The 46786-nt window shown below is 65.8% G+C and carries 39 protein-coding genes and 1 tRNA gene (1 of these 40 only partly in view); 29 read left to right on the top strand and 11 right to left on the bottom strand.

Annotated features, from left to right (window positions below; all coding sequences use genetic code 11):
* Positions 1-150: 150 nt before the first annotated feature.
* The gene (locus tag VFB33_16535; GenBank protein HZO83303.1) at positions 151-975 is read right to left on the bottom strand and encodes a lysophospholipid acyltransferase family protein; all 825 of its coding nucleotides are present in this window, start codon (positions 973-975) and stop codon (positions 151-153) included.
* Between the two features lie 111 nt (positions 976-1086).
* Positions 1087-1944, bottom strand: a complete 858-nt coding sequence (locus VFB33_16530) for an FTR1 family protein (GenBank protein HZO83302.1) — start codon at positions 1942-1944, stop codon at positions 1087-1089.
* A 257-nt stretch (positions 1945-2201) separates the two neighbouring features.
* Here VFB33_16530 and VFB33_16525 point away from each other — a divergent pair, with 257 nt between their 5' ends.
* The 4 genes from VFB33_16525 to VFB33_16510 all read left to right on the top strand — a co-directional run bounded on the left by VFB33_16525 (position 2202) and on the right by VFB33_16510 (position 4463).
* Positions 2202-2564, top strand: a complete 363-nt coding sequence (locus VFB33_16525) for a hypothetical protein (protein HZO83301.1) — start codon at positions 2202-2204, stop codon at positions 2562-2564.
* Positions 2565-2673: 109 nt separating this feature from the next.
* The gene (locus VFB33_16520; protein ID HZO83300.1) at positions 2674-3558 is read left to right on the top strand and encodes a 3-hydroxybutyryl-CoA dehydrogenase; all 885 of its coding nucleotides are present in this window, start codon (positions 2674-2676) and stop codon (positions 3556-3558) included.
* Between the two features lie 66 nt (positions 3559-3624).
* Positions 3625-3858, top strand: a complete 234-nt coding sequence (locus tag VFB33_16515; GenBank protein HZO83299.1) for an Lrp/AsnC ligand binding domain-containing protein — start codon at positions 3625-3627, stop codon at positions 3856-3858.
* A 101-nt stretch (positions 3859-3959) separates the two neighbouring features.
* Positions 3960-4463, top strand: coding sequence for a GreA/GreB family elongation factor (locus VFB33_16510; GenBank protein ID HZO83298.1), 504 nt, complete (start codon positions 3960-3962; stop codon positions 4461-4463).
* A gap of 206 nt (positions 4464-4669) precedes the next feature.
* Here the strand turns inward: VFB33_16510 and VFB33_16505 are convergent, their stop codons facing one another.
* Positions 4670-6454: a long-chain fatty acid--CoA ligase gene (locus VFB33_16505; protein HZO83297.1), complete on the bottom strand. Its 1785-nt coding sequence runs from the start codon at positions 6452-6454 to the stop codon at positions 4670-4672.
* A gap of 313 nt (positions 6455-6767) precedes the next feature.
* Between VFB33_16505 and VFB33_16500 the strand changes: the two genes are divergently transcribed.
* The 6 genes from VFB33_16500 (at position 6768) to tyrS (ending at position 14713) form a co-directional block, all read left to right on the top strand.
* Positions 6768-7772 (top strand): COX15/CtaA family protein, encoded by a 1005-nt coding sequence (locus VFB33_16500; GenBank protein HZO83296.1) that lies wholly within the window; start codon positions 6768-6770, stop codon positions 7770-7772.
* Positions 7769-8668, top strand: coding sequence for a heme o synthase (gene cyoE, locus VFB33_16495; protein HZO83295.1), 900 nt, complete (start codon positions 7769-7771; stop codon positions 8666-8668). Before VFB33_16500 ends, cyoE begins: the two co-directional genes overlap by 4 nt.
* 330 nt (positions 8669-8998) lie before the next feature.
* Positions 8999-10315, top strand: a complete 1317-nt coding sequence (locus VFB33_16490; protein ID HZO83294.1) for a DUF1329 domain-containing protein — start codon at positions 8999-9001, stop codon at positions 10313-10315.
* Between the two features lie 165 nt (positions 10316-10480).
* On the top strand, positions 10481-11797 hold the full coding sequence (locus VFB33_16485; protein HZO83293.1) for a DUF1329 domain-containing protein: 1317 nt from the start codon (positions 10481-10483) through the stop codon (positions 11795-11797).
* A gap of 152 nt (positions 11798-11949) precedes the next feature.
* Positions 11950-13368, top strand: a complete 1419-nt coding sequence (locus tag VFB33_16480) for a DUF1329 domain-containing protein (protein HZO83292.1) — start codon at positions 11950-11952, stop codon at positions 13366-13368.
* Between the two features lie 160 nt (positions 13369-13528).
* Positions 13529-14713, top strand: coding sequence for a tyrosine--tRNA ligase (gene tyrS, locus VFB33_16475; GenBank protein HZO83291.1), 1185 nt, complete (start codon positions 13529-13531; stop codon positions 14711-14713).
* Positions 14714-14836: 123 nt separating this feature from the next.
* Here the strand turns inward: tyrS and nadB are convergent, their stop codons facing one another.
* Positions 14837-16462: an L-aspartate oxidase gene (gene nadB / locus VFB33_16470; GenBank protein HZO83290.1), complete on the bottom strand. Its 1626-nt coding sequence runs from the start codon at positions 16460-16462 to the stop codon at positions 14837-14839.
* Positions 16463-16675: 213 nt separating this feature from the next.
* Between nadB and pgsA the strand changes: the two genes are divergently transcribed.
* The 8 genes from pgsA to VFB33_16430 all read left to right on the top strand — a co-directional run bounded on the left by pgsA (position 16676) and on the right by VFB33_16430 (position 24218).
* Positions 16676-17263 (top strand): CDP-diacylglycerol--glycerol-3-phosphate 3-phosphatidyltransferase, encoded by a 588-nt coding sequence (gene pgsA / locus VFB33_16465; protein HZO83289.1) that lies wholly within the window; start codon positions 16676-16678, stop codon positions 17261-17263.
* A gap of 58 nt (positions 17264-17321) precedes the next feature.
* Positions 17322-17397, top strand: a tRNA-Gly gene (locus VFB33_16460).
* A gap of 458 nt (positions 17398-17855) precedes the next feature.
* Entirely contained in the window at positions 17856-18479 is a 624-nt protein-coding gene (locus VFB33_16455; GenBank protein ID HZO83288.1) for a DUF1326 domain-containing protein, read from the top strand.
* A gap of 390 nt (positions 18480-18869) precedes the next feature.
* The gene (locus VFB33_16450) at positions 18870-19259 is read left to right on the top strand and encodes an MAPEG family protein (GenBank protein ID HZO83287.1); all 390 of its coding nucleotides are present in this window, start codon (positions 18870-18872) and stop codon (positions 19257-19259) included.
* Between the two features lie 309 nt (positions 19260-19568).
* Entirely contained in the window at positions 19569-20801 is a 1233-nt protein-coding gene (locus tag VFB33_16445) for an LLM class flavin-dependent oxidoreductase (GenBank protein HZO83286.1), read from the top strand.
* Between the two features lie 154 nt (positions 20802-20955).
* Positions 20956-22143, top strand: a complete 1188-nt coding sequence (locus VFB33_16440; protein HZO83285.1) for an amidohydrolase family protein — start codon at positions 20956-20958, stop codon at positions 22141-22143.
* Positions 22144-22184: 41 nt separating this feature from the next.
* Complete coding sequence (locus tag VFB33_16435) at positions 22185-22952, top strand: 3-hydroxyacyl-CoA dehydrogenase (protein HZO83284.1); 768 nt, start codon at positions 22185-22187, stop codon at positions 22950-22952.
* A gap of 489 nt (positions 22953-23441) precedes the next feature.
* Positions 23442-24218 (top strand): HAMP domain-containing sensor histidine kinase, encoded by a 777-nt coding sequence (locus VFB33_16430; protein ID HZO83283.1) that lies wholly within the window; start codon positions 23442-23444, stop codon positions 24216-24218.
* A 391-nt stretch (positions 24219-24609) separates the two neighbouring features.
* On the opposite strand, the gene VFB33_16425 is transcribed toward VFB33_16430, so the two are convergent.
* The 4 genes from VFB33_16425 to polA are packed head-to-tail and all read right to left on the bottom strand — an operon-like array spanning position 24610 to position 29169.
* Positions 24610-25269 (bottom strand): hypothetical protein, encoded by a 660-nt coding sequence (locus VFB33_16425; GenBank protein ID HZO83282.1) that lies wholly within the window; start codon positions 25267-25269, stop codon positions 24610-24612.
* 2 nt (positions 25270-25271) lie between these two features.
* Positions 25272-25841, bottom strand: coding sequence for a zf-HC2 domain-containing protein (locus VFB33_16420; GenBank protein ID HZO83281.1), 570 nt, complete (start codon positions 25839-25841; stop codon positions 25272-25274).
* Positions 25842-25848: 7 nt separating this feature from the next.
* Entirely contained in the window at positions 25849-26427 is a 579-nt protein-coding gene (locus VFB33_16415; GenBank protein HZO83280.1) for a sigma-70 family RNA polymerase sigma factor, read from the bottom strand.
* A 39-nt stretch (positions 26428-26466) separates the two neighbouring features.
* Positions 26467-29169, bottom strand: a complete 2703-nt coding sequence (polA, locus tag VFB33_16410) for a DNA polymerase I (GenBank protein HZO83279.1) — start codon at positions 29167-29169, stop codon at positions 26467-26469.
* Between the two features lie 221 nt (positions 29170-29390).
* On the opposite strand from polA, the gene VFB33_16405 reads away from it, so the two are divergent.
* The 4 genes from VFB33_16405 to VFB33_16390 are packed head-to-tail and all read left to right on the top strand — an operon-like array spanning position 29391 to position 34047.
* Positions 29391-30158: an ATP-binding cassette domain-containing protein gene (locus VFB33_16405; GenBank protein ID HZO83278.1), complete on the top strand. Its 768-nt coding sequence runs from the start codon at positions 29391-29393 to the stop codon at positions 30156-30158.
* Between the two features lie 15 nt (positions 30159-30173).
* Positions 30174-30947 carry an ABC transporter permease subunit gene (locus VFB33_16400; protein HZO83277.1) on the top strand — a complete coding sequence of 258 codons (774 nt, stop codon included), beginning with the start codon at positions 30174-30176 and terminating at the stop codon, positions 30945-30947.
* Positions 30948-30966: 19 nt separating this feature from the next.
* Positions 30967-32520, top strand: coding sequence for a Gldg family protein (locus tag VFB33_16395; protein HZO83276.1), 1554 nt, complete (start codon positions 30967-30969; stop codon positions 32518-32520).
* Between the two features lie 42 nt (positions 32521-32562).
* Entirely contained in the window at positions 32563-34047 is a 1485-nt protein-coding gene (locus VFB33_16390) for a DUF4340 domain-containing protein (protein ID HZO83275.1), read from the top strand.
* Between the two features lie 26 nt (positions 34048-34073).
* On the opposite strand, the gene acpS is transcribed toward VFB33_16390, so the two are convergent.
* Both acpS and VFB33_16380 read right to left on the bottom strand, forming a co-directional pair.
* The gene (gene acpS / locus VFB33_16385; GenBank protein ID HZO83274.1) at positions 34074-34463 is read right to left on the bottom strand and encodes a holo-ACP synthase; all 390 of its coding nucleotides are present in this window, start codon (positions 34461-34463) and stop codon (positions 34074-34076) included.
* A gap of 121 nt (positions 34464-34584) precedes the next feature.
* Positions 34585-34776 (bottom strand): hypothetical protein, encoded by a 192-nt coding sequence (locus VFB33_16380; GenBank protein HZO83273.1) that lies wholly within the window; start codon positions 34774-34776, stop codon positions 34585-34587.
* Here VFB33_16380 and VFB33_16375 point away from each other — a divergent pair.
* The 4 genes from VFB33_16375 (at position 34766) to VFB33_16360 (ending at position 43160) form a co-directional block, all read left to right on the top strand.
* The gene (locus VFB33_16375; protein ID HZO83272.1) at positions 34766-36709 is read left to right on the top strand and encodes an alpha-1,4-glucan--maltose-1-phosphate maltosyltransferase; all 1944 of its coding nucleotides are present in this window, start codon (positions 34766-34768) and stop codon (positions 36707-36709) included. The two genes, VFB33_16380 and VFB33_16375, sit on opposite strands and share 11 nt — an antisense overlap.
* Entirely contained in the window at positions 36706-40062 is a 3357-nt protein-coding gene (gene treS / locus VFB33_16370) for a maltose alpha-D-glucosyltransferase (GenBank protein HZO83271.1), read from the top strand. Before VFB33_16375 ends, treS begins: the two co-directional genes overlap by 4 nt.
* Before the next feature lie 73 nt (positions 40063-40135).
* Positions 40136-42340, top strand: coding sequence for a 1,4-alpha-glucan branching protein GlgB (gene glgB, locus VFB33_16365; GenBank protein HZO83270.1), 2205 nt, complete (start codon positions 40136-40138; stop codon positions 42338-42340).
* Positions 42341-42593: 253 nt separating this feature from the next.
* On the top strand, positions 42594-43160 hold the full coding sequence (locus VFB33_16360; protein ID HZO83269.1) for a nuclear transport factor 2 family protein: 567 nt from the start codon (positions 42594-42596) through the stop codon (positions 43158-43160).
* Between the two features lie 97 nt (positions 43161-43257).
* On the opposite strand, the gene VFB33_16355 is transcribed toward VFB33_16360, so the two are convergent.
* Positions 43258-43479: a hypothetical protein gene (locus VFB33_16355; protein ID HZO83268.1), complete on the bottom strand. Its 222-nt coding sequence runs from the start codon at positions 43477-43479 to the stop codon at positions 43258-43260.
* A 352-nt stretch (positions 43480-43831) separates the two neighbouring features.
* On the opposite strand from VFB33_16355, the gene gnd reads away from it, so the two are divergent.
* The 3 genes in view from gnd to pgi are tightly spaced (at most 47 nt apart) and all read left to right on the top strand, a layout consistent with a single transcriptional unit that may run on beyond the window.
* Positions 43832-44848, top strand: a complete 1017-nt coding sequence (gnd, locus tag VFB33_16350) for a decarboxylating 6-phosphogluconate dehydrogenase (protein HZO83267.1) — start codon at positions 43832-43834, stop codon at positions 44846-44848.
* A gap of 21 nt (positions 44849-44869) precedes the next feature.
* Entirely contained in the window at positions 44870-45955 is a 1086-nt protein-coding gene (gene tal, locus VFB33_16345; protein ID HZO83266.1) for a transaldolase, read from the top strand.
* A gap of 47 nt (positions 45956-46002) precedes the next feature.
* Positions 46003-46786, top strand: partial view of a glucose-6-phosphate isomerase gene (gene pgi, locus VFB33_16340; GenBank protein HZO83265.1) — the 5' end (the start) only. 851 nt of this gene lie beyond the right edge of the window; only the first 784 of its 1635 coding nucleotides appear in the window; the start codon lies at positions 46003-46005; its stop codon lies off the right edge, out of view.

Below are 46786 nucleotides of genomic sequence, written 5' to 3'. Positions count from 1 at the left end.
TCCCGCTCTCCGCCTGCCGCAAGGCACGCAGAATCTGCTCCTCCGAATGCCCCTTCTTCGCCACTTTCGGGTCCTCCCTCAGTGCGCTCACAGGACCACGCCGGCCGCCCAAGACTCAACTTATCGCTGGCTCGCTTTTCGGGTTTTGGGTCAATTTCCGCCGTGGAACAGCGCGCGGACGGCGTCTTCGAGCCGGCGGGTGAGCGCCTCGCGGTCGGCGCCGCGCATGCCGGCGGTGTCGATGGGCTCCCCGATCGCGATGCGCATCCGGCGACCCGGCCGTACGATCTTCGCGCGGCGCGGGAAGAAAGCCGCCGTCCCGCTGATCGCCATCGGCACGCACTTGAGGCGCGTCAGGATCCCGATCCACGCCGCGCCGTCGTTGAACGGATGGACGCGGTTGTCGCTGAAGCGATGGCCCTCGCCGAAGACGACGATGGGATGGCCGCGGCGGGCGACGTCGAGCGCGCGGCGAATCGACGAGCCGCCGCGCGCGCGGTCGATCATCACGTGGCCGGCCCGGCGCATGATGAATCCGATGAGCGGAATCCTGCCCAGCTCCTGCTTGGCCACGAAGCGCGGCTCGCCCGGCACGTGGGCCAGGATCGCGAAGATGTCGAACATGCTCTGATGATTGGAGACGAGGACGTAGGAGCCGGCGCGGGGGAGACGTTCGAGGCCTTCGATTTCGAGTTTGACTCCGCACGTCGCCAGGATGAGACGGCCCCATAGCCGGCTCACCCAGGAAACCGCGCCGACCTGTCCTGCGGCCGCCAGCAGCGCCGCCGGCGGCGCGAGCACGGCCGTGTAAAACAGCGCCAGTCCGGTTGCGATCGCGCCCCAGACCGAGCCGAGCACGCCATCGTGCGCGATTTCCGGCGCCGGCCGCCCATCGCGTGGCGCCGCGGAATCCGCGATCGCGTGATCCGGCGCCTTGGCGGACGTCCGCGCAGCTATTGGTTCGTTGGTTGGCACAAGCGCGGCGGTTATCCTCTGAACCAACTGGCTACAGCTTTCGCGGAGCGCGAGCAACACGCTCCGCGATCAGGCGTCCGATTCAACTGGAGTGATGAGCGGGCCGGAATCTCAAGCGGTGCGGGCGCGGGCTTCGCCCCGCGGCGCCAGCGCTGCGGCTTCGCCGCGTGCGCCGCGACGTGCCCGGCGCATCGGCGGTATCACCATCGCCGCCGCCGCGAGCGCTATCAATGCGCCCTGCGCGGCCAGTGTTTGGATAGTCGGGAACAGCCCGAGCATCTGAACCGTCGGCACGTGATCGACGAACGTCGCGCGCACCACACCCGACTCCTGGAAGCTCGCGATACCCTGGCCGACGAAAATCACCGCAAGCGCGTACAGCAACACCGAAGTCGTGCGGAAGAACGAGCCCAGCGGGATATGGTAGGCCGCCTTGCGCAGTACCGCGAAGACCACCGCCAGCACCACCGCGCCGGCCAGCAGCCCCGCGGTCACCGCATGACGCTCCGCGGTCTCGGTCGCGCCGGCCAGCAGCGCCTGGAAGAAGACGATCGTCTCCGCTCCCTCGCGCATCACGGCCAGGAACGCGGTCAATCCGAGTGCGATCGACGGCCCGTTGAGCGCTCGCGCGGCCTCGACCTTGCGGGTGAGGAAATCGCGCCATCGCTCGCTCTGCGCCCGCGCGGTGAGCCACGAGCTGACATAAAAGAGCGTCGCTGCGGCGAGCAGCTGGAAGATTCCTTCGAGCGTGTCGCTGGTGTTGTCCTCGATGAGATGATTGACCGCCCAAGCCAGCGCAAGGCTCATCGCGATTGCGGTCAGCGCGCCGGCGTAGATGTCGCGGACGCGGCGCTCCTGGCCCGCTTCGCGCACGGCGGCGAGCAGGGCGATGATGACCAGGAGGGCTTCGAGGCCCTCGCGAATAAGGATGCCGGAAGAATAAAGGAAGTAGGGTAAAGCGGTGTTCACGGCGATCCGTACAAATTGAGACTCATTCTCAATTAGACAAGCTAGTCGGGCGATGCCGTCTGTGTCAAGGCGAGCGGCCGGCGTTGGTGGCATCCGCCCGCTTGCCGCTGCCCGTCAGGCGGTGTAACTTCGGTTGTGAAGCGGGGTAGCGAGCCCGTCGGGCGCGCGCCCGCTTTATGCGCTTTAGGGCGCACATGCTCAGGCGAGGGTGACCTACCATGCCTCTGGCGACGGCCGCCCGGCGGTAAGTACCCACGATGCGCTGCCTGTATTGCCGGCAGAGGGCTGGACTGATGCGCCGCGTCTGCCCGATGTGCGCGCGGGTTATTGCAATAGTCGAGCGCGCCGGCGGACACGTGGGCGCGGCCGGCCTGGTGGACCTTTTCGCCGCCGAGGGCCTGACACGCGCGCAGGTCGACCGCGTTCTCGACGCACAGGTCGATGGCAATCCCACTATCCGCGACCGGCTGACCTCAGAGATGGCCAATGCGCTGATGCGTGGGCTGGGAATGCCGGGACGTCAATCGCCAGAGGACGTGCGCCAGGTGCGGCTGAAGATGCGAGAGGGCAGCGGCGAGGGAACGTGGAGCGGCGGCGAGAAGCCGCCGGAGGTGTCTTGACTGGGAGTTGCGCGCGCGCGAGTTTCGGATGGCAGGCGCGCCGCAAATCGCGGCGCACCTGCTTTGAGCCGGCGCCGGCGGTCAATCGCCGGTTCGAGGGGAGGAATTGATGGCGGTTAGCAGACTGGGTGTGGTTGGCGCGGGGCAGATGGGTGGCGGCGTCGCCGAAGTGGCGGGGCAAGCGGGGCTCGAAGTTCTCGTCCACGACGTCTCCGACGAGATGTGCCGGCGCGGGCTGGACAATGTCCGGCGCGACCTCGATCGGATGGTCAAGCGCGGACGGGTCAAGCCCGAGGAGCGCGACCAGACTCTGCGCCGCATCAAGACCACCACCCGCCTGGAAGATTTCCGCGACGTCGATTTCGTCATCGAGGCTGTGGTCGAGAACGAAGAGGCCAAGATCGGGCTCTTCCAGAAACTCGACAAGATTTGCCCGCCCGAGGTCATCTTTGCCTCCAACACCTCGTCGATTTCGATCACCCGGATGGCGGCGCGCACCAGCCGGGCGCCGCGCTTTATCGGGATGCACTTCATGAACCCGGTGCCGGCGATGCGCTTGGTCGAGATCATCCGCGGACTGGCGACCGCGCAGGAGACCTTCGAGCAGACGCGCGCGCTGGCCGAGCGCCTGGGCAAGAACACGATGACCGCCGAGGACTTCCCCGGCTTCATCGTCAATCGCATCCTGCTCCCGATGATCAACGAGGCGATCTACACGATGTACGAGGGCGTCGGCGGTGTCACCGACATCGACACCGCGATGAAGCTGGGTACCAACCAGCCGATGGGCCCGTTGGAACTCGCCGACCTCATCGGGCTCGACACCTGCCTGGCGATCATGGAGGTGATGCATCGCACGTTCGGCGACGACAAGTACCGCCCCTGCCCGCTGCTCAAGAAGTACGTCGATGCGGGCTACCTCGGGCGCAAGGTGGGCCGCGGCTTTTATATCTACAACGAGCAGGGAGTGGCGATTCCGCCGGTGGCGCGCTAGCGGCGCGCGGGCGACCGGCTTTGGCGCACGATGCAGGGTTCGGCAAAACTCCAGGGAGGAGAACAGATGTCGGTTAAAGCCTTCATTCTGATCGATACGTCCCCGGGCAAAGCCAAGGAGGTCGCCGGCAAGCTCCGCCAGGTCGCGGGGATTTCGGCTGCGCATGCCGTCACTGGCCCCCATGACATCATCGCGGTGGCCGAGGCCGCCGACGTCTCGTCGTTGGGCGAGCTAGTGGTGCAGAAGATCCAGAGCGTCGCCGGCGTCAATCGCAGCCTGACCTCGATCGTCGCCGACTAGCTGCGCAGAGATTCGGCTGAAACCAAACCAACGGATGCATGAGCGGGGGCGGATTCGCTCCACGCACGGATGTTCTAAACTCAATCGCTTCAGGGTGAGCAATGGCTGAACTTCCCGTAATCAAGCGGCTGCGCAAAGAGATGGAGACGCTCAAGCGCGAGCTGACCGTCGATTTGCCCAAGGAGCTCGAACGGGCGCGCGCCCACGGCGACCTTTCGGAGAACGCCGAGTGGGCGATGGCCAAGCAGCGCCAGGAATTCCTGCGCGCGCGCCTGGCCAACCTCGAGGCGCGGGTCTCCGAGCTTTCGATGATCAACCTCGATTCGATTCCGCGCGACACGGTTGGCCTCGGCAGCCGGGTCGAACTAGAAGACCTCGACGAGGGCGGCAGCGTCGAGTACGAGATCGTGGTGCCCGAGGAGGTGGACGGCGCCGCCAACCGCATCTCGCTCTCCTCGCCGCTGGGCCGTGCGCTCATCGGCAAGGCGCAGGACGACGATATCGAGGTGCAGACCCCGCGCGGCAAGCGTTCGTACATGGTCAAGCGCCTGACCACGATCCACGCGCTCATTGAGGCCGACAACGGCAACGGCTCCGACGGCTGAGCCCTTGGTGGGGTGGCCTGCCATGCTCACCAGTGACGTGCGCGCGAGCGCCATCGGGCGCCGCTGAGCGAGAGCGGGCAGCGACGTCTACCCCGCTGAGCAAAGGCCGATCCGTCGATTGCCAACCTTCCGAGCCCTTCCCCGGTTTGGGGAGGACGTGGGTGGGCCTCTGGCGGTTCTGAATCTTCATGGGAACCGCCTCCGCATCAGGCGCCGTACATCGACTCGATCAGCTCGCCGTAATGGTCGGCCACTATTCTGCGCCGCAGCTTGAGCGTCGGCGTCAGCTCGCCGTTCTCCTGGCTGAACGGATGCGCGAGCAGGCGGAAATCGACGATGGTTTCGACGTCCGACAGCCCCTTGTTCAGCTCGTGCAGCCGCGCGTGGTAGAAGGCGCGCAGTTTGGGGTCAGCGACCGCCTGCTCGGGCGCACGCGCGAGTTCCTTGAATGCCGCCTGGGTGGCGAGGTACTCGAAGTCCGGCACCACGAGCGCGGCCAGATGCTTGCGCCGATCGCCGATTACGCAGGCTTGCGCGATCGCCGGGTCGGAGGTCAGCCGGTTCTCCAGATTGGCGGGAGAGACGTTCTTGCCGCCCGAGAGCACGATGATCTCCTTCTTGCGGTCGGTGATGCTGATGTAGCCGTCGGGATCGATGCGCGCGATGTCGCCGGTATGAAGCCAGCCGTCGCCGTCGAGCGCCTCGCGGCTCTCGCCTTCGCGGTTGTAATATCCGCGCATCACGTTGGCGCCGCGCACCAGCAATTCGCCGTCGGGCGCGGTGCGCACCTCGACGCCCGGCAGCGCGCGGCCCACCGTGCCGATCCTGGTCCGCCCGTGCAGGTTGACTGAGACCACCGGCGCCGCTTCGGTCAGGCCGTAGCCCTCGACGATCGGCACCTCGGCGGCGGCGAGGAACTCGAAGATCTCGCGTTGCAGCGGCGCGCCGCCCGAGATTAGGTAGCGCAGACGGCTGCCGAAGATCGCGCGAACGCGCGCGAACACGAGCCCCCGAAACAGCGCCATCGGCGCCGCCAGCCGCACCGGTACCCGCCTGCCCTGATGGCGATAGGCGGCGGCGCGGCGGCCCACGGAGAGCGCCGTCTTGAACAGCGCGCGCCGCGCCGCGCCCGACACCAGCACCGTGCGCATTACCCGCGCATAGACCACTTCCAGCAGCCGCGGGACCGTCAGCACGACGGTCGGATTAATCTCGAGCAGGTTCTGCGCGATCTGGCCCAGTCCCTCGGCGTAGGCGATCGTCCCGCCGCCGAGCATCACCGTGTAATAACCTGCGGTACGCTCGAAGGAATGCGCCACCGGCAGAAAGGAGAGCGTGGTGTCGTCTTCGTTGAGGCCGAGGACTTCGAGCGACGCCCGACAATTGGCCAGGATGTTGCCGTGGGTGAGCATCACTCCCTTGGACGGCCCAGTGGTGCCCGAGGTGTAGATGAGCGTTGCTAGGTCGTCGCGCGAGCCCGCGATCGGCGGCGCCGGTTCCAGCGCGCTGACCGAGGCGAAGGTGAAAATCCGCACCCGGCTGAGCGCGCTGTACGCGGGCGGGGCGCCCTCGCCGGGATTCATCGCGATGATCCCGGCGAGATCGGGCAACTGCGGCGCGAGCGCGACGATTTTCTTGAGTCCCGCCTCGCTGTTGACCGCGACGAGTCGCGCGCCTGAGTCGGCCAGGATATGGCGGGTCTCCTCGGCGCCGCTGGTGGTGTACAGGGGAACCACCACCGCGCCCATCCCCAGCGCCGCCTGATCGATCACCACCCATCGCGGACAGTTTTCGGCCAGGATCGCGATGCGCTCTCCCGGCGCCAGCCCGAGCTGCATCAGGCCTGCGCGCAGACGTCCCGCGGCGTCGGCCACCGCGCGCCACGAATGCTCGCGCCAAGTCTTGCCCGCTTTGTCCTTGAGGAATGTCCGATCCCGCAGCCGCGCCGCCTGGGCGTGAAACGCCGCGGCCAGTGTGGCGAATTCCGTCACGCGCTTCGACCTCCCCCTGCAATTGCCGATTGCAGTTAGTAGCGTAATCGCGCGGCCGCGCCAAATCTGCCTTGAGGATGCCTCCTGGTCGAGGCACCACGCGCCGCCTCGCGCCGAAGGCAACCGGGGGACATTGCGCGCTGCGCGTGCGAAGCTGGACTGGCGCGGCGCATCAGGCTGGCAAGCGGCAGGCAGGATTGGTACGATAGTTAAGTTTGAATTATTTTTGAATCCGAGTATCTTTCGCCATACTAATGGAAGAGGTCCGCGCGCCGCGTTCCCGAGAGCCGCGCGCGCGGCAACCGAATATAGTGTGAACTCGCTTTCCCAAGGCTCGCCGCTTCGGGCGCTGCATCGGTTCGCCGTCGTAGCTGCCGCCGCCACTTTTGTCCTGGTCTTCGCCGGCGGCCTTGTCACCTCCACCGGCTCGGCGATGGCGGTGCCGGACTGGCCGCTCGCCTTCGGTCATCTGATCCCGCAGCACTGGACAACCGGCGTGCCCTTCGAGTACGGCCATCGCGTCATCGCGGGCACGGTCGCGATTCTGACCCTAATCCTGGCCCTGTGGACTTGGAGGTCGGAGCGCCGCGCATGGGTGCGGCACACGGCGCTGGCGGCTTTCGGACTGGTCGTCGTCCAGGCGGTGCTGGGCGGGATTACGGTGCTGCTCGACCTGCCGCTGCCAATCGCCGTCGCGCACGCGGCGACCGGGCAGGCGTTCTTCTGCCTGATGGTCTCGATGGCGCTGTTCACCAACCCGCAATGGGACAGTGGCGCGCCGCCGGCCCGCGTGCGGGGCGACGCGAGGCTGGCGCCGCTGGCGGCGGCGACCGCAGCGATCATCTACGTGCAGATTCTTATCGGCGCCGTGATGCGGCATATGCACGCGGGGCTTGCGATTCCCGATTTTCCGCTCGCCTTCGGCCACTTGGCACCGCCGATGTTCTCGGTCCCGATCGCGATCAACTTCGCCCATCGCTGCGGCGCGATCGTGGTCAGCGCGATGATCCTGTGGACGGTCGCCCGGGCGCTGAGACTGTACGGCAACACGCGGGCGCTGCGCCGTCCGGCGCTCAGCCTGCTAGTGCTTTTGGCTTTGCAGCTTTCGCTCGGCGCGGCTACCGTGCTCAGCATGCGCGCGGTTATCCCGACGACTCTGCACGTCGCCATCGGCGCCGCCGTGCTCGCAACCAGCGTGGTGCTGGCGCTGCGCGCGGCGCATCTGGAACGCCAGGCCGGCAGCGCGCACGCCCGCGCCGTGGCGGGTGTCGCGCCGCGGCGCGGACCCGCGCCGATGGCGCGCAAGGTGGGTATATGAGCGCCGAGGCCGCTGCGCTCGCGATGATGGGCGGGATGGGCCGTCGCGTGGCGGCCTATTACGAACTGACCAAGCCGCGCGTGGTCGCGATGGTTCTGCTGACCACGCTGGTCGGGTTCTACCTGGGCGCAGTCGGCCGCTTCGACCCGTGGCTGGCGCTCAGCACGCTGGCGGGTACCGCGCTTGCCGCGGGCGGCACGCTCGCGCTCAACCAGTACTTCGAACGCTACATCGACGCCCTGATGGAGCGCACGCAGCATCGCCCGCTGCCCGAGGGACGCCTGAGCCCACCCCAGGCGCTGGCTTTCGGCGCCGCGGCGACGGTCGCCGGATTCGCGTGGCTGTGGGCAGGAACCAACGCGCTCGCGGCCGGCGTGACCGCGCTTATCACGGTGCTCTACCTGTTTGCCTACACGCCACTCAAGCGCTTCTCGTGGATCTGTCACGTGGTCGGTGCGGTGCCCGGGGCGTTGCCGCCGGTGGCCGGGTGGGCCGCGGCGCGCGGTACGCTGGGGGTCGAACCGCTCATCCTCTTCCTGATCATGTTCCTGTGGCAGTCGCCGCACTCGCTGTCGATCGCGCGGCTGTACCAGCGCGACTACGAGCGCGCCGGGATCAGCATGCTGCCGCTGGAGCGCGGACGCGGCAATCCGGTGGACAGGTTGATCCTCTTCGACTGCGTGGCGTTGATCGGGGCGGGCGCGTTGCCCGCGCTGCTGGGCTTCGCGGGATGGATATCGTTGGCAGTGTCTGCCGCGCTGGGCGCTATGATGCTGGTCTATTCGCTGCGCCTGGCGCGCACGCCGCACGCCGCCGACGCCGCGCGCCGCGTGATGTTCGCTTCGCTCTTTTACCTTCCGATCGTCTTCCTGGTGCTGGTGCTCGACCGTATCTAGCGGGTTCCCGGCGGCTTTGGTTGTGCGCTTCGCGTTCCAGCCGCCGCTTTCCCGCGGTTCGGTTTTGCGCCCGACTGGCGCAAGTTCCGGCTTGTCCGAATCGGCCAGCCTTGACAATTTCAGTCCGTCTAGGTAGGCGGATTGTTGCGAGCGCCATAACACACCGAATCCTCGCGCAAAAGGAGTGTGGCCATCGACCTGACGCACTGAGCGGAAGCCAAAAAAAGAATTACTCCAATACTTAGCCTGATCGACGGAACCGTTTTGACTGTATTGGGAGTTGGGATAGGCGAGCGCGAGCTCAAGACCCGATAAGGAGGGACCGCGGTTATGACCGTTATGCGCAGGCTGTTGTTTGGCTTATTGGTTCTGGTCCTTTCCCCGCTGGCGATTGGGGCCGCCGGCGCCGAGGACACTATTCCGCCGGGCACCAAAATCACCATGCAGAACTGGCAGCAGTACAAGGCCTTCATGCCCGACGGCATGATCGCCCTGTTCGAGGGCCAGTACGCGTGGAAGATGCCGTCCGACGTTGAGATGGAGGTGGGCCCGACCAATATCCATCCGCTGCCCAAGCCGTTCTGGGACGCGGTGGAGAAGTACTCCTCGCAGACCCGCCTGGTGAAGCTGCCCAACGGCGCCTACAACATCGAAAACTACGTCTCCGGCGTGCCGTTTCCCCATCCCTCGGGACCTGACAAGGGCACCCAGATCATCGACGACGTGACCTTCCGCCCGGGCGGCGTGCTCTACACCGGCTTCCCCAACCTCAAAGGCAATGCCGAGTCGTCTTTCTGCACGATGGACCGCTTCGGCAGCAAGGCTTGCACCCGGGTCGATTACGACTACCGCCAGCTCGCTTACAACTGGTTCCCCGGTATCCCGCATACGGACCCGCATGCGGCCGGCGCGTGGTACGGCGAATGGCTGATGGTCGAGGTGCCCGAGGAGTCCAAGTACACCGCCGACCTGACCCTGTTCTGGCAGGACGTCACTCGCCTGCCCGACGACTTCGTCTTCATCCCGGCGCTGCGCCGCTCGCTGCGGCTTTCAACCTCGGCGCGCTGTGCGCCGCTGTTCGGCAGCGACATGACGCACGACGACCAGCGGGTGGGATGGAACGGCGGGGCCTCGGTGTTCGAGGGCCATTATCTCCGCGACCAGAAGATCCTCGCGCTGGTCAACATGACCCACGCTGACGGAACGTTTCCTGAAAACTACGACATGCCGCTCGGCTGGGCGCGGCCGTCGTGGGGCAAGTGGGAAGTGGTGCCGGTGTGGGTGACGGACGTGCGGCGGATCCCGTCGATGGCGGCCGGTTACTGCTACGGCAAGCGGGTGATGTACACCACTCAGGCCTACTACGCCAACGTTCACGAAGACCTCTACGACTCCAACCTGAAGCTCTGGAAGGTGGTCAACATCGGGCTCAGTCCTGCGGTCGACAGGCTCCATCCGGAGTGGGGGCTCCAGTACTTCGGTGGGATCATCGAGCAATACTGGGATATGCAGAACCAGCACGTCAGCCACGTGTTCACCGCCGATCGCGAAGGCAATGACCTCACGCCCGACATCGGCTGGGGCACGCAGTACGATAACGTGCAGCTCTATCAGACCCCGGGCGGCCTGATGCAACTGATGCGTTAGCGGACGCGGCGCATATAGTCTTCGCCCGAAAAACGAACGCCGCGCGCGATGCGTTTGCACCGCGCGCGGCGTTCGTGTTAGTGGCGCGACAATCGCCGTGCCCGGCTTGGAGCCGCGGGGGTTTCCGGGGCTGGTGAGTGCCTGGAGGGAGGTTAGAGACTGGTTATGACTGCGGTTCGTCGATTGTTGGTGGGTATTGTGGTGCTGGTCCTATGTCCCTTGGCGCTACGCAATGCTAGCGCCGCCGACAACAGCACTATCCCACCGGGTACCAAGATCACCATGCAGAACTGGCAGCAGTACAAGGCCTTCATGCCTGACGGCATGATCGCCCTGTTCGAGGGCCAGTACGCGTGGAAGATGCCGTCCGACGTCGAGATCGACATCGGCCCGACCAATATCCATCCGCTGCCCAAGCCGTTCTGGGACGCGGTGGAGAAGTACTCCTCGCAGACCCGCTTGGTGAAGCTGCCCAACGGCGCCTACAACATCGAAAACTACGTCTCCGGCGTGCCGTTTCCCCATCCCTCGGGACCAGAGAAGGGCACCGAGATCTCGGCCGACGTGACCTTCCGCCCAGGCGGCCTGCTCTACGTCGGCTTTCCCGATTCAGGTACTCCGTCGTCGTTTTGCACGATGGATCGCTTCAACAACAAGGCGTGCTCGCGGGTTGACTACAACTATCGCCAGCTCGCCTACAACTGGTTCCCCGGCGTTCCGCATACCGACCCCCATGCGGCCGGCGCATGGTATGGCGAGTGGCTGATGGTCGAAGTGCCCGAGGAGTCCAAATACACCGCCGACCTCACCCTGTACTGGCAGGACGCCACGCGGATGCCCGACGATTTCGTCTTCATCCCGGCGCTGCGCCGCTCGCTGCGGCTTTCGACCTCGGCGCGCTGCGCGCCGCTGTTCGGCAGCGACATGACGCATGACGACCAGCGGGTGGGATGGAACGGCGGGGTGTCGGTATTTACCGGCAAGTTCCTGCGTGACCAGAACATCATCGCGCTGATCGACCTGACCACTGGGGTGGGCAAGTTCCCCGAGAACTACGACATGCCGCTGGGATGGGCGCGGCCGTCGTGGGGTAAGTGGGAAGTGGTGCCGGTGTGGGTGACCGACGTGCGGCGGATCCCATCGATGGCGGCGGGCTACTGCTACGGCAAGCGCATCATGTACACCGTGCAGGCCTACTATGCCAACGTGCACGAGGACCTCTACGACTCGAACATGAAGCTGTGGAAGGTGGTCAATATCGGGTTGCGCCCGCGCCCCGACAAACTCCATCCGGAGTGGGGGCCGCAGTACTTCGGTGGCGGCATCCTCGAACAGTACTGGGACATGCAGAACCAGCACGTCAGCCACGTATTCACGGCCGACGCCGAGGGGCATGACCTGTGGGCGGATCGCTATCTGCCGCAATACGACAACATCTCGAAGTACCAGACCCCGGGCGGCCTGATGCAGCTGATGCGTTAGCGGCCGCGGCAGCGCGAGCCTGAACCAACCGGCCGGGACGGCGCTCGACGGCACGCCGTCCCGGCCTTTCTTTCCGTGCTTTCGCGCTCGCCAGCACCGCGTTAGACTCTCAAGCGCTTGTCGTTCTGGGGACCGACAACGGAGGCCAAATCATGATCGCAGTGCTTGCGTCGCTGTTCGTATGCATCGCGACCGCGATGTTCGCGCGGCCCGCGCTCGGCCAAAGCGCCGGCGCTCCGGACGCGGCACCGGTCGCTGCCGGGGCGCCCGCGGCGTCTGCCGAGTCGGCGGCGCTCAAGCAGGCCGAGGAGCAGCAGCGCGCCGCGCAGGAGGCCTCGGCAGCGGCCGCCGAAGCCACGCTCGCGCCGGGGACGAAGATCACGATGGCCAACTGGCAGCAGTACAAGCAGTTCATGCCCGACGGCATGATCGCGCTGTTCCAGGGCACCTACTTCTGGAAAATGCCGCAGGACGTCGAGATGGACGTTGGCCCGACCCAGGTTTTTCCCGCCCCGCGTGGCTATCTCGAAGCGACTGAGAAGTACGGCAGCCAGACCCAGGTTGTGGTCCTGCCTAACGGCCATTACAACATCAAGAATTACGTCGCCGGCGAACCGTTCCCCAATCCAACCGAGCCCTACAAGGGATGGAAGATCCTGGCCGACGACTGGTTCGGCCCGATCCCGCGCATCGCGGTCGGTTCGCCCGAAACCGGGCTGGCGAGCCTGTGCGCGCAGGACCGCTACGGCAACTCGGCCTGCATGAAGACCTCCTACGTCTATCGCCAGCTCGCCTACATCACCGATCCCGGCCATCCGCGCATCGAGGCGAATGCCAACGGCGCCTGGTACACCGAGTGGTCAATGGTCGAGGAGCCCGAGCAATCCAAGTACACCGCCGTGCTCCAGATCTTCTACCAGGACCTCCAGCGCCTGGAGGACGACTATGTGTTCGTGCCGGCGCTGCGGCGCTCGATGCGGCTGGCGTCAACCGCACGCTGCTCGCCGCTGTTCGGCACCGATTACACGCACGACGACGCACGCGCCGGCTTCAACGGCAGCGTCTCGATCTTCCAGTCCAAATGGCTGCGCGACCAGAAGATCCTCGCGATCAACGATCTCACCACCGCCGACGGCATCTATCCCGGTAACTACGACATGCCGTTGGGATGGGCGCGGCCGTCATGGGGGCACTGGAGCCTGCGTGACACCTACGTCATCGACGTCCGCCGCATCCCCGCCGAGGCCGGCGGCTACTGCTACGGCAAGCGTGTCATGTGGGTTGACAAGTATGTGCTCCACGAGATGTGGACCGACCTCTACGACTCGAACATGAAGCTGTGGAAACTGATGATGGTGGCCGGGGCGCCCAAGCGCATCCAGGGCCAGATGTCGTCGGTGGTCGGCACCTTGTACGTCGGGATGTGGGACATGCAGAACGACCACGCCACCATCGCCTTCACCGCCGATGGCCAGGGCCGCGACATCGTGGTCGATGACGCCGTACCCTCGCAGTACGAGAACATCACCAAGTACTGTACGCCCGCCGGCCTGATGCAGATCATGCGCTGAGCGCGCGAGCGGTGCGGATGCACGTCGGCGTGCGTGCGCATCGCCGCGCGTTTCGCTTTCGCGCCGGCGCCGCTATCCTTATCCTTCCGACTGACCCCGGCTCCTTCCCCTGAAGGCGAGGGGGAGCGAGATAGAGGCCCGGCCGGATCGGAGCGAAGCGTTGGACGCGAGCGAGGCAAAGGAGCAGGCGCGGGAACTGGCGCGCAATGCGGCCGAGGTGATCTCCATGGCCGAGCTTGCGGCGAAGCTTGCCGAGGGGCGGCCGCTGCGGGTCAAGCTCGGGATGGACCCGACGGCGCCCGACCTCCATCTGGGGCACTCGGTGGCGCTCAAGAAGTTGCGCGACTTCCAGCGCCGCGGCCACACCGTGATCTTCCTGGTCGGCGATTTCACCGCGATGATCGGCGATCCCACCGGCCGCTCCGAGACGCGCAAGCCGCTCAGCCGCGAGCAGATCGTCGCCAACGCCGAAACCTACCAGCGCCAGGTTTCAAAAATTCTCGACCCGGCGCTGACCGAGGTCCGCTTCAACAGCGAATGGATGGACAAGCTGGGCGTGCGCGATCTTATCGGGATCGCGGCCAAGCTCAGCGTGGCGCGGATGCTCGAGCGCGACGACTTCGAAAAGCGCCTCGCCGAGCAGCAGCCGCTCTTCCTGCACGAGCTGCTATACCCGTTGGTCCAGGGCTACGACTCGGTCGCGCTGCGCGCCGACGTCGAGCTCGGCGGCACCGACCAGAAGTTCAACATGCTGGTCGCGCGCGAGTTGCAGCGCGCTTTCGGCCAGCCGCCGCAGGTCGTGATCACGATGCCGCTGCTTGAAGGGCTCGACGGCGTGCGCAAGATGTCGAAGTCGTACGGCAACGCGGTCGGCCTGACCGATGCGCCGCGCGAGATGTTCGGCAAGCTGATGTCGATCCCGGACCGGATGATGCCGCGCTATTACGAACTGCTGACCGACGCCACGCCGGCCGAGATCGCCGCGCTCTCCGCCGGCGCGGTGCATCCGATGGAGGCCAAGAAGCGCTTGGCCGCGACGATCGTCACCGAGTACCACGGCGCCCCCGCCGCCGCCGAAGCACGCGCCTACTTCGAGTCCAAGTTCCAGCGGCGCGAAGTTCCAGGGGACATCCCGGTCTTCCGCGTCGGCGGCGAGCTGTGGATCTGCGAACTGATTAAACAACTGCGCTTTGCGGCTTCGACCAGCGAAGCGCGCCGGCTGGTGGGGCAGGGCGCCGTACGCGTCGATCGCCAGACGGTGACCGACCCGAACTTTCGTTTCGTTCCCGGACAGCATCGAGTGCTCGAAGTCGGCAAGCGCCGCGTCGCCCGCATCGAGCCGTAGCTGACGGCACTGGCCCGCACAGCAGATGCGATCTCTGCCCCTTGCGCTTCAAAGGGGCGGGCCCGGCGTTGGATGAACCTGTCGTGAGGCGCGTCGCCCGAGCGGGAGGAAAAAATCGGGCGACTACCGCTCGCGCGCGATCACCGTGTCGTGCAGCCAGTGCGCGTCGTCGCGTTCTGGATAATCGATCGTGTAATGCAACCCGCGCGACTCGCGCCGCGCCATCGCCGAGCGCACCACCAGTTCGGCGACCTCGACCAGGTTGCGCAGCTCGACCAGGTCGGAATCGACCAGATGCTCCCAGTAGTAGCTATGGACCTCGTCGCGGATTAGCTTCAGGCGGCGCAGCGCGCGCCCCAGCCGACGGTCACTGCGCACGATCCCGACGTAGTTCCACATCAGGCGGCGAATCTCGTCCCAACTCTGCGTGATCAGCACGCGCTCTTCGCTGCGGATCGCGCGCCCCGGATCCCAGTGCGGAAAGTCCGGCGCCCGCCGCTCGCCGCCCGCCGCCCGCTCCTCGCGCGCGGCGGCCGCCGCGCGCCGTCCCATCACCGCCGCCTCCAGCAGCGAGTTCGAGGCGAGCCGGTTGGCCCCGTGAAGCCCCGTCATCGCGACCTCGCCCGCCGCGTACAGGCCGGCGATCGCCGTGCGCGCGTCGAGGTCGGTGATTACGCCGCCGCACATGTAATGCGCCGCAGGCACCACCGGAATTGGCTCCTGCGTGAGGTCGAAACCAAAGCCCAAGCATCGCTTGAAGATGTTCGGAAAGCGCGAGCGCACGAAGTCGGCCGGCCGATGGCTGATGTCGAGGTACACGCAATCCAGCCCCCGCCGCTTCATCTCGGTGTCGATCGCGCGGGCGACCACGTCGCGCGGCGCCAGCTCGGCGTCCGGATGGTAGCTCTGCATGAACGGCGCGCCGTCGGGCAGCCGCAGGATCGCTCCCTCGCCGCGCAGCGCCTCCGAGATCAGGAATGACTTGGCGGCGGGATGGTAGAGGCAGGTCGGATGGAACTGGATAAATTCCATGTTGGCGACCGGCGCCCCCGCCCGGTACGCCATCGCGACTCCGTCGCCCGAGGCGATGTCGGGGTTGGTCGTGTAGAGATAGACCTTGCCCGCGCCGCCGGTGGCGAGCAGAGTTGCGCGCGCGACGAACTTGTCCACCGCCTGGGTAGCGCGGTCGAGCACGTACGCGCCCCAGCACCGCCCGGCGGCGCCATTGAATGCGCCCGGCTCGATCAGCAGGTTCACCGCAAGCTTGTTTTCGAGCACCCGGATATTGCTCCGCGCGGCCGCCGCCTCGCTCAGCGCGCGCATGATCTCGCGCCCGGTGAGGTCCTGGGCGTGGAGCACCCGGCGATGGGTGTGGCCGCCCTCGCGTCCGAGGTCGTATTCGTCCTCTCTGCCGTCTTCGATACGGGTGAAGCGGGTGCCGAGTGCGATCAGCTCGCGCACCGCCTCCGGACCGTCGCGCACGATCGCTTCGACCGCGCGCCGGTTGCACAGCCCGGCGCCCGCGCGCAGCGTGTCCTCCACGTGCGACTCGAAGGAGTCGTCCACGCTCCATACGCTGGCGATCCCGCCCTGCGCATAGGCGGTGTTGGCCTCGGCGCTGGCGGCCTTGGTCAGCACGGTCACCGCGGCGCCCGACTCCGCGGCCTTGACCGCAAAGATAAGGCCGGCGATACCGCCGCCAATCACCAGGAAGTCGGTCTCAAACGTCGAGGGTGCGGGCGTGCTCATCGGGTACGGGAACGGAGGGTGCGCGGACGCGGCCCGCGAGGCGAATCGATCATGATCGAACGTACGCGCGCACGGCGCGGCGCGTCAAGCTGGCTCACAGCGCACGTCCGCGTTCGCCGCGCAAGTCTCGATTGCCCGCCTCATACGATTGCCATATTGTCGAAATGAGGGTTGCCGGAGAGGCGTCACGGGGCCGGACGCCGGGAACGCGCGATGGCGCTGAGCACACCAAATCTGCTGACCCTGATGCGCATCGCGCTGACGCCGGTGCTGGTCGTCCTGCTGCTGCTTCCAGGGCCCGGGCCGTCGGCGGCCGCGGCCGCGGTCTTCTTCGTCGCCACGCTCAGCGACTTCTTCGACGGCTATATCGCGCGCAGCTACGGCTCGGGTACCACGCTCGGCAAGTTCCTGGACCCGCTCGCCGACAAGCTGGTGGTGACGGCGGCGTTGATCATGCTGGTGGCGATGCCGCGCGCGCCGCGCGTGCCGGCCTGGATAGTGGTGGTGCTGGTGCTGCGCGAGATCGCGGTTACCGGGTTGCGCGCGATGGCGGCGGCGGAGGGCGAGGTGATGGCGGCCGAGGAGCTGGGCAAGTACAAGATGGTGCTTCAGTCGATCGCTGTCCAGGGGCTGCTCATCCACTACACCTACTTCCACATCGACTTCTTCGCGGCCGGGATGTTCGTGCTGTGGATCGCGATGGTGGTCAGCGTGTGGTCGGGGATCGATTATTACCGCAAGGCGAGCGCGCTGCTGGGCGCGCGGCTGCGGCCGCCGGCCTCGCGGCGGGCGGCGGTTTGACAAGGCGCGCGCGGGCGGATAAATCGATCTATCCGGCCGTGCGGCAACAGGCTTGGGGGCGGGTGTAGCTCAGTTGGTAGAGCGTGTGCTTGCCAAGCACAAGGTCGTCGGTTCGAAACCGATCACCCGCTCCAGTCAAATCCTCAGAAAGTTCAAAGAATCAGGCGGGCTGGAGCGAACCGCGAACCGGAGCTCGAAGGTGAAGGGCTGACGGTGCACCCGCGCTGCGCTGCGCGGAGGGCGTTGCGCGACAAAGGTCGGTCTGTCTGGCCGAGTCGCGAACGCGAGCGAGCCATGAGGTGTCGGCAGCGAGAGATGCCACTCCGCCTCACGGAGGAGCTCCAGGCGCGTGGTTTCGAGGTGCGCGTCGCTTGTTTGCAGTAGTTGCCGCCCAAGCCAGCCTAACAAATCGCTGGTCGCATCCTATATGCGCTTATGCGCCGTGAATACGCTTGCGCGAACACCGCAAAAGATCCTGGGCCGTACGGCATTCCACATTGGCGGTGAATGAGACCGGCAGGCGTCGGTTCCCCCGCAAAGGCTATGGGGGCATGGTGAGGCTGAATACTAAGCTCATCAAGGGATCAAGACCATGAAAAAGATCGAATGGCTGATGAAGGGGCGCTATCTCAAGAACTGCAATTGCATCGCGAGCTGCACCTGCGACACCGTCGGCATCCCTTCTCCGCAGAAAGGATGCGAGGGCGTTGCGGGAATGCGGATCGACCGCGGCCATTTCGGTGCCGTGCCGCTCGAAGGCCTAAGCTGGGTTACGGTCGCGCGCTGGCCCGGTGGAGTCCACGAGGGCCACGGCGAAGCCCAGGCCTTTATCGACGAGCGCGCCACCGGCGAGCAGCGCACGGCCTTGCTCACGATCCTCAGCGGGCAGGCGGGCAACGCCTGGTTCGAGTTTCTCGCCTCCACGTTTTCGACCGTGCATCCTCCGCAATTCGTGCCGATCGAATTCGAATTTGACAAAAGCGCGCGCAAAGCGCGCGTCGTGATCCCTGGCGCGGTTGAGACCGTCTCGACCCCGCTGATCCTGCCCAACACCGGACAGGAGCATCGCGTCACCGTCCATTTGCCCGACGGGCGCGAATATTTCGAGATGGAAGTGGCGCAGGCGGCGGTTCTGAGGGGCAGCGGCGCGATCCGCTTCGAGCATCGCAACACCCACAGCAGCCTGGCCGAGGTCACGTACTCGCACGACCGATGATTGGCCGGCGCGTCAGCGCGCGGCGCCGCAACGGTCTGTTCCACCCCAGCGTCGCTGTGCGGCGGGACGATTTTGCACATCAAACTGAGCCTTTTCTGGGGCGGGAGATGCTCCTCACCCGCAGACAGGGTGCGGAGCCTAGCTGTGCTCGCGGCGGTGGTCGGCGCCGAGGGCGGCGGAGGAGCCACCGAGCGCGATTACGCGATTTGCAATCATATCAACTTCGCGCGCGGAAGCCCGATCGTTGACCCGGGTTCTTCGCCACATGTTCCAAGCAACCGCTTGCTCGGGATGTCTTTTGAAACGCGTCAGCGATTGCCTGGGAACTCGGCATCTTAAACGATGGTTCCGCGCACACGATTCTAAAATCCGCCTGCGAGGAGGGTACGCATGGAAATCGCCGTCGTATGCATCGGGCTGCTCGGCCTGTTGCTGTTTGCGCTGGGACTGCACGTTTCAATGACGCGCAACCGCCTCGGGAGGGTCGGGACGTCGTCCAACGACCCGGCCGACCCGCTCTTCAAGGCGATTCGCGCGCACGGCAATACGGCCGAGTATGCGCCGATGCTGGCGGTCCTGATGCTCTACCTTGGCGCGCATTCGCCGGCGGCGTGGGTAGCGTGGGTCATGATTATCGTGACCGTCTGCCGCTATCTAAGCGCGATCGGGATAGTCGTCTGTCCCACTCTGGACCGGCCTTATCCGCTGCGCTTCGTAGGCGCCGTCGGCACTTACCTCGGCGGAATCATCCTTTCGATCGCCGCGCTCGCGACTATCTGATCAGGTCGCCTCGCGCACGAGCAGCGGAGCCCCGCCGCAGCCTCTTTGCCTGCGGCACCAGGCGCTGGTCATGGCGCTCACAGGCGAGGCGCCGTGACACGCGGCCGGTCACGGAGCGGCGAGCGTTTGCCCGAGCGCGGATTTCGTGGTACCCAAGGCGCGATCGGCGGCGCGCGCGGCCGACGCCCTGCGACAACGCGCTGGCGTGCGTGTCGTTCGCGGATCTGTGCTTGAGAGTTCCGATGGCCTGAGAGTGCAACCGGCAACCGTCAGCGGTCCGGCGCGACCGCCGGACCACGGGAGGTGCGCATGAGGTTCGGACTCCTGCTGTTGCCCACGATTCCCGCCACCCTCGAGGAGCGCGAACGGCTGCGCCCAATCGCCGCGCGCAACGAGTACTGGCAGAAGATGCTCAGCGAGATCGTCGAGTTCGCTCGGATGGCGGAGGATCTCGGGATCGAGATGGTCGCTTTCCCCGAGCATCACCTGCACACCGAGGGGCTCGAAATCGGCAGCGTGCCGCAGCTCCATCTGTACGTCGCGATGCACACCAAGCATCTGCGGGTCGGGCCGATCGGCTACGTGCTGCCCGGATGGAATCCGCTGAGGTTGGCGGTCGAGATCGGATGGCTCGACCAGTTCACCAAGGGGCGCACCTTCGTCGGCTTCGCCCGCGGCTACCAGCATCGCTGGCTCAACCAGATGGGACAGAAGCTGCACGTCTCGGCCACCACCTCGGATCAGTCTGATATCGATAGGACCAACCGCAAGGTCTTCGAGGAGGTCTTCCAGATCCTCAAGCTGGCGTGGGCCGACGAGCCATTCAGCTTCAAGGGCGAGTACTACGAGTATCCGTATCCCTATGAAACCGGCACGCCGTGGCCGCCGTGGGAGTGGACCGCGCAGTATGGCGCGCCGGGCGAGGTCGAGGGCGGCAAAGTCAGGAAGATCTACGTTGTGCCCAAGCCCTACCAGCGGCCGCATCCGCCGCTTTTCCAGGCCTTCTCGATCAGCGACGAGACCATCGTCTGGTGCGCCCAACAGAATATCATTCCGATGACTCTGGTGACCCATCCGCAGGCGATGGCGCGCGTGGCTCGGCTGTTTCAGGACCAGTCGGCCAAGGCCGGGCGCAAGCTCGAACTCGGCCGGCGCGTTGGCGTGCTGCGCCAGTTCTATTTCGGCGAAAACAGGGAGGCTACCTACCGGATGGCCGAGCTGGGCTCGGCCGGCATCGGCTTTGGCCGCTTCTGGGGCCACTTCGGTTTCTTCGAGGCCTTCCGCTTGCCGGGCGACGAGGAGAAGTGGCCGCGCGGCAAGGCGCTCATCCCGCCCAGCGAGTGGACCGTCGATCGGATGGAGCGGGCGCACTACCTGTTCATGGGTTCGATCTCCGACGTGCGGCGCAAGATGGACGAGCTGGTCGAGGCGGCGAATCCGGAGTACTTCTGCTGGAACTTCGACCAGGGCTTTCTGCCGACGGACGTAATGAAGGAACAGCTGCGCACCTTCGGCGAGAAGATCCTGCCGCACTACGTCTGAGCGTTGGGGGCTGGCTGCGGTTGCGGTGCGTGCGGCCGGGCGGCGAGCCCGGCCGCACGCTTTTGCGTCCCGCGCGCCGGCGCGTCGATGGCGCGGCGGGCGCCGCTTCGCTACGATGCGCCTCGAAAGCCGCGGCTTTGCGGGAGATCCTACGATGAGCGTGCGCGACTTGGCAGGCAATCAATATCGCGTCATCGATGCCGACGGCCATGCGTGGGAGATGCCGCTTAAGCTGTGGGACAAGTATCTGCCGCCAGCGCTGCGCGAGCGGCTGTTTCAAAGCGGCGTCGACCCGAACGGCCATTGGCGAATGCTCTTCGACGGGCGGCTGACGATGGCGCACGAGACCGGCCCGGTGCCCGACGATATCATTGCGCGCGACCGCCTCCTCGACCGCCTCGCCAATCCGCGTCCACTGCCCACCGGTGCGCGCGCCTCGTTCGCGCGCGTTCCGCCCGGGCATCCCGAGAGTCCCGAAGGGCGCCTGGCCGACATGGACGTCGAGGGCATCGATCTCGCCGTCCTCTATCCCAGCCTCGGCCTGGTATGGCTTTCAACCGACAAGCTCGATCTGGCGATCGCATGCGCACGGGCGCAGAACGATCTGCTTGCCGACTACGCCCGGGAGTGCGGCGGGCGCGTGCGGCCGGCGATAAGCCTGCCGCTGGTAGCGCCGACGCGCGAGTCTGTTGACGCTGCATTGCACGAGCTTGAGCATGCGGTGAACCACCTCGGGATGCGCTCGGTGTTCATGCTGCCGAACGTGCGGCGGGCCAACCTTGACGAGCCGTTTCTTTATCCACTGTACGAGGAAATCCAGCGCCTCGGTCTGCCGATCGGAATTCATTGGGGATCGGCGACGGGATTGCCGGGTAGCGAGGAGCGCTTTAAGCCCGAGCAGTTTGTGCTGGGCCACACGATCGGCTTTCCACACGAGGCGATGGTTGCGCTGGGCTCGCTCGTATGCGGCGGCGTGCTCGAGAAGTTCCCGCGGCTTCGCTGGGCGATCCTGGAGTCGGGCGTCGGATGGGTTTACTACTTCATGGAGCGGCTCGACGAGCACTACGAGCGCCTGCCGCAACTGCTGCCCGCGATGAGGCGCTGGCCGCACGAATACATGAAGAGCGGGCTGGTTTACTACTCATGCGATCCCGACGAGGGCTCGCTGCCTTTCATCCTCGAGATGATGGGCGAGGACCTTGTGTTCTACGCGAGCGATTATCCGCACTGGGATGGACGCTTCCCGGAGTCAGTAGCCCCGATTCGCGACCATCCGAAACTCACGCCCGCGCAGAAGCGCAAGGTGCTCGGCGATAACGCGGCGCGCTTCTACGGCATCTGAGTCTAATTACTTCAAAGTGACTACTTCAGGGTGAGGGCCGAATGAGACTGAAAGACGCAGTGGCAATAATCACCGGCGGCGGGTCGGGGCTCGGCGCGGCGACCGCGCGCGAGTTCGTCCAGCACGGCGCGAAGATCGCGATTGTGGATCTGCCGTCGTCACCGGGCGCCAAGGTCGCCGAAGAGCTCGGCGCGCGGGGCCTGTACATCGCGGCCGACGTGGTCGCCGGCCCCGAGGTCGAAACCGCGGTCGCGCGCGCGGCCGAGCATTTCGGCACCGTGCACGTGGCGGTCAATTGCGCCGGCATCGGCCGCGCGCAGCGCACGCTGACCAAGGAAGGGCCGCACTCGCTCGACCTGTTCAACAAGGTGATCGCGGTCAACCTCGTCGGCACTTTCAACATGATCCGGCTTGCGGCGGCGCAGATGGCGAAGAACCGCCCCAACAACGAGGGCGAACGCGGTGTGATCATCAACACGGCTTCGATCGCGGCCTACGAGGGTCAGATCGGGCAGGCTGCTTACTCGGCGTCCAAGGGCGGAGTGGTCGGGCTGACGCTGCCGGTCGCGCGCGACCTGGCTTCGCTCGGCATCCGCGTGTGCACGATCGCGCCCGGAATTTTCGAGACCCCGATGCTCGGGCTGCTGCCCGACGCGGCGCGCAAGGCGCTGGAGGCGTCGATACCGTTTCCCTCACGGCTGGGGCGGCCGAGCGAATACGCGGCGCTGGCGCGCCATATCGTCGAGAACACGATGCTCAACGGCGAGACCATCCGCCTCGACGGCGCGCTGCGCATGGCCCCACGGTAGCTGCGCCGGCCGCGGCGCGTGACGTAGCACGACCAACGATCACCGCGGAATGGGCGCTGTATTGCGCCCTGCTTTGTTTATCAGAGCTGTGGCTGCGCCGCACAGCAAAGCAACCTAATGGGGCAAGTCGGCACCAGGTTGCGACATCCGCGCCCCAATTGCTCTTTATCATAGACTCAGGGGCTAAGTCGCAGCACAGTTGCATTCCTCTGCTTAGCTCAAGGCTAGGCTCAGCGAAGCAGACAATTGCTGAGCTTGGCCAATATAGGAAATGCTAGAGGGCGTCTCTCGTATCAACTAAGCATCTAAAAGAGATTGTCTGGTACATTTTATGCGTTATCGAGATGTCGACAATTGATAATTCTACTTCGACTTCCTTCACCTCATCTTGAGTTTAGTTGAAGCTAGCCCGCTCGGGTGAGGGCTGAAATAAGCAAGGGGAAGTCATTGAGTATCACAAATGACACACGGCCGTGGCGAATCTGGCCGATGCCTAGGCCATGGCGAAATTCCCTGTTTGGCCGCAAACTCGCGCCGGAACAAATCGCGAGCGCCGAGGAACTGAAGGCCGCGTTCCTCGTCAACGTCAATCACCAAATCCGCAATCCACTGAATATTATCGCCGGCCATGCAGAGTTGCTGAGCGATCGCGTTTCGGCCGGAGATCATGAGAGTGCAAAATCGCTCACTGCGATTGTTGGTGCCACGCGGCAACTCGAACGAAACCTGCGCGCGATTATTGATCTGTCCCGGCTGGAAAGCGGAATGTTCAGAATCGCGCCGGTCTCGCTAGAAATCTTATCGCGGATTAGATGGGAGCTTCTCGAAGTTCAGCCGGAGGCCGAGAACAAGGGCCTCCGCATAAACTTGCACGCGCCGGATTCCAAACTCATCATCAGCATCGACGAATACTGCTTTACGCATGCGCTAGCCAATGTGCTCGACAACGCAATGAATTACACTGAACACGGCGCCATTACTGTGAGGGTTGGCAGGGGGCAGGAAGACGTTCTTGTGGAGGTCGAAGACACCGGAGTCGGCATTGATCCCGCTGACCTACCCAAGCTGTTTCGGCCTTTCTCGCGTGGTCGGCACAGCGCGGCAAATCCATACGGCATGGGATTGGGACTGGCGCTGGCCAAGCGCTACCTCGCGCTCAACGGCGCGGACCTGTTGACGAGAAGCCGGCGGGGCGCGGGCAGCGTGTTCACTATCCGCTTGCCGGCTTCGGCCAGCAGTTGGGGCCGCGGCAACGGATCGACCTGAGGCATGCCGGCTGTGGGGCCAGATGAGAAGCCGGCGCGCCGTCCCGCTGCGCACGTGCACTTTCCTCCCCGCCTGATTGCAAGATGGGCGAGCCTCTGGTGCCGACGACGCAGCGCGCCAAACCGCGACTGGCAAGCGACCTTCGGGCGCGAGAGCGGTGAGCAGCGTGTGCTGTGAACTACCCCTGCCTGCCGCAAGCACCGCCGTCAGGTTGGTGCGCGAAGATATCCGCGAGTAGGCAAGTCGACGCACGAGACGAGCCGTCTCGCTTGGGTTCGCGCACTCTTGCTGAGAAGGGCGGCCGTGACAGGCCCGGCGAGAGCAAGCGCCGTATCGGGCAATGCTTCACAGCCGTGGAAGGCGGCGACCTTCGGACTGATCGAGCGCTGCGTTACGGAAGCGGAGTGGGGCCCGCGGTGAGCGCGCCGGGCAAGGGGATCTGCGGTATCGGCAGGCCGGGAACGTCGGCGCCAATCGGAATTATCAGCATCCCCTGTCGGTAGTGCGGGCCGCCGACGATCAGCGTCCCATGGTTGCGCAGCTTGAGTTGCGTGGTCATCAGCGGCCGCGCGCCCTCAAACAGCAGCAGATGCATCGCGATCATGTCGTCCTCGATCGCGTTGGGCTCGACGTGCACGATCCATCCACCCGGCAAGCTGAAGGCGAGCATCCGGCCGCAATGTGTGCGCCCGACTTGTCGGCTGATCAGCCGATAGGTCGAAAACGAAGGGAACAGCGAATGCAGCCGCAGACGCAGCGGGATCAGCCGCTGGTCGATGCCTTCGTTGGTATCGGCCGCGATGATCTCGTCCACGCGCACCATCACCGTCCGATTAGTGATCTGCGGATGGATCCGATGCATCTGCGGCGCCGCGTTTTGGGGGCCGTTGGCAGGACCGGCTTCCTCAGGCGCCTGCGCCGCCGGGCCCTCGAGTGGCTCGGCGGTGGCTGGCTCTTGCGACTGCGTCGCCGGCGCGGTCTGCGCATGTGCGCCAAGCGCAAACGACACGAGGATAAGCGCTGTCAGGAACGGAAGGCTCAGTCGTTGCATGGTCAGGGCTGCCGATCGGGAAGCCAAATGACGGTGGTGTCCTGAGCTGGCTCGCTCCACACGGCGACGTCAGGGTTAGAGGTTTCGAGTTGCGAGATTATCGTGCTCGGCTCGCTGCGCGCGGCGGCGGCCAGATTTTCGGCCGCCGGCGCGGCCTCGCTGGCGACCGTGCTGGCCTCGCGCATGGCGACCTGGATCGCTTGGTCGCCCGAACCGAGCAGATTGCGCGCCAGCGGCGTCACGATCACCACCGCAAGCACTGCCGCTGCGAGCGCCAGTCCGGCGGCGGCGCCGAAGCGCTCACCCATCGTTTCAAGCCAGCGGCCGAGTCGGACGCGCATCGGCGGGCGCAGGCGCTCGATGCGGCTCTGCACGGCCCGTGCAAAACCGTCGAGGGGCGGCACCGGCGCGGCGTCGCGCAGCAGACGTCCAAGGTTACCGTATGCCGCCAGGGTCTCTTCACAGGCTGCGCAGTGAGCAAGATGGCGGGCGACCTCGCGCATCTCGTGCGCTTCTAGTTCGCCGTCGTCGAAGGCGCCGAGGAGCGGGTCGATCTCGCTACATTGGGCCATGTTGCCCCTAGTCCTCGCCTAAATCCTTGAGGAGCTCGCGCAGGTGGTTGCGCGCGTAATGCAACCGGCTCATCACGGTTCCCCGCGGGCACTGCATCACTTCGCTTATTTCGTCGTACGACAGGCCTTCAACCTCTCGTAGGAGTATCACGGCCCGATGTTCCGGCGTCAACTCTCTGAGCGCGGCGTCGATGCGCCGACCGACTTCGCCGCGCTCAGCGGCCTTGAACGAATCGCCAAGCCCGCTGGGCAGCCGACGCATCTCGTTTTCGGCTTCCTCGCCGCGGACGGTCGGATGGCGCACTTCGCGGCGGCGGAAGTCGATTGCCAGATTGGCGGCGATCCGGTATAGCCAAGTCGAGAAACTCGAACGCGATTCGAACTTGCGCAGGTTCTCGTAGGCGCGGATGAAGGTTTCCTGGGCCAATTCGAGCGCGTCCTCTTGGTTGTGCACGACTGCCAGCGCGACACCCACCACCCGCCGCTGATATCGCTCGACCAAGGCGCCGAAAGCCCTGGTGTCCCCCTTTGTGGCCCGCTCGATGAGCTCGGCTTCGTCACCGTCTGGGCGCTTTGGCTTCTTCAACTGGTTTAGACGCAGGTGAAACCGGCAAAATTCAGATGCCTACGATGCTTCCCGACTTTCCAATTCGGCCCAATTGGGCCCCCATTTAAGCTCGACCCGCAGCGGAACCCGCAATTCGGCCACGCTCTCCATCTCCCGACGAGCGGCCGCCGCCGCCGTTTCAAGTTCGACGCGCGGGACCTCGAGCAGCAGCTCGTCGTGGACCTGAAGCACCATCCGCGATGCCAATTTTCGTTCTTTAATCGCCGCGTCGAGCCGGATCATCGCAAGTTTTATCAGATCCGCCGCCGTTCCCTGGATAGGCGTGTTGATCGCTATTCGCTCCGCCTGCGAGCGGGCGCCGCCCTGCGGCGAGTTCAGCTCCGGTAGGTATCTACGCCGCCCGTACATCGTTGCCACCCATCCTCGCTCGCGCGCCAGGCGCAACGACTCCTCGAGATACGAGTGGACCCCGGGCAGACGTTCGAAGTAGCGCTTGATGTATTCCGAGGCCTCGGCCAGCCCGATTCCCAGCTCGCCCGCCAATCGCTGTGGCCCCATCCCGTAGACGATGCCAAAGTTTATGACCTTGGCCAGGCGCCGCCCCTCGGCATCGATCTCCTCGGGCCTGCGTCCCAGGACCTCGGCCGCAGTGCGCGCATGGATGTCCTCGCCGCGGCGAAAGGCGTCGATCAGCGTGGCGTCGCCGGAGAGATGGGCGAGCACGCGCAGGTCAATCTGCGAATAATCGGCTGACAGCAGCAAGGATCCGGGCGCGGCGACGAAGGCGCGCCGGATGCGGCGGCCTTCCTCGCTGCGGGTCGGGATATTTTGCAGATTGGGATCGGTCGAACTCAGCCTGCCGGTCGCCGTCAGCGCCTGATGGAACGAGGTATGGATGCGGCCGGTTGCGGGGTCGAGCAGCCCGGGCAGCGCGTCGCTGTAAGTTGATTTGAGCTTGGCGATCGCGCGGTACTCGAGCAGCGCCTTGGGCAGCGGGTGAACCGCGGCGAGCTTCTCCAGAGTGCCGGCGTCGGTCGAGGTTCCGCTCTTGGTGCGTTTGAGTCCCTTGACCGGCAGCTTGAGCTCGTCGAAAAGGACTTGGCGAAGCTGGCTCGGCGAGTTGAGGTTGAAGCGCCGGCCGGCCAGCCGGTAGCACTCCTCCTCCAGCCGTTCCAGTTGGGCGCCGAACTCGGCCGAAATCGCCTTGAGCGCCTGCGCGTCGACCGCGATGCCAGTCTCTTCCATCTCGGCCAGCACCCGCGCCACCGGTAGCTCTATCTCGCGAAACAGCGATTCCAGGCCATCGGCTTCCAGCCGCGGTATCAGGGCCGTGCGCAGCGCGGCGATAAGCTCGGGCTCCGAGCCGCCCGCCCGCGTGCCCCCGAGCGGCGCGAGGTAGTCGTGATAAAGCTCGCTAAGCGACGGCTCGGGCCGGCCCGGGTTGACCAGGAACCCTGCCAGCATGGTGTCGAAATCGACGCCCGCAAGTTCAACCCCGTAGCGCTTGAGCGCGCGCAGATGCTGCTTGAGATCATGGCAGCCCTTGGCAGGAGTAGCGGCGCCGAGCAACTGCGCCGCGGCGGCGATCGAGCGCGCTTCGAGCACGAAGGTTTCGGCGTCGCCCTCGGCGGCCAGCTTGAGGCGCGCCTTGCCGGCGTCGGTAGACGCGCCCGTGTGCGGCGGGACGCCGAAGTCAACCTCGCCGGAGCCGGACGCGGCGGCCGCCGCTGTCGCCGACTGTCGCACGGCCGAATCGGAACCCCGGTCCGACTCCAGGTAGAGCGCGAGACGCGGCGCGCGCGACAGCCGTTGGAGCACGGCGTTCAATTCGGTGCCGGCCACCACGCGCTCGCGCCCGTCGCTCATCGGCAGCCCTGCCTGCGCCGGCGTCAGCTCCGCGAGCAACGAGTTGAACTCCAGCTCGCGCAGAAGCTCGCTCACCGCCTGCTCGTCGATTCCGCGCCAGGTCAGCTCTTCGGGTTCGACGGCGACCGGCGCGTCGGTATCGATACGCACGAGCTGGCGGGAAAGTTCGGCGTCGGCGCGATGCTCAGCCAGGAGCGCGGCGACTTTCTTCGCGCCGCGGATTCCGGTCGCCTCGACTGCGTCGAGGTTGGCATAGAGCTTGTCGAGCGATCCGAAGTGCCTGATCAATGCAGTGGCGGTTTTCTCGCCGATTCCCGGCACGCCCTTGACGTTGTCGATCGGATCGCCCATCAGCGCCATCACGTCCACCACCGCCGCCGGCTCGACGCCCAGCCGCTCGCGGACTTCGCGGGTGCCAATGCGCCGGTCGCGCATCGTGTCCCACAGGGTGACGTGCGGCCCGACGAGCTGCATGAAGTCCTTGTCCGCGGTGACGATCACGGTGTTGAAGCGCCGGCGCGCGGCGCGCGCGGCCAAGGTGCCAATCACGTCGTCGGCTTCGTAGCCGTCGACCATCAGGCTTTTGATGCGGAAGGCCTCGACGGCGCGATGGATGTAGGGGAGCTGGACGCTGAGGTCGTTGGGCGTCTCGGCGCGGGTGGCCTTATAGGACTCGAAGAGATCGTCGCGGAAGGTTTTGCGCGGCGAGTCGAAGACCACCGCGATATACGACGGCCGCTCTTCCTTGAGCAGCTTCAGAAGCATTCGGATAAAGCCATAGACCGCGTTGCTGGGCAAGCCGCGCGAAGTGGTGAGCTGGGGCAGGGCGAAGAAAGCGCGGAAAACGTAGCCCGAGCCGTCGATCAGGTAAAGTGTCGGACGTTCCTCGGCCATCGCGTCTGAAACTATCCCAAGCCGCCTCAGGTGCAAAATCGCGCCGCACGCCCGCAGCCTGCGCGGCCTGCGGATTGTTGACAGGCCGCGCGGCCGCAGTTTAACTAATCGCTTGCCGCCACTGCCGGATTGAAGTTTTGGCGGCGTTCCTGCGTCAAAGTGAAGGACTTGAGGCTGGCGCCGCCGGCAGCCGGCATGTCTGGCACTACAGGGCGACCCGCATGATCGAGGTCAACCACCTCACCAAGCGCTACGGCGACTTCGTCGCCATCCGCGACGTCTCTTTCAAGGCCGAAAAGGGTTCGATCCTGGGCTTTCTCGGCCCCAACGGCGCAGGCAAGACCACCACGATGCGCATTATCACCGGCTTTATGCCGGCGACTTCGGGCACCGTGCTGGTGGATGGGCTGGACATCTTTCACCAGTCGCTGGAGGCGCGCCGGCGTATCGGCTACCTACCCGAGTCGCCGCCGCTGTACGCGGACATGCGGGTCGAGCCTTATCTGCGCTATGTGGGCAAGCTGCGCGGGCTGCGGCGCTCGGAGCTGGAGGGGGCGCTCGAGCGTGTGCTGAAAGTTTGCGGGCTGAGCGATATGGCCAATCGCATCTGCGGCCAGCTCTCCAAGGGCTATCGCCAGCGGGTGGGGCTGGCGCAGGCGATTATCCACAACCCTCCGGTGCTCGTGCTCGACGAGCCGACGATCGGCCTTGACCCGCGCCAGATCCACGAGATTCGCGGGCTCATCCGCGGCCTCGCCGGCCAGCACACGATCGTGCTCTCAACCCACATCCTGCCCGAGGTCTCGCAGATCTGCGACCGCGTGGTGATAATCAACGCCGGCCACGTCGTGCTCGAAGAGAGCCTTGACGCGCTGCCGGCCGGCAAATCGCTCGAAGAGGTCTTTCTCGAGGCCATTTCGCGAGAGGAAGGTCACGAGCCGGCGGAAGCCGAAGAGACGCTGGAGGAGGTCGGGGCGGGGCACGGCTAGGCCCCGGGGCTGGCGATGCGAAACGCGCTGACGATCGCGGGCAAGGAGCTGGCGAGCTACTTCGTGCAGCCCGTCGCCTATGTGGTGCTGACGGTCTTCGTGCTGTTGGCGGGCTACTTTTTCTTCGCCCTGGTCAAGCAATTCGACGAGATGATCCAGGTCTATACCGCCATGTCGAACATGGAGGCGATGCATCATCTCAACCTCAACATTCAGGTGATCAACCCCCTGCTGCATAACATGTCGGTGGTGATGGTGATCCTGGTGCCGGCGATCACGATGCGCACGTTCGCCGAGGAGAAGCGCACCGGGACCTATGAATTCCTGCTCACCGCGCCGATCCGCACCGGCGAGATCGTCGCCGGCAAGTTCATCGCGGCCGCGGCCTTCGTCCTCATCATGGTCGGGCTGATCTGGATCTTTCCCCTCATCTTGATGGTGTTCGGCGATCCGGAGGTCGGAGTGATGGGCGCGGGTTATCTCGCGCTCGCGCTGCTCGGCGTATGCTTCGTGTCGATCGGATTGTTCACGTCCTCGCTGACGCAGAACCAGATTATCGCCGCGATAAGCTGCCTCGGAATCCTGCTGCTGCTGTACGTGATCTCGTGGCCGTTGCAGGCGGGCGGCGGTGCGCTCGGCGACCTGCTGCGCTATCTCTCGCTGCCGCAGCATTTCAGCGAGATGGTGCGCGGAGTGATCGACACCAGCGATCTGGTTTATTTCTGCACCCTCATCTTCGTGGCATTGTTCCTGACCCAGCGCTCGGTCGAGTCGGCGCGTTGGCGGTAGGGTAGGGCGGAGCGCGAGCATGCAACGCTCAAGGGCGTGGGCCGGCCTGGTCGCAATCGTTTTCCTGTTCTTCGCGCTGATAAGCTACGTCGTCGGCGCGGCCAACTATTTCCTGCTCAATCTTATCCTCGGCGTCTTCGCGCTGGTGCTGTGGGCGACCTCCAGCCGCGAGACCTTCGGCACCCTGATCGGCCATCGCGCGACCCGCTACGGGGCAAACGCGGTGGTTTATTCGGTGGGCTTCGTCGGCCTGCTGGTCGCGATCAACTACATCCTGTCGCTCCATCATCGCCGCTTCGACCTCACCGCCGAGCGCATCTTCAGCCTCTCGCCGCAATCACTCAAGGTGGTCAAGGAGCTCAAGCAACCGCTGAAGTTCTACGGCTTCGTCGCGCAGGGGGTGAACCCGCAGGCGGAAGCGCTCTATCAGTCGTATGCTTATGCCTCGCCGCTCATCAGCTACGAGCTGATCGATCCCGACAAGCATCCCGAGCTCAGCACCAAGTTCAAGGTGTCGGTGATGAACACGACCCATATTCAATACGGCTCGTCGGGCACCAACATCACCGACATGACCGAGCAGGCGATCACCAACGGCATCATCAAGGTCACCAGCGCGGGAACCAAAACTGCCTGTTATCTGACCGGGCATGGCGAGCCTGCCCTTGACGACACCGGCAATCCCAACGCCTTCGGCCGCGCTCGGCGCGCGCTGGAGGGCGAGGACTACCGGGTCAAGCCGATGACGCTCACCGACAAGCCGGGCGTGCCCGACGAATGCAGCGTATTCATCGTGGCCGGGCCGAGCCGCCCAGTCTTTCCCCACGAAGTTGACGCGGTCAACGACTTTCTCAAGAAGGGCGGGCGGGTGCTGGTGATGTTGCGGCCGCCGCAGCCGGACGAGCCTGATCCGGAAGCCAATCTGATCAGTATGGTAGGCCAGTGGGGCATCATCGTCGGCGACAACATCGTGCTCGACCGGCAGTTGCGCCTGTTCGCGGGTCCGGCGCTCGGGCTGGCGCCACTGGTCGACCTCTATCCCCCGCCGCATCCGATCACGGCCGGCTTCGACAAACGCACGTTGTGGCCGATGGTGCGCTCGGTCCAGCCCGCCAAGCAGACCAAGCCGGGTCTGCAGCCGTGGCCGCTGGCGCAGACCAGCGACACCTCGCTCGCCGCGACCAATATCGAGGCGATCTTCAAGGAGCAGAAGTTCAAGCCCAGCCCCACCGATTTGAAGGGGCCGGTGACCGTCGCCACCGCGATGCGCGCCAACCTCAAGCAGCTCGGTATTGCCAAGAGCGGCGAGGCGCGGATGGTGGTCTTCGGCGACACCGAGTTCGCCAACAACGAGAACCTGCTCCAGCAATACAACCAGGACTTCTTTCTCAACACGATCGATTGGCTTGCCGGCCAGACCGCTACTATCTCGATTCGCCCGCGCGAGCTGCGTGCCTCGCGTGTCAGCCTGACCGCGAGCGAATTCAACAACGTCTTCGTGGCGTCGGTGCTGGTGCTGCCGGAGCTGCTGCTGATCATCGGGATCGCGGTGTGGTGGAACCGGCGCAACTAGGGGGTCGCACAGGGTGACGGCGAGCTGCGTGTCTGATCTGCGATGCGCCTGCGCAACACGATAATCGTCCTGATTCTCGCCGCAGCGGTCGGCGCCTATGCGCTGGTGGTGCTGCTTGGCTCGCGTCCGGTGCCGCCGCCGACGCTCTACAAGGTCGCGGCCAAGGACATCAGCCACATCGACCTGCGCTATCCCGACCGCGAGATCGAGCTGGCGCGCAATCCCGACCATACCTGGCGTATCGTCAAGCCGATCAAGGCGGACGCCGATCAGACCGCGATCGACGGCCTGACCGAGGCCATTGCGCAGGCCCAGATCAGCAAGACCGTCGAGGAGAAGCCTGAAAGCCTCGAACCGTTCGGGCTCGACAAGCCTTCCGTGGTGGTGACCGTCACTTCGGACAAGGGCGGCGCGCTGCCCGTGCTCGACGTCGGCAAGACGAGCCCGGTGGGCGGCGGCGCCTACGTCAAGCTGGCGAACTCGCCGGCGGTGCTGATGACCCCGAGCGACTTTCCCGGCCAGGTCACCAAGCAGGTCAACGACCTGCGCTCGCACGAGCTGATGACCTTCAATATGGACGATGCCAACAAGGTCATGCTCGAAAGCTCGGCGGGCGGCCGGATCGAGGTCGACAAACAGGGCGGCAAGTGGCGTATCGTCGCGCCCGCGCAATATCCGGCCGACGCCGACGCGGTCGCGGCGCTGCTTACTGCGCTTGCCAACGCGCACATTGAGGACTTCGTCACCGACACGCCGGAGGACCTTTCCAGGTACGGGCTGGCGAAGCCGCAGCTCGAAGTAAGCGTCTTCACCGGCAAGGACGACGCGCGCCACTCGCTGCTGTTCGGGCTCAAAGCGGCGGATGCGTACAAGCACGCGATTTACGTCAAGCGCGGCTCGGATCCCTACGTCTTCAGCGTCGAGGACACGCTGATCGGCAAGGTCAATCTCAGCGTCCTCGACCTGCGCGACAAAACCGTGATGGCGTTCGATCCGGCCAAGGTTGGGCGGCTGGAGATCGACAACCGCGGCAAACAATACGCGCTCGAGCTCGGCAAGGACGGCAAATGGCAGGTCACCGCCGGCGGCAGGAGTTTGGCCGCCAACGGTGCCGCGATCCAGACTTTCCTCGACGAATTGGCCAATCTCAAGGGCGACAAAATCGTCGCCGACCCGATGACCGACGCGAAGAACTACGGGCTCGACAAGCCGACCGAAAAGATCTCCGTGTATGGCAAGGACGGCAAGCAAATCGGGACGGTCGAGCTGGCTCAGCTCCAGAGCCAGATCCAGGTCGCCAATCCGACGCCGACCCCGGCTGCCGACGAAGGCGCGCCGGCGGCGGCGGGCAAGCGCGAAGTGAAGACGGTGATGCGCTTTGAGAACTACGCGCACTCGACCGCCGGCACGCCGGTGTACAGCCTGCGCGAGGCCGACTTCAGTCAGTTCGACATGAGCGCCGACCAGTTCAAGCCGACCGAGGCCGTGCAGCCGGCCGCCACGCCCGCGTCCGGCAAGAAATCCTGACTCGAGGGCGGCTCGCTGCGGCGCGCTCAGCCCTCGGCGATCACATGGGCGAGCGCGCTGGTGGCGCTGTGCGTGAGGCTGAGGTGGAAGGCGGTGATGTTCTTGCGGCGGGCGAATTCGGCTGCCTTGCCCGCCAACACGATGGTGGGTGGACGGCCGCGCTCGCGCACCACCTCGATCTCGCGCCAGCCGACGTTGCGGTTCCATCCCGTGCCCATCGCCTTCATCGCGGCCTCCTTGGCCGCGAAGCGCGCCGCGTAGCTCTGGTAGCGCGGGCGCCCGCGCGACTCACAATAGGCGATCTCGCGTTCGGTGAAGACGCGCGCGCGAAAGCGCTCGCCGATCCGCGGGCGGGTCAGCGCGCGTTCGACGCGCTCGACCTCAATGATGTCGATGCCGGTGCCGAGGATTTTCATGGCTGCCGAGGCGCCGCCTCCCGTCGCGAGATATTACGCAGTGCACGCGGTCGATGAAAAGGCGGTGCGCGAGGCGGCCGCGAGCGGCCCCACCATCGCGCGGCTCGCCGCCTGATTCCCATCACTCGTGTGCGTGTGGCAAACTATACGGGGGTGTGGTCGCATCGCGCGGGGCGGGCGCCGGCACGATGGGATCGTCGGGACGTTTGACCGAGCCGAGTCCGGCGAAACTCAGCGCATCACTGCCGACGGCTATGTCTTCCATCAGCACGCCGCAGCGCCAGCGCGCCGCAAGGCCGTTTGTGTCTTCCATCAATCGCCACGTAATCGAGGCCGTCACGCCGGCGGTTGACGGCGGCCGCTATCCAGTCAAGCGTGTGGTGGGCGAGTCGTGCGTGGTCGAGGCCGACATCCTGCGCGACGGCGACTATGTGCTGCGCGCGGTGGTCAAGTGGCGGCGCCGGAGCGAGGCGCGCTTTCGCGAGGCGCCGATGGCACACCGCGACAACGATCGCTGGCGCGGCGAATTCCCGCTTGAGCACAACGATCGCTACCTCTTCACGATCGAGGCGTGGACCGACCAGTACGCGTCGTGGGAGCGCGGCTTTCGCCGAAAGGCCGAAGCCGGCCGCGACGTCGCTTCGGATCTGCTGGAAGGCATCGCGCTGATCGAGGCCGCTGCACGCAGCGCGCGCGGCGAGGATCGCGCCGCGCTCGAGGCCGCGTGCAGGGCGCTGCGCGGGCTTAAGGCGCCGCGCGACGCGCTGGCGATGGTTTCGCGGCCGGAGATGCTGGAGCGGATGGCGCGGCTGGGCGAGCGTTGGGGCGCAACCGAGTATCGTCCGCTGCTGGAGGTCGTCGCCGACCGCCCGCGCGCGCGCTTCGGTGCATGGTACGAGATGTTCCCGCGCTCGCAGGGCGCGCTGGCGGGCCGCGGCGCGACCCTGCGCGAGGCCGAGCGCCGGCTGAGCGAAATCCGCGATCTCGGCTTCGACGTGATTTACCTCACCCCGATCCATCCGATCGGAATCACCCATCGCAAGGGGCCGAACAATTCGCTGGTCGCGCAGCCCGACAGCCCCGGCAGTCCGTGGGCCATCGGCAGCCCGGCCGGCGGCCACACTGCGCTGGAGCCCACGCTCGGCAGCCTCGACGATTTCGACCATTTCGTGTGCGCCGCGCGGCGCCTCGGGCTGGAAGTCGCGCTCGACTTCGCGATTCAATGCTCGCCCGACCATCCGTGGGTGCGCGAGCATCCGGAATGGTTCCGCCATCGCCCCGACGGCTCGATCAAGTACGCGGAGAATCCGCCCAAGGAGTACCAGGACATCTATCCGCTCGATTTCGACGGCCCGGCGGCGGGGGCGCTGATGGAGGAGCTGCGGCGGGTGGTGATGTTCTGGATCGGCCACGGAGTGCGGATCTTCCGGGTGGACAATCCGCACACCAAGCCGGTGGAGTTCTGGCGCTGGCTGATCGCCGAGGTCCAGGCGCGCCATCCCGACGTGATTTTCCTCTCCGAGGCGTTCACGCGGCCCAAGCTGATGCGTGCGCTGGCCAAGGCCGGCTTTACCCAGTCGTATACCTACTTCACCTGGCGCAATACCAAGTCCGAGCTGATCGAGTATTTGAGCGAGCTGAGCCGGCCCGAGGTGAGCGATTACTTCCGCCCCAACTTTTTCACCAACACGCCCGACATTCTGACCGCGGTGCTTCAGCAGGGCGGGCGGGCGGCCTTCAAGCTGCGGCTGGTGCTGGCGGCGACGCTCTCGCCGTCCTACGGGATTTACAGCGGCTACGAGCTGTGCGAGGGGGCGGCGGTGCCGGGCACCGAGGAATATCTCAACTCCGAGAAATACGAGATTCGCGTGCGCGACTGGCACGCCCCGGGCAACATCAACGAGTTCATCGCGCGCATTAACACGATCCGCCGCGCCCATCCTGCGCTCCAGCAGTTCACCAACCTGCGCTTCCTGGAAACCGACAACGACCAGATCCTCGCCTATGCAAAGAGCTCTGCCGGGGGCGATGAGACGATCGTGGTGGCGGTCAACCTCGACCCCTTCGGCGCGCAGGCATGCACGACGCTGGTGCCGCCGGACGTGGTGGGCGTGGCGCCCGGCGAAGCGTACCGGGTGGCCGACCTGCTGAGCGGCGATTGCTGGACGTGGGGCGAGCGCAACTACGTCAGGCTTGACCCGGCGGTCGAGCCCGCCCACATTTTTCTGGTCGTGAAGAATTCATGAGCGTCAACGGCGCGAAACCGATCGGCGACGATCCCCTGTGGTACAAAGATGCCGTCTTTTACGAGCTGCGCGTGCGCTCGTTCTATGACAGCAACGGCGACGGGATCGGCGACTTTCCGGGGCTGACGCAGAAGCTCGACTATCTGCGCGACCTCGGCGTCACCACCATCTGGCTACTGCCGTTCTATCCATCGCCGCTGCGCGACGACGGCTACGACATCTCCGACTACACCGGGGTCCATCCCGACTGCGGCACGCTGCATGACTTCCGGGTCTTCCTGCGCGCGGCGCACGAGCGCGGGCTGCGCGTGGTGACCGAGTTGGTGCTCAACCACACCTCGGACCAGCATCCGTGGTTCCAGCGCGCGCGGCGCTCGCCGGCGGGCAGCGCGTGGCGCGACTTTTATGTGTGGAGCGACAACCCCGAGCGCTATAAGGGCGCGCGCGTCATCTTCAAGGACTTCGAGCCCTCGAACTGGTCGTGGGATCCGGTGGCCAAAGCCTACTACTGGCATCGTTTCTACGCCCATCAGCCCGATCTCAACTACGACAATCCGGCGCTCAAGCGTGCAGCCTTCAAGGTGGTCGATTTCTGGCTGGGTCTGGGCGTGGACGGGCTGCGGCTCGACGCGGTGCCCTACCTCTACGAGCGCGAGGGCACGACCTGCGAAAACCTGCCCGAGACGCACGCTTTCCTGTGCGAGCTGCGCCGCCACGTGGACGAGGCTTTTCCCAACCGGATGCTGCTGGCGGAGGCCAACCAGTGGCCCGAAGACGCCGTGGCCTACCTCGAAGGCGGCAAGGAATGCCATATGGCGTTCCATTTCCCGCTGATGCCGCGGATGTTCATGGCGCAGCGGATGGAGGACCGCTTTCCGCTGACCGATATCTGGGCGCAGACGCCGGCGATCGACGAAAGCTGCCAATGGGCGATTTTCCTGCGCAACCATGACGAGCTGACGCTCGAGATGGTGACCGAAGAGGAGCGGGACTTCATGTACCGCGCCTACGCACGCGAGCCGCGCATGCGGCTCAATCTCGGCATCCGCCGCCGCCTCGCGCCGCTGCTCGGCAACAGCCGGCGCGCGATCGAGCTGATGAACGGGCTGCTGTTCTCGCTGCCCGGGACGCCGGTGATCTACTACGGCGACGAGATCGGGATGGGCGACAACATCTACCTTGGCGACCGCGACGGCGTGCGCACGCCGATGCAGTGGAGCGGCGACCGCAACGCCGGCTTCTCCACCGCCAATCCGCAGCGCCTCATCCTGCCCGTGATTATCGACCACGAGTACCACTACCAGACCGTCAACGTGGAGGCGCAGGAGCACAACCTGCATTCGCTGTTGTGGTGGATGCGGCGGGTGATCGCGCTGCGCCGGCAGTTCAAGGCCTTCGGGCGCGGCGCCATCGAGTTTCTCAGCCCCGAAAATCCGCGCGTGCTGGCCTTCCTGCGCACGTGGCAGGACGAGCGCATCCTGGTGGTCGCCAATCTCTCGCGCTTCGTGCAGTACGTCGAGCTCGATCTATCGCGTTACAAGGGGATGGTGCCGGTGGAGCTGTTCGGCCGCAACGAGTTTCCACCGATCGGCGATCGGCCATACTTTCTGAGCCTGGGACCGCACCTGTTCGACTGGTTCTCGATCCAGCCGCCGCGCCATACTCCCGCCGCCGTCGTAAAGGCGCCCGACGAGGAGGTGCCCCGCCTGGAGGCGGGCACCGGATGGGAGAGCTTCATGCGCGGCGAGGGCTGGGAGATGCTGGAGCAGGCGCTGCCCGCATTCCTGCCGCGCTGCCGATGGTTTCGCGGCAAGGCGCGCACCATCAAGGCGGTCCGCATTTCCGACTCGCTGCCGCTGATCGAAGAGCGCGGCGGCGCCCATCTGATTCTGGCCGACGTCGAGTACGTCTCCAGCGAGCCCGAGACGTATGTGGTGCCGCTGGCGCTGGACACCAACGGCGATGGCGCGGCGGGCCATCACGAACGCGCCATCGCTCAGCTCCGGCTGCGCACCTCGCGCAACGGCACTCTAGCGGGGCGTTTGTACGAAGCCTCCTCCGACGAGCGGTTCTGCCGCGCGCTTTTCGACCACGTCGATCGGCGCCGCCGGCTGCGCGGCGTGCGCGGCGAGCTTACCGCCTCGGCGTCGCCTCGATGGCGCGAGCTGCGCGGCACGGCCGACGGGGCGGGCGAGATGCGCGCCCTGCGCACGGAGCAAACCAACTCGTCGGTGGTGCTCGGCGATCGCCTGATCCTCAAGCTTTTCCGCATGCTCGATCCCGGCGAGAGCCCCGACCTCGAAGTCGGCCGGATGCTGACCGAGCGGGCGCGCTTCGCGCACACGCCGGCGCTCGCCGGATGGCTGGAGTATCAGCGCGAACGCGAGGAGCCGCGCACGCTCGCGGTGCTGCATGCCTATCTTGCCAACCAGGGCGACGCCTGGACGCATACGCTGAGCGAGCTCGGCCAGTACTTCGAGCACGCCCTCGCCAACAAAGACCGCATCGTCGAGCTGCCGACGAAGCCGCTGGCGGACCTTGCGGCCGAGGACGGCCCGCCGCCGTGGGTAGTCGAGATGATCGGCGCCTACCTGAGCACGGCGGAGCTGCTTGGCCGGCGCATCGCGGAGCTCCATCTCGCGCTGGCGGCGGCCGGCGAAGATCCCAATTTTTCAGCCGAGCCGTACTCCTCGCTCTACCAGCGCTCCGAGTACCAGTCGATGCGCAATCTGGCGGGCCAGGTGTTTCGCACCCTGCGTGCCCATCTGGAGGAGCTGCCCGAGGAGGAACATCGCTGGGCGAGCGCGCTGCTGGCCAACCAGGAGCGCGTCGCCGGACGCTTTCAGGACTACCTGAAGCATCGCTTCAGCGTGGTCCGGATTCGCTGCCACGGCGATCTCCACCTCGGCCAGATTCTGCACACCGGCAAGGACTTCGCGATCATCGACTTCGAAGGCGAGCCGGCGCGCACGCTGACGGAGCGGCGGCGCAAGCGCTCGGCGCTGCGCGACGTCGCCGGGATGCTGCGCTCGTTTCATTACGCGGCACTCAGCTCCATGCTCGATCATTTGCGCGCAGGCTCGTTCAGCCCCAGCGTGCTCGACGCGCTCGGGCCGTGGGCGCGGCTATGGCAGGTATGGGCGTCGTGGGCGTTTTTGAAGGAATACTTGCACGTCGCGCGGGAGGGCAATCTGGCTCCGCGCGAGCGCGACGAGCTGCGCATCCTGCTCGACGCCTTTCTCCTCGACAAGGCAATTTACGAACTGGGCTACGAACTGAACAACCGGCCGGACTGGGTCTTGATCCCCCTGCTCGGCATCGGCCAGACCTTGGGACTGCAAGCGCAGGTTTAATTTCCGGGCGTCCCGGCCTGCCGTCGTCAGCGAAACCGTCGCCGGCCCGATGGGACACGAGATGGACCTTACCATGGCGTATGAAACCGCCGGCCGCAGCACCGCCGAGGAACTCAGACGGTTGGCCGCGCTTGAGCATTTTGATCCGCATTCCATCCTGGGCGCTCATCTGACGCCCGAGGGGGTGACGGTGCGTGCCTTTCGGCCTGACGCGGAGCGCGTCCGGCTGCTGATCGACGGCGAGGAGCGTGCGCGCGAGATGAGGCCGCGCGACCCGGTTGGGCTGTTCGAGATTCTTGTCGCAGAGCGGCGCGCGCTGTTTGCCTACCGGTTCGAGATCGATTTCCACGGCGGCGGCAAGGCGACGATTCGCGACCCGTATTGTTTCCTGCCCACCCTCGGCGAGCTCGACCTTTATCTGCTTGGCGAGGGAACTCACCAACGGCCCGATGAGCTGCTCGGCGCGCATCCGCGCAACCTCGGCGGGGTCGAGGGCGTGAGCTTCGCCGTATGGGCTCCCAACGCGCGCGGCGTCAGCGTGGTGGGCGATTTCAATTCCTGGGACGGGCGGATCCACATGATGCGCTCGATGGGCGGTTCGGGGATCTGGGAGCTGTTCATCCCGGAGTTGGAGCCGGGCGCACGCTACAAATATGAAGTGCGCACGCCGCAGGGCCCGATGCTCAAGACCGATCCGTGGGCGGCGGCGCTCGAGCGGCCGCCGGCCACCGCTTCGATCATCTATCGTTCGCAATATCGCTTCGCGGACGACGAATGGATGGCGGCACGCGCGGCACGCGATCACCTGCGTGCGCCGCTTTCGATCTACGAAGTGCATCTGGGTTCGTGGCGGCGCGTGCCCGAGGAGGGCAACCGCTGGCTGACGTACCGCGAGCTCGCCGCGGCGCTGGCCGACTACGTCGGCGAGTTGGGCTTCACGCACGTCGAACTGCTGCCCGTAATGGAGCATCCGTTCAGCGGCTCGTGGGGCTACCAGGTGAGCGGTTACTTCGCGCCGACCGCGCGCTTCGGCAGCCCCGACGACTTTCGCTACTTCGTCGATTACCTCCATCGGCACGGGATCGGAGTCATCCTCGACTGGGTGCCCGGCCACTTTCCCGCCGACGAGTTCGCGCTGGCCCGCTTCGACGGCACCGCGCTGTACGAGCATATCGATCCGCGCCAGGGCTTCCATCCTGAGTGGGGCACCTACGTCTTTAACTTCGGCCGCGCCGAGGTGCGCGCGTTCCTTTACGCCAGCGCCCAGCGCTGGCTGCGCGAGTTTCACGCCGACGGCCTGCGCGTGGACGCGGTCGCCTCGATGCTCTACCTGGACTACGCGCGCGCCGAAGGCCAGTGGATTCCCAATCCGTACGGCGGGCGCGAGAACCTCGACGCGGTGAGCTTCCTGCGCACGCTCAACGAGCAGGTGTACGCGCGCAACCCGGGCGTGACGACGATCGCCGAGGAATCCACCGCCTGGCCGGGGGTGAGCCGTCCGACCTACGCCGGCGGGCTCGGCTTCGGCTTCAAGTGGGACATGGGATGGATGCACGACACCCTGAATTACTTCGCCAGCGATCCGGTACATCGCCGCTGGCATCATCGCGACCTCACCTTCGGCCTGCTTTACGCGTGGAGCGAAAACTTCGTGCTCCCGCTCTCGCATGACGAAGTCGTCCACGGCAAGCGCTCGCTGCTCGCCAAGATGCCGGGCGATCGATGGCAGCAGTTCGCCAACCTGCGTGCGCTCTACGGCTACATGTGGGCTCGGCCGGGTAAGAAGCTGCTTTTCATGGGTGGCGAGTTCGGCCAGTGGCGCGAATGGAATTACGACCACAGCCTCGACTGGCATCTGCTCGCCGGCGACGAGCATCGCGGGCTAAAGACGCTGGTGCGCGAACTCAACAGGATCTATCGCGCCGAGCCAGCACTGTGGGAGGCCGATCACGAGCCGTCCGGCTTTCAGTGGATCGCGCCCGACAACGCCGACGACAACGTGATAGCCTTCATGCGGATCGCGCCGTCAAGCGGCCGGCGGCTTATCTGCGTAGGCAACTTCTCGCCGGTGGTCCGCCACGGCTACCGCTTCGGGGTTCCGCGCGCCGGCTATTACCGCGAGATTCTCAACACCGATTCCGCAGTCTTCGCCGGCAGCAACGTGGGCAACGCGGGCGGGGTCAACGCCGACGCCGTGCCGTTCCACGGGATGCCGTACTCGGTCGCGTTGACGTTGCCGCCGCTGGGCGTGCTCTGGTTCGAAGCGCCCGCCGGGTAGCGCGTTCGGCTCATGAGCCTGCTGCGCGGACCGGCTTCGATCCGCAAACGGTGTAGCGGCAGCCCATCACACTCCCGCTAAACGGTCACGAATATCAATAGGAGCGGCCTACCTCATGCGCGCCTTTTCTGACGCCAACTGCGCGTCCGGGGTGCGGCGAATCGCGTTCCTTGCAAAGCAATCCCGAGCGGCTATGATGCGCCGAGGAATGTCCGGCCGTGGGCGGCTGGTCCGGCAGGGAGGAGGTTCGGCGATGAAAACCGTGGAGGAGACGCTCACTGAACTCTGCGACCGGGAAGCGATCCGAGAGCTGCCGCTGCGCTATTGCGACTGCGTATGGCGGGGCGATGTCGCCGGCATTGTCGATCTGTTCACCGACGACGGCGTGTTCACAATCAAGGGCCACGAGCGTGAGGTTGTTCACAAGGGGCGCGAGGCGCTGCTCAAGATGTACAGCGACGGGCTGACTAACCTCACTCCGCGCCCGTATATCCACAATCACGTCGTCGAACTGGGCTTTTACGGACGCGCGACCGGGCGATGCTACGTCGAGCTGCGCAACGCCAGCCGCAACATGGAGTGGGCCGGCACCGGCTACTACCACGACGAATACGTCAAGGTCGGCGAGAGCTGGAAATTCGCCTCGCGCTACTTCACTGCCGTGCAGCTCGCCCTCGCGCAGCCGGCAGCGTCGCGCGCGAGGGTCGCGGCAAAGCCCCCCGCTGCGAAGCGGGCGACAAAGCCCGCCGCGCGAAAGGCGCCGGCCAAAGCTTCCGCGCGCGCGAAGCCATCCTCGCCCAAACGCAAGGCCCGGCCCTGACGCCGCGCGTGGCACACAAGCGGAGTCGGGCGAGGAGCCGGCCCGCCCGACTCTTGAGCTCTCCGGCCTGAATTAATCGGCTCGGCCGAAGCCCTCTTTACTCTCCGTCGTCAGAGCTGGGCTGCTGCGGCTGATCCGGCTGCTGGCCGTCGTCCGAGCTGTCCTCGTCGGCGACGACCGCGGTCTTGTGCACGCCGGCGCCCGCGATCACGCTGGTGTCGTGGCGGACTTTCGTCGCGCCGTGAGTGGCGGCGATGGCCGGCAGGGCGGAGCCCAAGGCGAACAGTGATGCAGCCAGAATCGAAGATACGCGCTTCATAACAAACTGCGTCCTTTGTTTGGGCCTCTGTCCGAGGCCAGATGGCCGATGGCCAGCAGCAAGCTGGGTGCCATCTTCGCGCACGACAATTCGCCCCGTTTCAAGCGTGCATTGACGGGCGGTCGTGGGTGCCGCTCGCAGGCGGATGGGGATAAACGCCCCGCGCCAGTGGCGAAACGCCCGCGCTGGTTGCCACAATGGTCGTTGGAGTCTTGCGGGCGGATGGTCCACGCGCTAGCCGTTTGGATAGGGGTGCGGCGCCGCTTGAAAGGGGCGTCCTGCCCGTCGCCCGACGCCGGCGCGTCGGCCGCGCGGCCGCAGCCGATCACCCTCCGACCAAGGAGCCAAGCTGATGCAAATGGGAATGGTGGGTCTGGGCAGGATGGGCGCGAACATGGTGCGCCGCCTGCTCCGCGCGGGACACGAATGCGTCGTTTACGATCTCAGCCCTGAGGCGGTGAAGGCGCTCGCTGCGGAAGGCGCGACCGGCGCCGCTTCGCTCGACGAGTTTGCCGCCAAACTCAAGAAACCACGTGTAACCTGGATGATGGTGCCGGCGGCCGCGGTCGAGCATACGTTGGCGGAACTCTCGACCCGCTTCGAGCGCGACGACATTATCGTCGACGGGGGAAACTCGTACTACATCGACGACATCCGGCGCGCAAAGATGCTGGCCGTCTTGGGCATCCACTACGTGGATGCGGGTACCAGCGGCGGCGTATGGGGTCTCGAACGCGGCTTCTGCCAGATGATCGGCGGCGAGCCTGAGATCGTTAGACATCTCGACCCGCTGTTCGCCGCGCTCGCGCCGCCGATCAATTCCGCGCCGCGGACGCCCGGGCGCGAGAAGGCCGCCGCCAGCACCGCCGAACACGGCTATTTCCATTGCGGACCAAACGGCGCGGGCCACTTCGTCAAGATGGTGCACAACGGAATCGAGTACGGGATCATGGCCGCCTACGCCGAGGGGTTGAACATCCTGCATCACGCCAACATCGGCAAGCGCCATCACGCGACCGACGCCGAAACCACGCCGCTGCGCGATCCGGCGCTGTACGAGTATGATTTCAACCTCACCGAGATCGCCGAGGTGTGGCGCCGCGGAAGTGTCATCGCCTCGTGGCTACTGGATCTGACGGCCAGCGCGCTGTTCGCGGATCCCGAGCTGAAGAATTTCGCCGGGCGGGTTTCCGACTCGGGCGAGGGACGCTGGACGGTCGCGGCGGCGATCGACGAGGGCGTGCCGGCCCATGTCCTGAGCGCCGCGCTTTACGAGCGCTTCAGCTCGCGCGGCGAGGCCGACTTTGCGGACAAGCTGCTCTCGGCGATGCGCTATGAGTTCGGCGGCCATCTGGAGAAGAAAGGGTGACGCTCGCGCACAGGAGGAATCATGAAAGCGACTCAACTGCTGTACGACGCCGGCCAGAGCCTGTGGCTGGACTACATCACTCGCGCGCTGCTCACCAACGGCGGACTCCGGCGCTATATCAACGAATTCTCGATCACCGGCCTGACCTCGAATCCCACTATTTTCGACAATGCGATTCGCAACGGGCGCGAGTACGACGCGGCGATTCGCGAGAAGAGCGCCGCCGGCAAGCACGGCGAGGAGCTGTTCTTCGAACTCGCGCTGGAGGATCTCGGCGCGGCCGCGGAGCTCTTCCGGCCGGTGCACGAGCGTACCGACCGGGTTGACGGATGGGTTTCGCTCGAAGTGTCGCCGACGCTCGCTTACGACACCGCGAGCACGATCGCCGAGGTCAAGAAACTTGCCGCGCGCGCCGCGCGCCCGAATCTCTTCATCAAGATTCCGGGCACTCCCGCCGGTATCCCGGCAATCGAGGAGGCGATCTTCGCCGGCGTCGCGGTCAACGTGACGCTGCTCTTCTCGCGCGAGCAGTACGTCGCCGCGGCCGAGGCCTATATGCGCGCCATCGAACGGAGGATCAAGGCCGGGCTCGACCCGCGCGTCACCAGCGTGGCCTCGGTATTCGTCAGCCGATGGGACGTGGCGGTCGCCTCCAAGGTGCCCGAGGCGATGCGCGATCGGCTCGGGATCGCGATGGCAAAGCGGATCTACAAGACCTACCGCGAACTGCTCGGCTGCGATCGCTGGCTGCGGCTGATCAACGCCGGCGCGCGTTCGCAGCGGCTGCTGTGGGCGAGCACCGGCACCAAGGATCCGAAAGCGTCCGACGTGCTCTACGTCAAGTCGCTCGCCGCGCCGCATACGATAAACACGATGCCCGAGAAGACGCTGCTCGCGCTCGCCGACCACGGCGAAATCGGCCCGATGCTGCCGGCGGACGGCGGCGACGCCGAGAAGGAACTGGCCGAGTTCACCCGCGTTGGCGTCAACCTCGACGCGCTTGCCGAGCAGCTTCAGCGCGACGGCGCCGCGGCGTTCGTCAAATCGTGGGAAGACCTGATGAACTGCCTCAGCGACAAGAGCGCGGCGCTGAAGAAGGCGAGCTGATTGCGCGCAAGCCGGCCGGGCCGGGCAAAGCAGGGGAGGGGTGAGCGATGACGGCTCAGAGTGCGCAGCTTGCGCGGCGCCCGGCCTGGCGGGCGCTCGAGGACCACTACGGCAAAATACGCGACGTTCACCTGCGCACGCTCTTTCGCGACGATCCCGCCCGCGGTGAGCGGCTGGCGATCGAGGCTGCCGGCCTGTATCTCGACTATTCCAAGCATCGCGTAACCGACGAGACGATGCGCCTGCTGTTCGCGCTCGCCGGCGAGGTCGGCTTGCGTGCGCGCATCGACGCGATGTTCGCGGGCGAGAAGATCAACGCCACCGAGCGGCGCGCGGTTCTGCATGTCGCGCTGCGCGCGCCGCGCACGGCCTCGATCATGGTGGACGGCGAGGACGTGGTGCCGGGGGTGCACGAGGTGCTCGACCGGATGGCCGAGTTCGCGCGCCAGGTGCGCGACGGCTCATGGAAAGGCCATACCGGCAAGCGCATCCGCAACGTCATCAACGTCGGCATCGGCGGCTCCGACCTCGGGCCAGTGATGGCCTACGAAGCGCTGCGCCACTTCAGCGACCGCAGCCTCACCATGCGTTTCGTTTCCAACGTGGACGGGACCGATTTCGCCGAGGCGACGCGCGCTCTCGATCCCGCTGAGACGCTGTTCATCATCTCGTCGAAGACCTTCACGACCCTGGAGACGATGACCAACGCGCACACCGCGCGGAAATGGTGTCTTGATGCGCTCGGCGACGAGCGGGCGATCGCGCGGCACTTCGTCGCGGTGTCGACCAATGCGGCCGAGGTCGCGAAGTTCGGCATCGACACGCGCAACA

Source organism: Candidatus Binataceae bacterium, assembly GCA_035650475.1.
In the GTDB taxonomy this organism is placed as follows: domain Bacteria; phylum Desulfobacterota; class Binatia; order Binatales; family Binataceae; genus JAKAVN01.
The sequence above is the reverse complement of the archived record's forward strand: the minus strand, read 5'-3'. Positions and strand labels throughout refer to the sequence as shown.

Excerpts from the sequence above, each read along its gene's own strand:
- VFB33_16525 (HZO83301.1), top strand. The coding sequence starts at position 2,202 with ATGCGCTGCCTGTATTGCCGGCAGAGGGCTGGACTGATGCGCCGCGTC.
- VFB33_16520 (HZO83300.1), top strand. The coding sequence starts at position 2,674 with ATGGCGGTTAGCAGACTGGGTGTGGTTGGCGCGGGGCAGATGGGTGGC.
- VFB33_16515 (HZO83299.1), top strand. The coding sequence starts at position 3,625 with ATGTCGGTTAAAGCCTTCATTCTGATCGATACGTCCCCGGGCAAAGCC.
- VFB33_16510 (HZO83298.1), top strand. The coding sequence starts at position 3,960 with ATGGCTGAACTTCCCGTAATCAAGCGGCTGCGCAAAGAGATGGAGACG.
- cyoE (HZO83295.1), top strand. The coding sequence starts at position 7,769 with ATGAGCGCCGAGGCCGCTGCGCTCGCGATGATGGGCGGGATGGGCCGT.
- VFB33_16490 (HZO83294.1), top strand. The coding sequence starts at position 8,999 with ATGACCGTTATGCGCAGGCTGTTGTTTGGCTTATTGGTTCTGGTCCTT.
- VFB33_16485 (HZO83293.1), top strand. The coding sequence starts at position 10,481 with ATGACTGCGGTTCGTCGATTGTTGGTGGGTATTGTGGTGCTGGTCCTA.
- VFB33_16480 (HZO83292.1), top strand. The coding sequence starts at position 11,950 with ATGATCGCAGTGCTTGCGTCGCTGTTCGTATGCATCGCGACCGCGATG.
- nadB (HZO83290.1), bottom strand. The coding sequence starts at position 16,462 with ATGAGCACGCCCGCACCCTCGACGTTTGAGACCGACTTCCTGGTGATT.
- pgsA (HZO83289.1), top strand. The coding sequence starts at position 16,676 with ATGGCGCTGAGCACACCAAATCTGCTGACCCTGATGCGCATCGCGCTG.
- VFB33_16455 (HZO83288.1), top strand. The coding sequence starts at position 17,856 with ATGAAAAAGATCGAATGGCTGATGAAGGGGCGCTATCTCAAGAACTGC.
- VFB33_16450 (HZO83287.1), top strand. The coding sequence starts at position 18,870 with ATGGAAATCGCCGTCGTATGCATCGGGCTGCTCGGCCTGTTGCTGTTT.
- VFB33_16445 (HZO83286.1), top strand. The coding sequence starts at position 19,569 with ATGAGGTTCGGACTCCTGCTGTTGCCCACGATTCCCGCCACCCTCGAG.
- VFB33_16440 (HZO83285.1), top strand. The coding sequence starts at position 20,956 with ATGAGCGTGCGCGACTTGGCAGGCAATCAATATCGCGTCATCGATGCC.
- VFB33_16435 (HZO83284.1), top strand. The coding sequence starts at position 22,185 with ATGAGACTGAAAGACGCAGTGGCAATAATCACCGGCGGCGGGTCGGGG.
- VFB33_16430 (HZO83283.1), top strand. The coding sequence starts at position 23,442 with ATGCCTAGGCCATGGCGAAATTCCCTGTTTGGCCGCAAACTCGCGCCG.
- VFB33_16425 (HZO83282.1), bottom strand. The coding sequence starts at position 25,269 with ATGCAACGACTGAGCCTTCCGTTCCTGACAGCGCTTATCCTCGTGTCG.
- VFB33_16420 (HZO83281.1), bottom strand. The coding sequence starts at position 25,841 with ATGGCCCAATGTAGCGAGATCGACCCGCTCCTCGGCGCCTTCGACGAC.
- polA (HZO83279.1), bottom strand. The coding sequence starts at position 29,169 with ATGGCCGAGGAACGTCCGACACTTTACCTGATCGACGGCTCGGGCTAC.
- VFB33_16405 (HZO83278.1), top strand. The coding sequence starts at position 29,391 with ATGATCGAGGTCAACCACCTCACCAAGCGCTACGGCGACTTCGTCGCC.
- VFB33_16400 (HZO83277.1), top strand. The coding sequence starts at position 30,174 with ATGCGAAACGCGCTGACGATCGCGGGCAAGGAGCTGGCGAGCTACTTC.
- VFB33_16395 (HZO83276.1), top strand. The coding sequence starts at position 30,967 with ATGCAACGCTCAAGGGCGTGGGCCGGCCTGGTCGCAATCGTTTTCCTG.
- VFB33_16390 (HZO83275.1), top strand. The coding sequence starts at position 32,563 with ATGCGCCTGCGCAACACGATAATCGTCCTGATTCTCGCCGCAGCGGTC.
- acpS (HZO83274.1), bottom strand. The coding sequence starts at position 34,463 with ATGAAAATCCTCGGCACCGGCATCGACATCATTGAGGTCGAGCGCGTC.
- VFB33_16380 (HZO83273.1), bottom strand. The coding sequence starts at position 34,776 with ATGGAAGACACAAACGGCCTTGCGGCGCGCTGGCGCTGCGGCGTGCTG.
- treS (HZO83271.1), top strand. The coding sequence starts at position 36,706 with ATGAGCGTCAACGGCGCGAAACCGATCGGCGACGATCCCCTGTGGTAC.
- glgB (HZO83270.1), top strand. The coding sequence starts at position 40,136 with ATGGCGTATGAAACCGCCGGCCGCAGCACCGCCGAGGAACTCAGACGG.
- VFB33_16360 (HZO83269.1), top strand. The coding sequence starts at position 42,594 with ATGAAAACCGTGGAGGAGACGCTCACTGAACTCTGCGACCGGGAAGCG.
- VFB33_16355 (HZO83268.1), bottom strand. The coding sequence starts at position 43,479 with ATGAAGCGCGTATCTTCGATTCTGGCTGCATCACTGTTCGCCTTGGGC.
- gnd (HZO83267.1), top strand. The coding sequence starts at position 43,832 with ATGCAAATGGGAATGGTGGGTCTGGGCAGGATGGGCGCGAACATGGTG.
- tal (HZO83266.1), top strand. The coding sequence starts at position 44,870 with ATGAAAGCGACTCAACTGCTGTACGACGCCGGCCAGAGCCTGTGGCTG.